The organism is Mesorhizobium sp. M0174, assembly GCF_040322275.1.
Lineage (GTDB): Bacteria > Pseudomonadota > Alphaproteobacteria > Rhizobiales > Rhizobiaceae > Mesorhizobium.
Map to the genome: position 1 here is coordinate 497,344 of NZ_JAMYTB010000003.1, position 56,139 is coordinate 553,482.

Below are 56,139 nucleotides of genomic sequence, written 5' to 3' on the forward strand. Positions count from 1 at the left end.
TGTCGATTTCCTTCCAGGCCGAGGTGCCCTCGGGATTCTTGAAGGTCGAGCCTCCGGTTTTTTCGCGGATCGGCTGCACGGTCTCGCGATGGTTCTGGACAGCATCCATCGCGGCCTTGATCGCCGCCTTATCCTCTGGAACGCCTTCGAGCAGCGCCGATGTGAAGATCAGCCCCGACGGCGCCGCTGAATGGCGATAGGCATAGCCCATGTCGGCATTGCTCAGCGTATGAACATTGCCCTTGCGGTCGAGTGCCCGCACCTCGACCACACGCTCGCGTGTCTCGACGCCATTGGCGCCGGCGTTCATCCTCAGCGCTCCGCCAATGGCGCCGGGAATGCCGTGGTAAAAGTGAAAGCCACCAATGCCGGCCTCGTAGGCAACGGCCGCAAGACGCTTGTCGGGCGTTGCGGCGCCCGCCTTGATCATGGTCGGCGCAATCACTTCGGTCTCGCCAAAGCCTTTGGCCGAAAGCCGGATGACGAAGCCCGCAACGCCGCCGTCACGGACAAGCAGGTTCGAGCCGACGCCGACGATGGTCAGTGGTATTTCCTCGGGCACCGCCTTCAGGAACGCGGCAAGATCGTCCTCGTCGGCCGGCTGGAACAATGCGTCGGCGAGCCCGCCGGCTCGGAACCAGGTGATCTTGTCCATCTCGGCATTGGGCGTGATGCGGCCGCGCAGTCCGGCAAGCCGGTCGCCAAGCTTCTCGATCAACGCCTGGCCGCGCATCATGAGATGGTCCCGCCGAGTTCCCTGGGCAGCGCATAGGCCCATTGGGTGATGTTGCCGGCGCCGAGGAAAACGACGAAATCGCCCGGCTTCGCCACCTCGCGAACGATCGGCCCGATCGCCGCCGGACCTTCGATGTAGCGTGCGTCGCGATGGCCGCCGGAGCGGATGCGCGACACCAGTGCGTCGGACGTAACGCCGTCGATCGGTTCCTCGCCGGCCGCATAGACGGGCGCCACCATTACCGTATCGGCGTCGTTGAAGCAGACGGAAAACTCGTCGAACAGATCGCGCAGCCGGGTGAAGCGATGCGGTTGGGTAACGGCGATGATGCGGCCCTTGGTGGCGCTGCGCGCGGCCTTCAGTACCGCCGTGATCTCGACTGGATGATGACCGTAATCGTCGAACACATCGACACCGTTCCACGAACCGGTATGGGTGAAACGCCGCTTGACGCCGGCGAAGGACGACAGGCCCTTCTTGATTGCCTCAGCCGAAAGGCCGAGCTCATGCGCGACGGCAATCGCCGCCGTCGCATTGGAGACATTGTGACGTCCGGGCATGGGTAGCCGCAGACCTGATATCGTTATCTGGCCGTGCGTCTTGCGATCGCGGATCACCACGTCGAATTCCGAGGTCGGGCCGTCCATGCGGTGATTGGTGAAGCGCACGTCGGCCTGCGCATTTTCGCCATAGGTGATGACGCGCCGGTCCTCGATGCGGGCGACCAGCGCCTGCACCTCGGGATGGTCGGTGCACATCACGCCGAAGCCGTAGAACGGCACATTCTCGACGAACTGACGAAACGCCTCGCGCACTTTGTCGAAGGAGCCGTAATGATCGAGATGCTCGGGGTCGATATTGGTGACGACGGCAATCTCGGCCGGCAGCCTGAGGAAGGTGCCGTCGCTCTCGTCGGCCTCGACCACCATCCATTCGCCGTCGCCCATGCGGGCATTGGTGCCATAGGCATTGATGATGCCGCCATTGATCACCGTCGGGTCGAGCCCGCCGGCTTCGAGTAGCGTCGCCACCATCGAAGTCGTCGTCGTCTTGCCATGCGTGCCGCCGATCGCGACCGCTTGGCGGAACCGCATCAACTCGGCTAGCATTTCGGCGCGCCGCACGATCGGCAGCAACTTCTCTCTCGCCGCCTTCAGTTCCGGATTGGATTTCTTGATTGCGGTGGAGACGACGGCCACCTCGGCCTCGCCGAGGTTTTCGGCCTGGTGGCCGACGAAGCATTCGATGCCCTTGTCGCGCAGCCGCTGCACATTGGCGCTGTCGGCCTGGTCGGACCCTTGCACCTTGTAGCCGAGATTGTGCAGCACCTCGGCGATGCCGCTCATGCCGATGCCGCCAATGCCGATGAAATGCACGAGGCCGATCGTCTGTGGCATCTTCATTCGTGCGTCTCCTTCCTGAATTCCGAAACGGATTTCCTGGACGCAATAGCCTCTGTCAGATCGGCGAGCAACCGCGCGGCATCCGGTTTTCCGGATGATTTCGCCGCCGCGGCCATTGTCGCCGCCCTGCCCGGATCATCCATCAAGGCCCCGATCAACGCAGCAATGTGCTCGGGCGAAAGCGTGGATTGCGGATGCACCTCGGCGCCGCCCGCTGCCGCAAGGGCCGCCGCATTCGCCGCCTGGTCGTGGTCGAGCGCGTGCGGATAGGGCACCAGCAGCGCCGGCCGGCCGATCACCGCGATTTCCGATACGGTCGATGCGCCGGAGCGCGACATCACCAGATGCGCCGCCGCCAGCCGCTTTGCCATGTCGGTGAAGAACGGCGACACCTCGGCCCCAATGCCAAGTGCGGCATAGGCGGCTTTCACCCGCGTCACATCGTCGGCGCGCGCCTGCTGTGTGATCGCCAGCCGCCTGCGCTGTGCGTCGGAAAGCCGGGCGATTGCCGCCGGCACCGCGTCGGAAAAGAACTGCGCGCCTTGGCTGCCGCCAAACACCAGCAATCGGAACGGCTCTTCGCCGGCCGATGCGGCATAAGGTGTCTTCGCCGCCTCCAGCACTTGCGGTCTGACCGGATTGCCGGTGGTCACCGTCTTGGCGCCTGCGGCACTGCTGTCTTCAGGCAGGAACCCACCGGCAATGGCGTCGACGCGGCCGGCAAGCGCGCGGTTGGCGCGGCCCATCACCGCATTCTGCTCGTGGATCAGCGTCGGCACCTTGCGCCGGGTCGCCGCGTAAAGCGGCGGCAGTGTCGGATAACCGCCGAAGCCGACCACGATGGCGGGCTTGATGCTGGCGATGACGGCCGATGCCTGCCGCACGCCGCGCCAGATTTTCCAAAACGCGGCGAGCACGGCAAAAGGATTTTTCGACCCCATCGTCGCCGACTGGATCGGATGGATGGCGGCTGCCGGGAACTGTCCGGTAAAGCGCTCGGCGCGCTCGTCCGTCGCCAGATGCACCGTCCAGCCGCGCCTGGTCAGTTCGTGCGCCAACGCCTCGGCCGGGAACAGGTGTCCGCCCGTGCCGCCTGCCGCCAGCAGGATGACCCCCTTCGCCATCTCACTCCGCCGGCATCGCACGCGGCGACGGCATGAAGCCCAGCTGCTTGCGCTTTTCCGGGCGCTTGCGCGTCAGCGCCAGCACCATGCCCATCGAGATGGCGATCGCGATCTGCGAAGAGCCGCCGTAGGAGATGAACGGCAGTGTCATGCCCTTGGCCGGCATCAGCTGCAGATTGACGGCCATGTTGATGACCGACTGCAGGCCGAAGACCGTGACCAGGCCGCCAACCGCATAGCGGGTGAAATCGTCCTGCTCCTTGAGCGCCGTGTTGAGACCGCGCAGCACGATGAAGCCGAAGATGGACATGATGAAGAAGCACATGATCAGCCCGAATTCCTCGCCGGCGACCGAGAAGACGAAGTCGGCATGGCTGTCGGGGATGACCCGTTTGACGGTGCCCTCGCCCGGCCCGACGCCGAACCAGCCGCCATTGATCAGCGCCTCGCGGCCCATGTCGACCTGGAACGTGTCGCCCTCGCCGGTCATGAAGCGGTCGATACGGCCGGCAACGTGCGGGAACACTGCATAGGCGGCGAACACGCCGCCGACGCCTGCAGCACCCAGCGCGACGATCCACAGCCACGGCAATCCGGCCATGAAGAACATCACCCCCCAGGTGCCGAGCACCAGCATGGTCTGCCCAAGGTCAGGCTGCGCCACCAGCAGCGAGATGACCAGTGCAAGCAGCAACATGGCGAACAAATTGCCCGGAATGTCGGGCTGGCGCTTGTGCTCGGCGAACAGCCAGGCGCAGATGATGACGAAGGCCGGTTTCAGGAACTCGGACGGCTGGATCGACAGGCCGGCTAGCGACACCCAGCGCCGCGCGCCCTTCACCTCGACGCCGATATAGAGCACCGCCACCATCAGAAACAGCATGATGCACAGCATGACCAGCGCCATGCGCCGGATCTGCCTGGATTCAAGGAATGAGACGGCCAGCATTACCCCAAGCGCCGGAATGGTGAAGATAATCTGGCGTGTCGCGAAGTGGAAACTGTCGAGCCCGATGCGCTCGGCCACCGCCGGGCTTGCGGCGAAGGACAAAACGATGCCGAGCCCCATCAGCGACAGGAACGCCGCCAGGAACCAGCGATCGATCGTCCACCACCAGGTCGCAACCGGGCTTTTGTCGAGACGGCTTTGCATTATCGTGTCCCTCCGATGGGCTTCACGCCATCAATGGCGGTTGCGGCTTGCCTGAACGCCTCGCCGCGCACTTCGAAATTCTTGAACTGGTCGAAACTGGCGCAGGCCGGCGACAGCAGCACCACCGCTTCGCCGCTACTATCCCTGGCCGCATCGCGGGCGGCGTGTTCGACTGCCGCGGCCAACGTGCCTGAGATCTCGTAAGGCACCGCTTCGCCCAGCGTCGCCGAAAAGGCCGGTGCAGCTTCGCCGATCAGATAGGCCTTGGCGATGCGCGGGAAGAAGCCGCGCAAGGGCTCGATGCCACCCTCCTTTGGCAGGCCGCCGGCAATCCAATGGATACGCGCAAAGCTCGACAGCGCCGGTGCAGCGGCATCGGCATTGGTCGCCTTAGAATCGTTGACGAACAGCACATGCCCTTTGCGGCCGACCTGCTCCATGCGGTGCGCCAGCCCCGGGAAACTCTCCAGTCCGGATTGGATTTCGCCGAGCTCGAGCCCGACCTTGAGGCAGGCGGCGGCGGCGGCAAGCGCATTCTGCGCATTGTGCTGGCCGCGCAAGGAGCCGATGCCTTCGAGGAAGGCGACCCGGCTGTAGCGGCCGTGCACGGCTTCCATTAAATTCGTACCGTCGGCAAAATAACCGTCGGTCAGTGGCAGGCGCTTGGAAATCCGAATGACCTGCCGGCCGGCCCGCTCCAGCCGGTCGGCGATCTGGGCGCACCAGGAATCGTCGACGCCGATGATTGCCGTCTCGCTGCCGGCCACCAGCCGCTCCTTGATCGAGGCGTAGTGTTGCATCGTGCCATGGCGGTCGAGATGGTCCGGCGTCAGATTGAGCAGGACGCCGGCCGTCGGATTGATCGAGGGGGCAAGGTCGATCTGGTAGGAAGAGCACTCAACCACATAGTGCCGCTCGGGCTGCGGCGGATCGAGCGTCATCACCGCACGGCCGATATTGCCGCCCATCTGCGTGTCGCGCCCGGCCGACTTGAGTATGTGCGCCGTCAATGCCGTGGTCGTCGACTTGCCGTTGGTGCCGGTGATCGCAATGAAAGGTGCTTCCGGCGCCCGCGCCGTCCGCTCGCGGCAGAAAAGCTCGATATCGCCTATGATCTCGACGCCGGAGCCCCGCGCGAGCTCGACAGTCCAGTGCGGCTTCGGGTGCGTCAGCGGCACGCCGGGCGACAGCACGAAGGCGGAAAACCTCGCCCAGTCCGCGCCGCGCAGGTCCGCGGTTGCAATACCGACCGCGCCAGCCTTGGCGACGCTGTCGGGATTGTCGTCCCAGGCCAGCACATCTGCGCCGCCTTCGATCAGCGCGCGCGCCGTGGCGATCCCCGAGCCGCCGAGCCCGAAGAGCGAAACGCGCTTGCCTGAAAAGGATGCGGCGGGGATCAAGCGGCCTCCTATCTGAGCTTCAGGGTCGACAGGCCGACCAGCGCCAGGATGACGGCGATGATCCAGAAGCGGATCACCACCTGGCTTTCGGTCCAGCCGAGCTTTTCGAAATGATGGTGGATCGGCGCCATCAGGAAGACGCGCTTGCCGGTCATCTTGAAATAGCCGACCTGGATGATGACCGAGAATATCTCGACAACGAACAGGCCTCCGACGATGACCAGCACGATCTCGTGCTTGGTCGCCACCGCGACCGTGCCGATCAGCCCGCCCAGCGCCAGCGAGCCGGTATCGCCCATGAAGATGGCCGCCGGCGGCGCATTGAACCACAGGAAGCCGAGTCCGGCGCCGATCACCGCTCCAAGGACCACCGCCAGTTCGCCGGTACCGGGCACGAAATGGATCTGAAGATATTCGGCGAATACCGCGTTGCCGGAGAGATAGGCGATGACGCCGAAGGACGCGGCCGCGATCATGATCGGCACAATCGCCAGTCCGTCGAGGCCGTCGGTCAGGTTCACCGCATTGCCGGCGCCGACGATGACGAAGCACGAGAACGGGATGAAGAACCAGCCGAGATTGACGAGAAACTCCTTGGCGAAAGGGAATGTCAACGATGACGAGAACGGCGCCTGGCCGTTATGCATAATCACCCAGGCGGCGATGCCTGCGATGGCAAATTCGAGCCCCAGCCGCGCTTTGCCGGAAAAGCCGAGATGCGATTGCTTCGTCACCTTGAGGTAGTCGTCGTAAAAGCCGATCGAGCCGAACCCCAGCGTCACCAGCATCACCACCCAGACGTAGATGCTCGACAGGTTCGCCCACAGCAGTGACGAACCGATGATGCCGGACAGGATCATCAGCCCGCCCATGGTCGGCGTTCCCGCCTTTTTGAAATGCGTCTGTGGCCCATCGGCGCGGATCGGCTGTCCCTTGCCTTGCCGCAGCCTCAGCGAATTGATGATTGTCGGTCCGAAGATGAACACGATCAGCGCCGCCGTGATCAGTGCCCCGCCGGTGCGGAAAGTTATGTAGCGGAAGACGTTGAAGACCGAGATCTTGTCCGCAAATTCGACGAGCAGTGTTAACATGCGCTTGCGTCCCCGGACCGATCCTAGGTCTGTCTGCTGTTTGTGGCTTCCGCCGGAAACTTGCCGAGCAATGCCTCGACCAGTTTTGAAAAACCGATGCCTTTCGACGATTTGATCATAACCACGTCGCCCGGCCTCAACTCCGACAGAAGCACCGGTTTCAGATCTTCCGCGCCGGCGCGGTACTCCGTCCTGATCTCGCCGGGCAAAACGTCGGCCAGCGCCCGCATTTCCGGGCCGCCGAGAAAAACTGTGCGCGTGTCGGTGCCGACGATCAGGTTCGCAAGGGCGGCATGCAATTTCGCCGAATGGCCGCCGAGCTCGAGCATATCGCCGAGCACGGCAATGCGCCTGCCCTCGCCCGACACCGGCGTCGTGTTGAGCAGCGCCATTGCAGCGCTCATCGACGCCGGATTGGCGTTGTAGCTCTCGTCGATCAGCGTGATCGGCCCCTTGGGGTGGCGCAACATATAGCGTTTGCCGCGTCCGCGTTCGGGCGAAAGATCGGCCAGCGCCTGCGCAACCCTGGTGACGTCGGCTCCGACCAGATGCGCTGCACCCAGCACCGCCAGCACATTCTGCACCATATGGCGGCCCGGCGCGCCGATCCTGGCGACGATCTCATGCCCGCCAATCTTGGCGGTTACCACGGAATGATCGGCATCGAGTTCGCATTTGATCAGTTTGAAGGTCGCCCGGGCATTCTCGCCGAATCCGTAAACATGCTCGACGCCGGCCTCTTTCGCCATCTTCTCCAGCAGCTTCCAGCGCGCATCGTCGCGGTTGAGAAGGGCGGCACCGCCGGGTTCCAGTCCCTCGAAAACCTCTGCCTTGGCCTTGGCGATCTCATCCAGGTTGCGGAAGAAGCCGAGGTGAGCGGCCGCGATCAGCGTAATGATGGCGACATGCGGCCGGACCATCTTGACCAGAGGCCGGATCTCGTCCGGATGGTTCATGCCGATCTCGAAGACGGCAAAATCGCAAACCTGCGGCATGCGCGCCAGCGTCAGCGGCACACCCCAGTGATTGTTAAACGACTGGGCCGATGCATGCACGGTACCGACCGCGGAGAGAGCGTGGCGCAGGGCTTCCTTGGTGGTGGTCTTGCCCGCCGATCCGGTCACGGCAATCACCCTCGCCTTTGAGCGTGCGCGCGCCGCAACGCCGAGCTTTTCCAGCGCGACGAGCACATCCTCCACGACGATCATCGGTGCCGTCAGCCGCCCCAGCGACGGCAGCTTGCCCTCGGCGACGACCAGCACGCCGGCGCCCGCCTTGATGGCGGCGGTGACGAAATCATGGCCGTCCATGGCCTCGCCCTTGACGGCGAAGAAGGCGTCTCCCGGCTGCAGGCTGCGGCTGTCGATGGAAATGCCGGCGATGCCTTCAGGCATCGGACCGAGCGGCCGGCCATCCATGGCGGCAACCAGCGCCTCGGAGGTCCACAGATAGCTCACGCCGCTTGCTCCCTGAGCGCCGAGCGAACTTCCTCGTGATCGGAAAAATGCAGCGTCTCGGCACCGATGGTCTGGCCTTCCTCATGGCCCTTGCCGGCCACGATCAGCGTATCGCCGGCGTGAAGCATCCCGACTGCCTGGTGGATGGCCTTGCGCCGGTCGCCGATCTCGATCGCCCCCGGTGCAGCCGCCAGGATCGCGGCGCGGATCGTCTCGGGGACTTCCGAGCGGGGATTGTCGTCGGTGACGATGACGACATCGGCCAGCCTCGTGGCGATCTCGCCCATGATCGGCCGCTTGCCCCGGTCGCGGTCGCCGCCGCAACCGAATACGACGATGACGCGGCCGGTGGTAAAGGGGCGCACCGAAGCCAGCACGTTTTCCAGTGCATCCGGCTTATGAGCATAGTCGACATAGACGGGCGCCCCGTTGGCGGCCGTCCCGACAAGGTCGAGCCGTCCCGGCGCGCCCTTCAATTTCTCCAGCGCCATCAAGGCTTTGGCAACAGATGTTCCAGTCGAAATGGCGAGGCCGGCCGACACCAGCGCATTTGCAATCTGGAAGTCGCCAGCCAGCGGCAAGTCGACTTCATGGAGAACGCCGTCCGCTTCAACCTCGGCGCGCTGGCGGTGGCGCTCGTGCTCGACCCGCTTCAGCCGCAGGAAATCGCCGTGGCGTCCGACCGTCAGCACGTTCAGTCCCGCTGCATGCGCCGCTTTGATCGTCGGCTCCGACCACGGGTCGTCGGCAAAGATGACGGCCGGCGCGCCCTTCGGCAGCAGCGCGTCGAACAGACGCAATTTGGCGCGATGATAGTCCTCGACCGTCGGATGATAGTCCATATGGTCGCGGCCGAGATTGGTGAAGCCGCCGGCCGTAAGCTTGACGCCGTCGAGCCGGCGCTGGTCGAGGCCATGGCTGGACGCTTCCATCGCGGCGTGGGTGACGCCGGCCTCCGCCAGCTCCTTGAGCAGCCTGTGCAATGCCACCGGATCCGGCGTGGTCAGCGAGCCATATTCGTTGCGGCCCGGCGCCACCACGCCGGTCGTGCCGATCGAGGCGGCGGCGAAACCCGCCTGCTCCCATATCTGCCGGGTGAATGCGGCGACCGAGGTCTTGCCGCTGGTTCCGGTCACCGCGACCATGGTTTGCGGTTGCTTGCCGAAATAACGGGCCGCACTCTGCGCCAGCGCAAGGCGCGGATCGTCTACGACAAGAACCGGAACTGGCAGCCCGGCGACCGCACTCCCCTTGCCGACCACGATCGCTGCAGCGCCGCGGCTTGCGGCGTCGGCTGCATAGGCTGCGCCATCCGCCTTGGAGCCGGTGAGCGCGAAAAAGACGATGCCCTCTGTTACCTGGCGGGAATCCGACGAAATCCCTGTAACCTCCATGTCGAAGGGAGCTGTCCCATCGACAGGCAGGATACCGGCTAGATTTTTCAGCTTCATCGAACCCCGTTCATCGCAACAAAATAGCGCGCAGTTGCCGGCGCGCCCGAAGAATCACTGATAGGAAACCAGCGTTGCACCATTTTCATGGCTGAAATCTGGCTTCACGCCAAGCATGGAAGCCGCACGTCGGATGATGTTTGCAGCCATGATGCCCGCGTTCGAGGCGGCCGTAGCACCCATGCCGGGCTTTTCCGGCTTCGGTTCGTCGGCGATCGTAAGCACTATGTATTGCGGATCGTCCATCGGGAAAGCTGCAACGAAGGCGTTGAAATTCTTTTCCTTCGAGTAGCGGCCGTTGACGACCTTCTCCGCCGTTCCCGTCTTGCCGCCCACCCGGTATCCTGGCACCCGTGCATTGCGACCGGATCCCTTTTCGGCATTGAGTGCATAGAGATAGCGCATGCCCTCGACCGTCTTGTCGCTGACCACTTTCTTGGCCACCGCCATCGCCTGCTCCTGCGTGCGAGGCAGGAAGGTTGGGTCCATCAGATAGCCGCCATTCATCAGCGCGGCGCAGCCGACCGCTGTCTGTAGCGGAGTCGTCGACACGCCGTGGCCGAAGGCGATGGTGATCGAATTGACCTGCTTCCAGACCTTGGGCTCGGTCGGCCGAGCGACTTCCGGCAGTTCGGTCTGCATCTTCTCGAGGATTCCCAGGCGATGCAGGAATTCGCGGTGTCCGTCGATGCCAACCGCTTCGGCTTCCTTGGCAGAACCGATATTGGACGAGTAGATGAACACTTCCGGAACTGACAGTATCCGGCCCTTGGCATGGAAATCATGGATGGTTTGATGGCCGATCCTGATCGGGCGCGACGCGTCGAAGCGGCTTTGCAGCGTTATCTTGCCGGAATCGAGCGCCATGGCGGTGGTGAAGCTCTTGAAGGTCGACCCCATTTCGTAGAGGCCTGCGGACATTCGGTTGAGCCGGTCCTTGTCCTGCGCATTATAGGGGTTGTTCGGATCGAAATCCGGAACGGAGGCCATCGCCAGCACCTCGCCGGTCTTGACGTTGAGCACGACGGCGCCCGCCGCGATCGCGTCGTACTTTTCCATGCCGGTGGCGACCTCGTCGCGCACGACATGCTGGACGCGCAGGTCGATCGAGAGCTGCACCGGTTTCAAATCCTTGGCCACCGCCAGGCCCGACGCCTGAAGGTCGCTCAAGCCTTGTTCGTCTATGTATTTCTCCATGCCGGAGATGCCCTGATTGTCGATGTTGGTGAGGCCGACAATGTAGGACGAGGTTTCGCCGGCCGGATAGAACCGGCGCTTTTCGGTGCGGAAGCCGAAGCCGGGGATGCCGAGCTGCATGATGTCGGCCTGCTGCTTCGGCGTCAGTTGCCGCTGCAGCCAGACGAAGCCGGCGCCGCTCTTCAGCTTGTTGTATGTCTGCTCGTAGTCGATCTCGGGAAGCACCGTCGACAGTTTTTCGATCGCCTCGTCGGCATCGACGATGCGGCGCGGCTCAGCAAACAGCGACGCCGTCTTGATGTCGGTCGCCAGCACTTCGCCGTTACGGTCGACGATGTCGGGTCGCGATGCCGTCACCCGGCTCTGCGGGCCGCCCGACAGGTCGGGATTCTGGAAACCCAGATAGACCAACCGCCCGGCAATGGTAGAATAGATGCCGAAGAACACCGCCATCGTCATGACGATGCGGGTCCTTCCCTTGCCACCGGTCGCCTTGCGGGCGCCTTCGACCACGATCGATCCGCCCGCACCGGGCTTCGAACCGCGCTTCAGCAGCCTCCCAACCTTTGGAAATCTGGCGGCGATTGGAAATCCACTGATCATTGGATGATGCCTCCGGTCACCACGGGATCCTTGCCGCCGACATCGGCCATGCCGCCCAGCCGCTGCGATGAAAGGTCCTCGATGTTGACGGGCTTCGCCGGCAGATCGTCCAGCCCGACGATCTGCCGCGCATTGACCGGCTCGAGTCCGAGTTGCGATTTGTAGATTTCGGTGAGCTTTTGCAGGCGCGACGGCTGGGTAAGCAGGCTCCAGTCCGCCTTGAGCAGGTCGATCGTGTCCTCTTCATAACGGATCTGCGCCTGGATCTTGTGCACTGCCGCCAGTTGCTCCTCGGCCTCGCGCTTGGTCTTGTAGGTCAGGGCAGCCGCCGAAACCATGACGGCGATCAGGACTATGTCGCTGGTACGAAACACGTGCTCACCTCTCTCCCGGTCGATCGGCGCCGGGAAGCTTTGGGCCAGGCAGTTTTGGCAGGCCGAAAATCGAAAAATCGCCGGCACGCGCCGGCGCCTCTGTACGGATCGCAGCGCGCAGCCTTGCCGAGCGCGCCCGCGGATTTGCTGATATCTCGGCATCGCCAGGCGTCACGCCGCCGCCCTTCTTGGTGAAGGTGGCGGTGCGCGCCTGGGCCTCGGGCAGATGCCGCGATCCGGTCGCTGAATCGGCTCTGTCGGCGATGAAGCGCTTGACAATGCGGTCCTCCAGGGAATGGAAGGTCACCACGGCAAGCCGCCCGCCCGGTTTCAGCACGCGCTCGGCGGCAAACAGCGCCTTGGCCAGTTCGCCGAGTTCGTCATTGACGAAGATGCGCAGCGCCTGGAAAACGCGGGTGGCCGGATGGATCTTGTCTTTCGGCGCGCGACCGATATGCGTCTCGATGGCATCGGCAAGGTCGAGCGTGCGCTCGAAGGGGCGTTTTTCGCGACGGCTTTCGATCATGCGGGCGATGCGCCCGGCATGGCGTTCCTCGCCAAGAAAACCGAAGATGCGGGCGAGATCGCCCACCTTGAAGGTGTTGACGACGTCGGCGGCGCTCAGGCCCGCCTGCGCCATGCGCATGTCGAGCGGTCCATCGGCCCGGAACGAAAAGCCGCGCTCCGGCTGGTCGATCTGCATGGAGGAGATGCCGATGTCGAGCACGACGCCATCGGCACTTTCAACCTGCTCGTCGAGCGTCGAGAACGGTGCCTGGACAAGCCTGAGCTTGCCGCCGGACTGCTGTTCAAGGGCCCGCCCCGCCGCGATCGCATCCGGATCGCGGTCGATGGCGACGACCGAGGCTCCGCTTGCCAGAATGGCCTTGGTGTAGCCGCCGGCACCGAACGTGCCGTCGACGATCACCTCGCCTTTTGTCGGGGCCAGCACCTCCAGAACTTCGGCAAGGAGGACCGGAATGTGGCGGGCTGGTCCGCCAGCGGCATGAACTTCATCGCCGTCGCCCGCCATCATTCCGGCCGCTCCCCGGGCTTCGTCCCCTGCCGAAGCCGCAAAAGCCGGGCGCGTGTTTCCGTCCCATAGGCGCTGAGCCGTCCGGGCTCCCAGATCTGAAAGAAATTGCCGCGGCCAACGAAGGCCACTTCCGCTGAAATGCCGGTATGCTCGCGAATGAAATCGGTCATCGTGATACGGCCGTCCTGGTCGAGCTTCAGAAACGTTCCATCGCCATGGCAGAAGAACGACATGTCGTCCGCCGTCTGCAGGAACGGGTCTTCCTGGGCGATGCGCTGCTCGTAGCGATCGAGCAGGTCGAGCCCACCGACATCCATCGCCGGGCGATCCAGGCAGCGTAGCGCATAAAGTTCCGAATAGCCGCGTTTCTGCACAACGGCACGGAAATGCGCCGGCACGGACACCCGTCCCTTCGCATCGATCCTGTTCACCGCGTTCGACAGAAACCGGTCCATTACGCGTTACGGCCGCTTGCGCCGCCGCACCCCTCTGCATCTTCCTGTCCGCGCCGCCCCAGCCCGGTCGGCGTCCAACACCCACTTCGTTATGACGGGCGAACGCAGGCAAACGCGCAGCCGCCGCGGCTGCCCGATTGGCGTACGCTTCACCCTGACACGGAACGAAGGCTTGAGTATCGGAATGGGATATCATGGGGTGTTATGGGCGTCAACGGGAACAGTCTTCAAAACGCGCCTGCCACAACTGGGGAGAGCAGCTTTGACGGCACTCCCGTCTTTATCGTCTATTAAGCCTAACGAAGCGTTTAGAGCCGTGTGGCCCACCGGAGCCGACTTGCTGCGGATCGCTGCCGCGCATAGCCTCGGCATCTCCTTTTCCGGTCAGTTACGAGGTTTGAAATCATGTCCGATACAGCCAAGTCACGCGCCGCAGCACTTCCCCATCTGCGCCGCGGCGGGCTGGCCAAGGGCGACCCGATCCCCTTGCCCCTGACCATGGCCGCCATCTTTCATGCGCCCGGCGACGCCACCGGCTTCGATCAATATGGCCGCTTCAGCAATCCGACCTGGGATGCGGTCGAGCAGATGCTGGCGCATTTGGAAGACGCCCCATGCGTCGCCTTTCCCTCGGGAATGGCTGCCATCTCGGCGGTATTTTTCGGCCTGCTCAAAGCCGGCGACCGTATCCTGCTGCCGTCCGACGGTTATCATACGACGCGAGCGCTGGCAGACCGTTTTCTGAAATCCTTCGGCGTTGCCTACGATGTCCGGCCGACGTCGAGCTTCCTCGAAGGCGGCTTCGACGGCTATCGGCTTGCCTTCGTCGAAACACCCGCCAACCCAAGCCTGGACATATGCGACATCGCAGCCGTCGCCGAAGCCGTGCATAGAGCGGGTGCGGTGCTTGTGGTCGACAACACGACGATGACACCTTTCGGCCAGCGCCCGCTCGATCTCGGCGCCGATATCGTCATTGCTGCCGACACCAAGGCACCAAACGGCCATTCCGATGTGCTGTTCGGCCATGTCGCCAGCCGCGACGCGGACATTATCTCGAGGGTGACAGACTGGCGCGAGACGTCGGGCGCCATCCCCGGGCCGTTCGAGGCATGGCTGGTGCATCGCGGTCTCGAAACGCTGGACGTGCGCTTCGACCGCATGTGCACTTCCGCCGAAATGATAGCGCGACAGCTGAAAAACCATCGCGCGATCAGCGGCTTGCGCTTTCCGGGACTGGAGAGCGACCCATCGCACAATCTTGCCCGCGCCCAGATGGAGCGCTTCGGCTTTCTCATCTCGTTCGTGCTCGCCTCGGAGGACAAGGCCGAGGATTTCATCAACAATTGCGCCTTGATGCAGGCCGCGACATCGTTCGGCGGCGTGCACACCTCGGCCGAACGGCGATCAAAAAGGGGAGATGCCGTTCCGCCCGGCTTCGTTCGCCTGTCGGTCGGCTGCGAGCCGGTGGAAGAGCTTTGGCAAGCGATCGAGGCGTCGCTAGATGCAATCGGTGGCTGAGCCGGCGTCGATCTTGCGCCGGCCGTGGAGGATGCGAACGATTTCGGTCGCCTCTTCGACGACACGATACAGGGTGAGGTATTCGCCGACGATCAGGTGACGGATGCCGGGCGCGATGTCTTCGCGCGGCGCAGCTGAGAAGGGATAAGTGGCCACTTGCTGCCAGCGGGCTTCGATTTGATCGAGCAACCGATCGGCCGCAGCCTCGCTGTCTTGCGCGACATGGGTAGAAAACTGCCAGCTGGCCTGTAAGCCGGGTTCTGTATGGCCCTCGCCCCTTGCGGGGCGAGAACGCGGCGGCCATTCATCTTGGGCGCATGTTGCCATGCGCCTCACGCAACCTACCCGGACGGTGAGCCGGAAACAGCCCTCGAGGGTTTCCCCTCGCACCGTCCCTATTCGGTCTTGCTCCCGGTGGGGTTTACCGTGCCGCTCCTGTTGCCAGTCGCGCGGTGGGCTCTTACCCCACCCTTTCACCCTTGCCACGATTGGATCGTGGCGGTTTGCTTTCTGTGGCACTTTCCCTGGGGTCGCCCCCGCCGGCCATTAACCGGCACCGTGTCTCCATGGAGCCCGGACTTTCCTCACCCGCAGCCTTTCGGCTTCGCGGGTGCGGCCGCCCGGCCAGCTGGCAAGGCGTATAAAGGGGTTCGGGCCCAAAAACGCAAACGAAAAAGCAAGTTATCCCTTGTCAGGCGGGCGCTCCAAGCGCTGCCAGTTGCACCTTGACCTTGCCGCAATAGGCTGCGGACACCGGGTTCATCCGTGTGGCGGCGTGGCCGGCATTGTATTTCAGGATCGTGCCGCAGGTCGTGCCGCCGCCGAGATCCCGCGCCATGGCAAGGTACTTCATGCCGTATTTGATGTTGGTATCGGGATCGTAGAGACCCTGAACCGAACCGCTATAGCCCATCATTCTTGCCGTCGCCGGCTTGATCTGCATCAGGCCGATCTCGCCAGCGCTGCCGACCTGGTTCGGCTGGTAGTTGCTTTCGATCTTGATGACGGCATTGGCGAGCGACACCGGCACGCCATAGCTCGCGGCATAACGCGCAATGATCGCCGAATACTGTCCGCTGTCGCCGACAACCGCCGCCTGGGGCGCTGGCCTGCTCTTCGGAGCGACTGACGCCGTTGCCATGCGGTCGATGCGTTTGCGGTTACGCTTCACATGCTGTTTGGCGATTGTCTTTCTCGCAGCGGTTGGCCTTTTCGCGGAGACTGGCTTTTTCGTCCTTACCGCGGCCGCTTTTTCCACTTTCGCGATGGCGGTCTTCTCTACTTTTGCACCACCCTTCGGCATGGCGGTTTTGCCGGCTGCGGCACTGAAGCCCTGATCGGCCCGCTGGCTCAGCGGTGCGCTGTTTGCCGCACTGAAGGCAAAAGTCATTACGCCGGCAGCAATGGCTGCCGTTAAAACGGTCAATTTCTGCATGTGATCCTGTTCTGTTTGATCCGCACAAAGAACTTCGCGCAGATACCCTCAATCAACATCGGAACATCTGGGGGGATAGACGTCCGACAATCTGTACGGATCGCCTTTGACGACGGAATTGGCGCCAAAGAAGGCGACGCAAGTCACTTTGAGTAACAGATTGTAACTTTTAATCTGGCAAAAGGTTATTTGAGAGAGGCTATCCTTACGGAAGCGAGCAGCCTTTCCAGCGTGCGGATCGTCGATCCGTCAGCCACGCCGTCGACCAAGCGCTGCCGGAAATGCCGTTGAAATGCCTCGACCACGATTTCGGTCTGCCGGTCGAAAGCGCCGGTGATCTCGACGCCATAACCATAAAGCGCCAGCATCGACTGCAGTGCCTCAACATCGGCGCCGGTATCGCCTGGCCTCAGCACGGCGCCGCGCCGGATCGGTGCTGCCGGCACAACATGGCCGATGCCGGCGGCAAACAAGGCCTTCCATGGAAACTTCTCGCCCGGATCGACCTTGCGCCCCGGTGCCACGTCGGAGTGGGCGAGCACCCGCTGCGCCGGAACGGAATGGCGCTTGACGATGCCGGCACACAGGCCGATCACCGCGTCGATCTGCGGTTTTGGAAAGTTGCGATAGCCGAGCGTATGTCCCGGATTGACGATCTCGATGCCGATCGAGCAGGAGTTGATGTCGCTCTGTCCGAACCACGAGCTCTTGCCGGCATGCCAGGCGCGGTCGCTTTCCCTTACCATCTGAACAATGCGGCCGTCCTCATGGACCAGATAGTGCGACGACACCTCGCTTGCCGGATCGCACAACCATGCCTCGGCAGCGGCCCCGGTTGCCATGCCGGTGTAGTGCAGCACGATCATATCGGGTCCGGGCGTCCCGCGCCGCGGCCCGAAATTCGGCGATACCCTGACCTCGGCGCTCGGCTCGTCGGGCGGAAAGCCGCTCATGCGTGCCGCAGGCCTCGCTCGATCATTTCATAGGCCGCGTTGATCGCCGCCAGCCTGGTCGTCGCGATCTTGATGAATTCCTGCGGCAGGCCGCGTGCGATCAGCCGGTCCGGATGATTGTCGGAAACCAGCTTGCGGTAGCGCCTGCGGACCTCCTCGAACGGCTTCCCACGCTCGATGCCGAGCACGACATAGGGGTCGGCGGCACCCAGATCGACATGCCGCGCCAGGATGCTCTGGTAATGCGCCTCATCGATGCGGAAGATCTCGGCGATCCGGTGCAGGAATTGGCCCTCGCGCTCATGCACCAGCCCGTCGGCCTTGGCAATGTGGAACAGCCCGTCGAGTATATCCTCGAGCATCAGGCAGTTGGTATGGCCCGAACCGCAAAGCTGCGCCATCCGCTCGGCATAGGTCTCGAAACCGGCAATGTCGCGTTTGGCCAAATCGTAGAGCCGCGCCACATTGCGCCTCTGTTCCTTCGGCACCTCGAATATTTCCTGGAAGGCGCGCACCTCGTCTTGCGTGACGATGCCGTCTGCCTTGGCCATCTTGGCCGAAAGCGCGATCATCGCCACCGAGAAGGCGACACGCCGGCGCAAATCGGCATCGCCGGAGAAAACCGTACGCACGGCTTCGACCACTTCGGCGACGCCTGACGACGCTGAAGATGAAACGCGTGTGACGAAGTCGCCGAGGCGGTCCCAAATCGACATGGGGGCTTCATAGGACCAACCACCCATCGCTATCAAGCCAAGACAGTGCCGCAGGGGCTGGCCCAATCGATTTGGTGGAATGCCTAAGGCGGCTGGCGCTAGTGCTTGCCCATGGAAATCGGCAGACGGAAACCGCTGCACGCAAACCCGCGTCGTCGCACTCGGCCACAATGCGCGGGTATCGTAGGCAGCAGAAAGGCCGGCGTGTGAGGCCGGCCTTTCTTGGTTGTCACGTTGACTACTGCGACTACTGCGCCGGGGCAGCCGGCGCAGGCGCCGGAGCCGGCTCGGCAGGCTTGTTGGCGTCAGGAGTAGCCGGCTTCATCGTCTGGTCGGATGCCGGCGGGTTGGTGCTCTGCGTCGTGGTGTTGTCGGTGCCGCTATCGCTGCAGGCCGCAACGCCAAGCAAGGCAAGCGCCGAGACCGACGCAAGAATGAGTTTCTTCATGATATATCTCTCCTCTAATCACGCCACCGTTACCGGCGACGATCGAGGGCACAATGCATCAGCGCATGATGAGTTTCGTAACGTTGCGTTTCCGCGTGTAACATCAAGCGCTTGGCCGTACAAAGCGTTGAGCACTAACAGGATGCCTAAATGAAAATGCCCGGAGGCGCTGCCATGACCGCAAAATGGGATTTCTGGATCGACCGCGGCGGTACCTTCACCGATGTCATCGGCCGTGACCCGCAAGGCGGGCTGCATCCAAGGAAACTCCTTTCGGAAAATCCCGAAGCCTATGCCGATGCAGCCATCCAGGGCATTCGCGAACTGCTCGGCGTCCAGCCCGGCGCCCCGATCCCCTCCGCGCTGATCGGCGATGTCAAGATGGGCACCACGGTCGCCACCAATGCGCTTCTCGAGCGCAAGGGCGACCGCGTGCTGCTGCTCATCACCAAAGGCTTCCGCGATGCGCTGAGGATCGCCTATCAGGCCAGGCCCGATATCTTTGCCAAGCAGATCATCCTTCCCGAACAGCTCTATGAGCGTGTCGTCGAAATCGACGAACGGGTTCGCGCCGACGGCAGTATCGAGCGCCTGCTCGACATTGCTTCCGTACGCCCGGCTATTGAGCAAGCCAAGGCGGACGGCATCGATGCGGTCGCGATCGTCTTCATGCATGCCTGGAAACACCCCGAGCACGAAAAGGCCGTCGCCAAAGTCTGTCGAAAGCTCGGATTCTCCCAGGTCTCGGTCAGCCACGAGGTCTCGCCGCTGATCAAGCTGGTCGGCCGCGGCGACACCACGGTGGTCGACGCCTACCTGTCGCCCATTCTGTCAAGATATGTGCAGAAGGTGGCGAAGGAGCTCGGCGTCCTCTCCCCCCTCGAGGGGGAGATGGCCGCGCAGCGGCCAGAGGGGGTCATCTCAGAAGGCACCGCCAGAACGTTGAGCACTGCCGCAACGACCCCACCCGGCGGCTTCGCCGCCACCCTCCCCTCGGGGGGGAGGGAAAGCCCTCGCCTCATGTTCATGATGTCGTCGGGCGGCCTCACCGCCGCCGACATGTTCCAAGGCAAGGACGCGCTGTTATCCGGCCCGGCCGGCGGCGTCGTCGGCATGGTCGAGACGGCAAAACTCGCCGGTTTCGGCAAGGTCATCGGCTTCGACATGGGCGGCACCTCCACCGATGTCGCCCACTATGATGGCGACTACGAGCGCGCCTTCGACACCGAGGTCGCCGGCGTGCGCATCCGTGCGCCGATGATGCGCATCCACACCGTCGCCGCCGGCGGCGGCTCGATCCTGCATTACGAGGCCGGCCGCTTTCGCGCCGGGCCGGATTCGGCCGGCGCCAACCCCGGCCCGGCCGCCTATAGGCGCGGGGGCCCGTTGGCCGTCACTGACGCCAATGTCATGCTGGGCAAGCTGCAGCCCGAGTTCTTCCCGGCTATTTTTGGACCAGGGCAGGACGAACCGCTCGACGTGCAGACGGTTCGCGAAAAATTCACCGCGCTTGCCGCCGAGATCGGCGACGGCCGCTCGCCGGAAGCCGTCGCGGAGGGGTTCGTCACCGTCGCCGTCGAAAACATGGCCAACGCCATCAAGAAGATTTCCGTGCAGCGCGGCTACGACGTCACCGAATACCTCCTGAACTGTTTCGGCGGCGCCGGCGGCCAGCACGCTTGCCTGGTTGCCGATGCGCTGGGCATGGAGGCGGTGCTGATCCATCCGTTCTCCGGCCTGCTATCGGCATACGGCATCGGCCTGTCCTCTGTATTTGCGTCACGCCAGCAGGCGCTGCTGAAGCCGCTGGTGGAGGACTCCGGGGCGGCGATCGATGAACTCATCGCAACGCTGCGCAAAGCCGTCATCGACGAACTCGCCGCACAAGGCATCGCCGAAGACGCGGTCGCCTCGAAGCCGGTGCTGCAGGTCCGCTATGACGGCACCGATACCGCGCTGCCTGTGAACTTTGGTCACGGCTCGATCGCGCAAGCCAAGACGGACTTCGAATCGGCGCACAAGGCGCAGTTCGGCTTTGTCTACGACGACAAGCCGATGATCGTCGAATCGATCGGCGTCGAAGGTACCGATACCGGCGGCACCGGCCGCGATGAAAGCGATTCAGTTGTTGCAGATATGGCCGCAAGTCCTTCCGGGAACCGGAAAATCTTTGTCGACGGCGTCTGGCGCGACGCTGGCATCTTCCCTCGCGAAACGCTGAAGCCTGGTAACAAGATCGCCGGCCCTGCTTTGATCATCGAGCCGAACCAGACCATTGTCGTCGAGCCGGGCTGGCAGGCCGAGATCACCGCCAAGGACCACGTATTGATGCGGCGCGTCGAGAAGAAGCGCCGGCACGCCGCACTCGGCACCGAAGCCGATCCAGTGATGCTGGAGGTCTTCAACAACCTGTTCATGTCGATCGCCGAACAGATGGGCGTAACGCTGCAAAACACTGCCTATTCCGTCAACATCAAGGAGCGGCTTGATTTCTCCTGCGCCGTCTTCGACCGGAACGGCGCGCTGGTCGCCAATGCACCGCACATGCCGGTGCATCTCGGCTCCATGGATCGCTCGGTGGAGACCATCATCCGGCTCAATTCCGGCGACATTCACCCCGGCGATGTCTTTGCGCTGAACGCGCCTTACAATGGCGGCACGCATCTGCCTGATATCACCGTGGTGACGCCTGTTTTTTCCCTCCCCCTTGAGGGGAGGGTGGCCGCGGAGCGGCCCAGTGGGGTCGCTGGAGCAGCGCTCGACCTGATCTCCCCCCTTGAGGGGGAGATGGCCGCGAAGCGGCCAGAGGGGTCAGAAGGCACCCCAAGAGTGTCGAGCACTGCCGCGGCGACCCCCTCCGCCGCCTTCGGCGGCACCTCCCCCTCAAGGGGGGAGGAACCCCTCATCCTCTTCTACGTCGCCTCGCGTGGCCACCACGCCGACATCGGGGGCACCGCGCCCGGGTCGATGACGCCGCTTGCCACCACCGTCGACGAGGAAGGCGTGCTGTTTGACAATTTCCGCATCGTCGATCGCGGCCGGTTCCGCGAGAAGGACCTGGAGACGCTGCTCACCGACCACCCCTACCCGGCGCGCAATCCGCACCAGAACATCGCCGACCTCAAGGCGCAGATCGCCGCGAACGAAAAGGGCGTCGCCGAGCTGCGCAAGATGGTCGCGCATTTCGGCCTCGATGCGGTCGAAGCCTACATGGGCCATGTTCAGGACAATGCCGCCGAAAGCGTGCGCCGCGTGCTGGAGCGGCTGCCCGACAGTTCCGAATACGAATATCCGACCGACACCGGGCAAAAGATCACAGTGAAGATCACTATCGACCGGCGGAAGCGCGAAGCCACCGTCGACTTCACCGGCACGTCGCCGGTCATGAAGAACAATTTCAATGCGCCAGAGCCGGTCGCCCGAGCCGCGGTGCTTTATGCCTTCCGCGTCATGGTCGAAGACAACATCCCGATGAATGCCGGATGTCTGCGGCCGATCAACATCATCATTCCCGACGGCTCGATGCTTAGGCCCACCTATCCCGCGGCAGTCGTGGCCGGTAATGTCGAGACCTCGCAACATGTCACCAACGCGCTGTTCGGCGCCATGAAGGCGATGGCCAATGCGCAAGGCACGATGAACAATCTCACCTTCGGCAACAAGCAGTACCAGTATTACGAGACGATCTGCTCGGGCTCGCCGGCCGGCCGGATGAACGACGGCCGCGGCTTTGCCGGCACCTCCGGCGTCCACACCCATATGACCAATTCGCGCCTGACCGATCCGGAAGTGCTGGAACTGCGTTTCCCGGTACTGCTCGAGGATTTCCACATCCGCGAGGGCTCCGGCGGCAAGGGCAAATGGAGTGCCGGCGACGGCACCAAGCGCACCATCCGCTTCCTCGAAAAGATGGAGTGCGCGATCCTGTCCTCGCACCGCAACCGCCCGCCGCGGGGGCTGGACGGCGGCGGTGATGGCGAGGCCGGTTCGACCAAGGTCCGCCGCAAGACCGGCGCGATCGAGACGCTGAAAGCCTGCGATCAAACGGTGCTCGACGCCGGCGAGGCAGTCATTGTGACGACACCCACCGCAGGCGGACTTGGCGAGGCCTGAACTCGCTTCAACAGGTTGTCACCGGCCTGTCATCCACCTGCGTTACCCGCTTGCGGCAAGCAAACGGGGAATCGCCTTGCCATGACAGACATTTCTGGGGAACTGGTTTTTCGCCGCGGCAAGGAAGTCGGCAAGGCCGTCTACCAGAACCGCCCGCTGTCGAAAGCCGGCATCTCCGAGCGCTTGTTCGCCTTCCTGTTCTCCGGCCTTGTCTACCCGCAGATCTGGGAAGACCCCGAAATCGACATGGACGCGATGCAACTCGGCAAGGGCCACCGCATCGTCACCATTGCCTCCGGCGGCTGTAACATTCTCGCCTATCTCACCCGGTCGCCAGAAAGGATCGATGCCGTCGATCTCAACGCCGCGCATATTGCGCTGAACCGCATGAAGCTCGCAGCGGTGCGTCACCTGCCGTCGCAGGGCGACCTGTTCCGTTTCTTCGGCGCGGCTGGGACGGGGCACAATTCGCAGGCCTACGATCGCTTCATCGCACCGCATCTCGACCCCGTCAGCCGCCATTATTGGGAGCGCCGCAACTGGCGTGGTCGTCGCCGCATCGCCGTCTTCGACCGCAATTTCTACCAGACCGGCCTGCTTGGCCTGTTCATCGCCATGGGCCACCGCACCGCAAAATTTTTCGGCGTCGACCCGGCCGGCATCATGGACGCCGAGAGCATCGCCGATCAGCGCCGCTTCTTCGACGAAGAGCTGGCGCCGGTCTTCGAAAAACCGCTGCTGAAATGGGCGACGTCGCGAAGAGCCTCGCTGTTCGGCCTCGGCATTCCGCCGGCCCAGTACGATTCGCTGATCACCTCGGGTGACGGCACCATGGCCAGCGTGCTGAAGGCACGACTGGAAAAGCTCGCCTGCGATTTTCCGCTGAAGACCAATTATTTCGCCTGGCAGGCTTTCGCCCGCCGCTACCCTAATCCGGGCGAAGCCGCCCTGCCCGCCTACCTCGAAGAACGCAACTACAAGACGATCCGCAACAATGTCGATCGCGTTGCCGTCCACCACGCCAATCTGATCGAGTTCCTTGCCGGCAAGGATGCCGGCTCGGTCGACCGCTTCGTGCTGCTCGATGCACAGGACTGGATGACCGACGGCCAGCTCAACGGGTTGTGGGCCGAGATCACCCGAACCGCCTCCACAGGCGCCCGCGTCATCTTCCGCACCGCAGCGGAACCCAGCCTGCTGCCCGGCCGCGTCTCGAATTCGCTGCTCGACCAGTGGCGCTACGAGAACGACGCCTCGCGCGAGTTTTCGGCCTGCGATCGCTCGGCCATCTATGGCGGCTTCCATCTCTATGTGAAGCGGTCCGCATGAGCACGACCGAATTGCCGGCCAGCCATGCCGAACTGATGGACGGTGTCTACCGCTGGCAGCGTCATATCTACGACCTGACCCGCAAATATTATCTGCTCGGCCGTGACCGGCTTATCGCCGGACTGGATGTGCCGGCCGGCGGCACGGTGCTCGAGCTTGGCTGCGGCACCGGCCGCAACATTGTCCTGGCTGCCCGCCGCTATCCCGGCGCGCGCTTTTTCGGCCTCGATATTTCGGCCGAGATGCTGGAGACGGCCGCTGCCGCCCTCGCTCGCGAAGGCCTCTCCGGCCGCGTCACCCTGGCGCGCGGCGACGCCACTGATTTCGACGCAAAGGCGCTGTTCGGCGTCAAAAGTTTCGACCGCGTCTTTGTCTCGTATTCGCTGTCGATGATCCCCGGCTGGGAGAAGACGGTGTCTGCGGCACTTGCTGCCCTGTCACCGGGCGGCTCGCTGCACGTCGTCGATTTTGGCCAGCAGGAAGCCTTGCCCAGCTGGTTCCGCACGCTGTTGCGCGGCTGGCTGAAAAAATTCCACGTCGAGCCGCGTGAATCGTTGCACGCGGTTCTGGATTCGGAATCTGCAAGAACCGGCGCAAGCTTCCGTTTCCAAACGCTTTGTCGCGGCTATGCGTGGCTCGCCGTGATCGGCCCAGTTCGATAGCCAGGACGTGTTGAGATTCAGGTCAGGCCGAGTCGAAAACGGGGGGTTCCGAGAACCGAGCGGAGCGTCCTTTAGGGTACGTGAGCACCGGCCTACGCCGGCCGTAGCCTTAACTGCCACGACCGCTCATGAGTGCTTTGGCCCGGCGAAGGCCGGAGCGCAGGAAACCGCCGTTTGCAGGCCGGCATCACCTTAGTATCGATACAGCCTAATGCAGCGCCTTGATCAGCGCCGCCACCATCGCCTGGGGCCGGTAGCCGAGCCTGGCCGGCGTCAGGCCGAGCCGCACCACAACCAGCTGCTCCGAGGGGACGATGGCGACCGTTTGCCCGTCATGCCCCTCCATCCAATAGGTGTCCTTGGGCAGGCCGGCGGCAAGGCCGGCACCCGGGTTTTCTTCGTCGCCCGGTCCTTCGATCCATAATTGCCCCTTGCCGTAGACCTTCGAGGCAGTTGCCGGTTCCCGCATCCAGTCGACGAAGCCAGCGGGCAGTATCTCTTTGCCGTTCCAGACGCCGCCCTGCAGCAGGAACTGGCCGAAGCGCGCCCAATCGCGTGCCGTGGCATAGAGATAGGACGAGCCGACGAAGGTGCCGTGCTCGTCGGCTTCAAGCACCGCGCTGTGCATGCCGAGCGGATCGAACAGCGCGGTCCTCGGCCAGGCCAGCGCCTTGTCCTTGTCGCCGATCGCGTCCTGCCATAATCGGGACAGCATCACCGCCGTGCCGCTCGAATAGGAAAACACCTTGCCGACCTCGCCGGTCAGCGCCTTGGATCCGGCAAAGCCCGCCATGTCCGGTTCGAGATAGAGCATGCGCGTCACATCGGCGACGTCGCCATAATCCTCGTTGAATTCCAGCCCGCTCGACATCGCCATCATGTCGGCGAGGCTGATCACGGCGCGGCCATCTCCCTTCCAGGGACCGAACAGGCCCTGGTTGGTCATCGCCAGCTTGCCGTCCTTCACCAGCGTGCCGACGATCGCCGCATTCACCGTCTTGGTCATCGACCAGCCCAATAGTGGCGTCTTTTCGGAAAAGCCGTCGCCATAGCGCTCAGCGACGATGCGGCCGCTCTTGACCACCACCACCGCCCGCATGCCGGCGCCGGTCATTGCTGGATCGTCGAGGACCTTCACGACCTCGGAATCCTGCGAGGCACCGACATCGTCGCCTTCCGGCCACATCGCATCGGGCAGCGGCGCCGGCGTCGGTGGAGCGCCGGCGATAGCCTTGGCGGCGGCAATATCCCCATCGGGAACCGAGGCGCAGCCGAGCCCCTCGCGAGCGACCGCGACACTTTTGCCGAGCGCGCCGAACAGGCCCGCCGAAACCGTTCCCTTCTCCTTGTCCACCGACACTCTCATCAGCTTCAGCAGCGGATGACCCGGCGCCTGCACATCGACGGCGAGCACGTCGTTGGCGTCGCGCCCGGCGATGAAGACGTTCGAGCAGACGATCTTGGCCGCATAGCCGGAACCGACGCGGATCAGTTCCGGCGGCGCGAAATACAGCCAGCCGGCGAGTATCGCGGCGGCCAGCACAGCCAGGCCGAGCAGCCATTTGACGAACTTCAAAAGGATCTGCATTTTGAGTTCCCCCGGCGCGCTCGATCTATGTCATCGATTTGCCGCCATTGTTTCGGCAAAATCGCGGCTCTTGTCGAGCGCCGTCAACCGAATATCAACCATGATCGGCGATCACAGGTGCATGTCGCCCGAAAGCGCGCAGCGGTTTTGGGACCACGACATGCACAGACAAAAGAGCCAAGCGCGTCGAAGCGACGCGCTTGGGACAGACCGGGCGATCCTGTGGGGTGACCGTCCGGCGGGGCTTGAATGCATGCGTCCCAAAACTGCGCAACGGTTTGGGAAATGCATGAAACGAAGATCCAGGCGCGTCGCGTAAGTCGGTTTCCGACACGCTGCGCCCGGTCGAGGGGCCACCCGCGGAAAGACCCATCAGCGGCCGGCTGAAACCGGCTCGGGAAGTAGCGATGCGCCGTTTCGCGGTCCTCATCACGCTGATGCTGCTTGGTGCCTGCTCGACGGTCGAGGATCTGACGCCATCGTCGTCCAGTGCCGCGACGGTTGCGGTACGCGCGCCCCGTTTTGCCGATTCCGACCCGCATGAATGGGATAGCGGCGCACCGTGGAGCTATGCCGTCCACGGCACCGACGTTTCCAAATACCAGACATCGATCGACTGGCCGGCGGCCAGGGCCAGCGGCATCTCTTTCGCTTTCATCAAGGCAACCGAAGGCGGAGACCGGTTCGATGAAGCTTTCAACGAGCATTGGAGCCGCACCAAGGCCTCGGGCATCCCCCGCGCCGCCTATCACTTCTTCTACTTTTGCACGCCGGCCGCGACCCAGGCGCGCTGGTTCATCCAGAACGTGCCCAAAGACAGCTCGGCGATGCCGCCAGTTCTCGACATGGAATGGAACCCGAAATCGCCGACGTGCAAGCTGCGGCCCGATCCCGCCACGGTACGCAGCGAGATGAGCACGTTCCTCGAAATCGTCGAAAAACACTACGGCAAGAAGCCGATCATCTACACGTCGGTCGACTTCTTCGAAGATAATGGTTTGTCGGGTTTCCGCAGCTACCCCTATTGGCTGCGCTCCGTCGCCGGGCATCCGCGCCAGAAATACGGCAGCCATCCCTTCACCTTCTGGCAGTATACCGGAACGGGCGTCGTGCCGGGCATGGCCGGAAACGCCGACATCAACGTCTTCAACGGCTCCGAAGCCGCGTGGAAGAAGTGGTTGCGGCAGAACACCCGTTGACACCGGGCCTGCCGCCTGCTTTTCGACACAGCCAATAACGAATGCCTGCAACCGCTGGTAATCTTTTCGGAAGGATGGCGATGCGATTGCGCTTTGGACTTCTCGCGGCGCTGCTCCTGAGCGCCGTGCCGGCCGCGGCACAGCAATGCGGCGGCGATTTCAAGGCATGGAAGCAGGGCGTGGCGGTGGAGGCCAGGGCGGCCGGCGTCGGCGCTGCCGGCCTTGACGCGCTGGAAAACGCCACCCTCGATGAGAAGGCGTTGGCACGCGACCGCGCCCAGGGCGTCTTCACCCAGACCTTCATCGAATTCTCGAACCGCATGATCTCGTCCCATCGGCTGAAGCAAGGTGCGGCCAATCTGCAAAAATATGCCGAGGTCTTTGCCCGCGCGGATCGCGAATACGGCGTCCAGGCGCCGGTCATTGCCGCTTTCTGGGCCCTTGAAACCGATTTTGGCGCCGTGCAAGGCGATTTTCACACACTGAATGCGCTGGTGAGCCTCTCGTATGACTGCCGCCGCCCGCAGTTGTTCCGGCCGCAGATCGTTCCGCTGCTGATCTTGATCAATCGCGGCGTGGTGCCGGCCGACGTGACCGGTGCCTGGGCCGGCGAGATCGGCCAGACGCAGATGTTGCCTTCCGACTATCTCGGCCACGGCGTCGACGGCGACGGCGATGGCCGGGTCGACCTGCGCGGCAGCGCGCCGGACGTGATCATGAGCACGGCCAGCAAGATCCAATCGCGCGGCTGGAAGCGTGACCAGCCCTGGATCGAGGAAGTCCGTGTGCCCGACAACTTGCCGTGGGAGCAGACGGGACGCACCAACAAGCTGCCGTTGACGCAATGGAGCCAGTGGGGCGTTACCAGGCCCGACGGCACGCCGCTTCTCGACAACGGCCTGAAGGCCGGCCTGGCGCTACCCATGGGTCGCAAGGGGCCAGCCTTCCTGACCTACGACAATTTCGACGTCTATCTCGAGTGGAACCAGTCCTTTACCTATGCCCTGACCGCGGCAAATCTTGCCGCCCGGCTGGGGGGCGCTCCGCGATTCGATCCGCGCAACCCCGACCCCGGCCTCGACGGCGAGCAGATGAAGGCGCTACAGACCAAGCTCGAGGCGAGAGGCTATGACGTCGGCACCGTCGACGGCATCCTCGGCACCAACACTCGCGAAGCAATCCGCAAGGAGCAGATGCGGCTGGGCTTTCCGGTCGACGGCTGGCCGACGCCGGAGCTGCTGGCCAGGCTGTGAGGGTGGTGAATGGTAAAAAGAATGGCACCGGAGCCGCATTGAGCACCAGAGCTACCACTATTCACTATTCACTATTCACTATTCACTATTCACTATTCACCGCCTCGCCAGCAGGAAATCGATAAACGCTCGCAGCGGCGCGGGAACCTGCCGGGAACTCGCGTGATATAGATAAAAGCCCGGAAATCTCGGCGACCAGGCTTCGAGAAAGCGGATGAGCTTTCCCGCTTCGATCCACGGCCGGACCTGATATTCCAGCATGTACGCCACCCCGACCCCATCCAGAACCGCCCCCATCATCAGGTCCGTATCGTTTACCGTCAGGCCGCCGCTGACGGCCACTTCCAAGGCACGCTGGCCTCGGGCGAACTCCCAGCGGTAGAGATTGCCGCCGCTCGGCCACTGGAAATTGATGCACTGGTGCTGATGCAGGTCCGCGGGATGGCGGGGTATCGGGCGATGCTCCAGATAGCTCGGCGCCGCCACTGCGGCCATCTCGAGTTCCTCGCTGAGCTTCACCGCCACCATGTCCTTGTGCAGCCGCTCACCCAGTCTGATTCCGGCATCGAAGCGACTTTCGACGATGTCGGTGAGCATGTCGTCAACGACGATGGTGAGGGCGATATCGGGATAGGCGCGGCGGAAGTCGCCGAGGATCGGCGCGATGAAACGCGTGGCGGCGATGCGCGGAACATTGATGCGCAGCGAGCCTGCCGGCCGGCCGCGTGATGCATGCGCGTCGGCGACGGCCCCTTCCAGTTCGCTGAACGCCGGCGCGATGCGGGCAAACAGCTTCTCACCCTCAGCGGTCGGCGACATGCTGCGCGTGGTACGGTTGAGCAGGCGGACACCGAGACGCTCTTCCAGCCCGCGTATCGTCTGGCTGAGTGCTGGAGGCGAAATTCTGAGCTTGGCCGCGGCGCGGACAAAGCTGCCCTCTTCGATGATTGTTGCAAATGCCGTGAGTTCGGAAAACTCGGTTCCGCGCATTATGTACCCTAGGCTTAATAAGTCAGTTAGATAATAGGCTATTCTCTGAGCAACCCCTAGCTATCGCTGGAACGCCGCTCGATCGGGGCGGCCGTATCCAGACGGAAGGAACAGCCATGCATCGTCCACTCGAAGGCAAAACCGCACTTGTGACCGGCAGTTCGCGCGGCATCGGACGCGCCATCGCGGAGGGGCTCGCAACCAAGGGTGCTGCCGTGGTCGTCAACTATGTCGGCAACGAGAAAGCCGCTAGGGAAGTCGTTGCCGCCATTGAAGGGAATGGCGGAAAAGCCGTCGCTATCCAGGCGGACGTCTCCAGCATTCCCGACATTCGCAGGCTGTTCGACGAAACCGAAAGGCAGATGGGGCCGATTGACATCGTCGTCGCCAATGTCGGCGTCGCCGTCATAAAGCCGCTCGTCGAGGCTACCGAAGCAGACTTCGACCATGTGTTCGGCACCAATGCCAAGGGTACCTTCTTCACGCTTCAGGAGGCCGCGCGCCGCGTTCGCGACGGTGGCCGCATCATTGCCGTCTCCACTGGTGGAACCAAGATGTTTTTCACGCAGACGGCGCTCTATCTCGGCAGCAAGGGAGCCGTCGAGCAGTTCGTCCGCGTCCTCTCGCGCGAACTCGGCCCGCGCGCCGTTACCGTGAATGCGCTGTCGCCAGGCTTCACCGACACCGACCTGCTTCCGGAGCGGGACCGGGCCGTGGCCGCAGGCATGTCGCCCTTCGGCCGGATCGGAGCACCGCGCGACGTCGCCGATGTCGCGGTTTTCCTGGCTTCGGACGAAGCTCGCTGGCTGACCGGCGAGAACATCCAGGCCGGCGGCGGAGTAGCCTGACTACGGGGAGGTGAATATGAATGGTGGTGACGATTCACCGAAGCGGACGGAACGCAAGAACTGCTTCCATTCACCATCAACTAATCGGCCATCGTCTCCAGGCTGGCAAACCCCTGCGGTGCATCGCCTTCGTCGAATGGCGTCGCCACCTCGACGAAAGTATCGGGATAGAAGCCGTTGAACCGTGTCCGGAGTGACAGCGAATAGGCGCCGATATGGCCGATCTCGATCCAGTCACCGGTATCGACGGTTTCGGGCAGCCAGAACGGCCGCGACAGTATATCCACGGAATCGCAGGTCGCGCCACAGACCTTGAACGGCACGATGGTCCTGTCCTCGCCATTGCGCGAGCGGATCGCCGGATCGGGGATGAAGCGTGCCGGCAGCGTGATCTTGCCGGTCCATGAATCCGACAGCGACGCCCAGATGCCGTCATTGATGTAGAGCCTTTTGCCCTTGCGCAGCAGCACGCGCACGATCAGCGACAGGCAGCGCGCCACGATCACGCGGCCGGGCTCGGCCACCAGCTGCATCTGGTCGAATTGGTACTCCTGGAGGTCGCCCGACAGCCGCGACATGATCTGGCCGAGCGACGGCATTTCCGGCTTGCGGCTGTTCGGATCATGACCGTATTCGGCGGGAAAGCCGCCGCCGACATCGAGCCCGGCAATGTCGAAGCCGACGCGGTTGCGCACCCAGTCGGCGGAGGCCAGCGCCCGCTCGTAGGTGTCGGGATCCTCGATCTGGCTGCCGACGTGAAAGCACAGCCCGACCTTGTAGCCGGTTCGGTTCAGCCGTTCGGCCAGTTCGACCGCATTGGCCGGTCCGGCGCCGAACTTCTTCGACAGTTCGTAGGCCGCCGAGCCTTTCGTCTGGATGCGCACGAACACGGTGATGGCGCCCGGATCGATGTCGAGAGCCCGCACCACCCTGGTCAGCTTGGTGATCTCGTCCTCATGGTCGAGCGAAATGACGCGAATGGCGTATTTTTCCAGCGCCAGCCTGATGTCCGACTGCGCCTTCACCGGGTGCATGTAGAGCATCTCGGCGTCCGGCGAGACGGCGCGCACGGCGGCGAATTCGCCGGGCGAGGCCACATCAAAGGCGCTGACGCCGGCCTCGACCAGCGCGTTGAGCACGATCTGCTCGCCATTGGTCTTGACCGCATAGGCGGTCTTGCCGGGAAACATGCCCATGAACTGTTTGGCGTCCGCCTTCAGCACCTGCGGGCGGAAGCAATAGATCGGATCGTCCGGGCGAAGCGCCAGCGCTGCCTCGCGGGCATTTTCGAATCGCTGCATGGACGAATCCCTTGACTGAGGCTGCGCACAATTAATCCAAGCTAGCGGCTAATGAAAACAATTCTATGTCTCGCCGCCCTGGCTTCGCGGCGCTACGCCGTTCTGTGCGCCGGTTATGAGCGAGCTAGGCCATCACTCAGGTTTCGGGTGGCCCTTGCCGCCGGACCGGTAGAGCGTGAACAGATGCCTGAAGAGAGCAAGGCATCTCGTCTGGGAGGACGACCAATGGCGATAGCTGCCACCACCACGATGCGCGGGCCGATGGTGCTCAAGGACTGGGCCCAGCTTCTGCTGCTCGGCGCCATCTGGGGCGGTTCGTTCTTCTTTGCCCGCATTGCGGTGTCGGAACTCCCTCCGCTGGTGCTGGTGCTGTTTCGCGTCGCCATCGCGGCGACCGCGTTGCAGCTCTACCTTGCGGTTCGCGGTCCGTCGTTTCGCCTCGCCTTGCCGCATGCCGGACTGTTTTTCCTGCTGGCGCTCGCCAACAATGTCATCCCTTTCTCGCTGATCTTTGCCGGCCAGACCGAGCTCGGCGCCGGTGTCGCCTCGGTGCTTAATTCGACCACGCCGTTCTGGACGCTGATCCTCGCCAACGCCCTGACCAGCGACGAAAAACTGTCGTGGAACAAGCTTGCCGGCATCGCCCTCGGTATCGCGGGGACGGCGGTGATGATCGGTCCTGGCCTTGTCGCCGGGCTCGGCGGGCCGGTCTGGGCGAAATTCGCGCTCATCGGTGCCTCGGTCTCCTATGCGGTTGCGCTGATGATCGCCCGCCGCTTCAAGGGTGTGCCGTCACCGGTCATTGCCGCCGGACAATTGACCTGCTCGACCATCATCATGATCCCGGTCGTTCTGTTCACCTATGACGCTGCCACTCTGTTTTCGGCCTCGCCGCCGGTATGGGCGGCGGTGCTGGCGCTGGCGCTGCTGTCGACCGCCTTCGCCTACATCCTCTATTTCAACCTCGTCGCCTCGGCCGGCGCCACCAACGCCTCGCTGGTCACGCTCATCGTGCCGGCCAGTGCCATCCTGCTCGGCTTGCTGTTCCTGGGCGAGCGGCTCGAACTGTTCGAATTGGCGGGCATGGCGCTGATTGCGCTCGGCCTCGTCACCATCGACGGTCGCTTGTTCGGGCGGCGTTAGAGCATGTTCCCCGACTCTCAGCTCGAAATCGATTCCGATTTCCGCCGCGGTAGCGCTGCCATGCTCGTTGCTGCCCCGGCTTCGCCACAAATTATTCACAGGTCCAACGCCGGCTTTTGACCAAGAGTTTCAATACCTAACGGCAAACGGCAGGTCGCAAATTCCACAATCTCGTCGCATTGCAGCAAAGTTTCTGCTTGCCTGTGGCACAAATGACCCTAGACTCTCGCCATAGCTCTTAAGAGGAGGCTATGACATGGGACTGACGAGGCCGATCAACGCATTGATGATTTGTGCTGCGTTTGCATTCATCGGCGCCCTCATTATGGGCGTCCTTCCATAAGGCCGCTGAGCGGGGGAAGACCAGCACCGAATATTACAAACCATTGAAAAGGCCGGGCATTTTGCCCGGCCTTTGCATTCCCCCGATCTTTGACATTTCAAAGGAGCTTGCCGCCTTACGCCGCGGCGGATCCCGCAGCCTCGACTTCGTGCGACCTGATGCCGATCATGTGGCAGATGGCGAAGACCAGATCGGCCCGGTTCATCGTGTAGAAGTGGAAATCGCCGACGCCGCGCTCGACAAGGTCCAGCACCTGCTCGGCGGCCACGGCAGATGCCACCAGCGCATGCGTTTGCGGATCGTTCTGCAGCCCATCGAAACGCTCGGCCAGCCATGCCGGCACCAAGGCGCCGCACCGCGCCGAGAAGTTGGCGACCTGGGTGAAATTGTGCACCGGCAATATGCCCGGCACGATCGGTATGTAGATGCCGGCCCGCCGTGCCCGCTCGACATAGCGCTCATAGAGATCGTTGTCGAAGAAGAACTGGGTGATCGCCCGCGTCGCCCCATTGTCGGCCTTGCGCTTCAGCATGTCGAAATCGGTGGCGAAATCCGGACTCTCCGGATGTTTTTCCGGATAGGCCGAGACCGATATGTCGAAATCGCCGGCGCCCTTCAGCGCATCGACCAGTTCGGCGCCATTGGCATAGCCTTCCGGATGCGGCCGGTAAGCCGCGCCGACGCCCTCGGCCGGATCGCCGCGCAGGGCGACGAAACGCTTGACGCCCATATCGGCGAACTCCCGGATCACCGCATCGACCTCGTGGCGCGCCGCGTCGACGCAGGTCATGTGCGCCGCCGGCGTCAGCGACGTTTCGTTGAGGATGCGCTTGACGGTGCGGGCCGTGCGCTCGCGGGTCGAACCACCGGCGCCATAGGTGACCGAGACGAATTTCGGCTTGAGCGGCTCCAGCCGGGTGACCGTGTCCCACAGCCTTGCTTCCATCTCGTCGTTTTTCGGCGGAAAGAACTCGAACGACACCCTGACCTTGTCGCCGATGTCGGGACGGCGGGAGAAGCGGAACTGGTTCATCAGGCGGTTTCCCCTATCGGATACGCATTGGCCGGTTGTCTGTCGTTGGAAGGCTCGGCAATCAGCATGCGCCGATCGCGGCCGAGCCAGAGTTTGACGGTGAGCTTGGCCTCGTTGCCACCGCGCGGTTCGAATTCCTGGCTGTCCTCGAGCTCGAGGCCGGCCTCGGAAAACCAGTCGGCGATTTGCCGGTCGGAAAAGCCGAGGCGCATATGCGCGTGCTCCTCGCGCAAGAACTCCAGCGTGTGCGGCGCGAAATCGACGATCACCAGCCTGCCAGCCGGGCGCAACAGACGCGCCGCCTCTCGGATGGCGCGGGCAGGATCGTCGAGATAGTGCAGCACCTGATGGATGGTAACGAGATCGAAGGCGTCGCGTTCGACCGGCGGCGCGAAAATGTCGCCCTGCCGCACCTGCGCATTCGAAATGCCGGCCTTGTCGAGATTGGCGCGCGCCACCGTCAGCATTTCGCGCGACATGTCGATGCCGATACCGCGCCGATAGAGCGGCGAAAAGATCTCGAGCAGCCGTCCGGTGCCGGTGCCGAGATCGAGCATCGACTGGAACGGCCGCTTGCCGACGAGCTTGATGAGGGCTGCTTCGACGGCGCGGTCCGGCACATGCAGCGAGCGGATATGGTCCCAGCTTGCGGCGTTGACCGAGAAATATTCGGCAGCCCGGTCCTGCCGCTTGCGCTTGACCGCGGCCAGCCGTTCGAGATCACGCTCGACCTGCGGATCGGCGCCGCGGATGCCGGAGACCAGCCTGAGCACAAAATCGCGCGACGTGTCGGAATCCGAAAGCCGGAAGAAAGCCCACGAGCCCTCCTGGTAGCGGCCGATCAGCCCTGCCTCCAGCAGCAATTTCAAATGCCGCGAGACGCGCGGCTGCGACTGGCCGAGGATTTCGGTGAGATCTGAAACGGTCAGATCGCCGCGCGACAGCAGCGCCAATATACGCAGCCGGCTGGATTCGGCAGCCGCCTTCAATGTATCTACCATCGTGTCGAGAGCGACATGCATGCGAGCATTCTCTTTGAAAAGATATAAACATATGTTTATGTCGGTTTTGATAGGCTTGCAAGCGCTATGTCGCTTCCGGACAAGAAAATGACGCATGCGCAGCGGATCGCGCAAAGCCGGATGCATCGAGGCGAGGCCCATGGTCGAAACGCGCAGCGGCGAAAAGCTCCTGGAAACCGACCCGGCAACGATGCCGCCGGATGGCCATGTCGTCTTCATCGGCCGCATCGCTTCGCCTTGGATCACGCGGGAGACTTGCCCCAAAAACATGAAGGCCGCGCGGGAGACGGGACAGCCGGCGCACTTGGTCATCGACCCGCTTTATCGTGAGGGCCTGCTTGGGCTGGAACGCGCCAGCCACGTGATCGTCCTGTCCTGGCTGCACCATGCGCCGCGGCAACTGATTATCCAGAAACCCCGCCATGCCATGGAGCCGAAAGGCGTCTTTTCGCTGCGCTCCCCTGCCCGGCCGAACCCAATTGGGCTGCATGTCGCCAGGCTGGTTGCCGTCGATATCGATACCGGCCGCATCGATCTCGATGCCATCGACGTGCTCGACGGCACGCCGGTCATCGACATCAAGCCCTACTTCGCCTCGACCGATGCCTTCGCCGCGGCGACCATGGCCGGGCGGGACGAGTTGTCCAGATCGGACGGGCAGTGAGCGCCCCGACCGGCCGCCGCCGCGCCATCGCCAAGGCACTGACAGCGCTCCTGCCGCTGGCGCCCTATGCCGACATGGAAAAGATCCGTGCCGATGCCGGCGCCGTGCACATGAAGACCTTGCCACCGAGCATTGCCGTGTGGCTGGCGACGATAGCGCATATTCGCCATGCCCATACCGACTACGAAAAGCTGCTGGCCGAAGGATATGACCGCGATTCCGCGCGCTTCTTCGTCATCGAGCAAACCAACATCGTGCTAACCCGCTGGCGTGCCACCCGTCTGCTCGATGATGAGGACGAGGAATAGAGCGATGGCAGACACACGCGTCGAGTTCTACGGCGCCCCCCTCTGTCCTGCCGACGTCAGGCCGGCAACATCGGAACTTTCAAAGCCAGAAACAAAAAAACCGCCTCGGAGGGCGGATCGTTGGAGCCAATTAGCACCATACCGAAATTAGTAGCATAGCTGCCGGCACAAAGCAAGAACAAAATACGCCGCGCGCGGCTTTGACTGGCTTTGCCGGCTTGCCTAGCAAACAATCAGGCCCGGTAAATCCACTGCTCCGGCACACGCACCGAAATCTCCTCGCCGGCAGTGATCGTGCCGGGTTTCTCGACCCAGGCGACGAGCCCGCGCAACCGCTTCGCCGCTTTCGGGAACAGCAGCGCGCCGGCCTCGACGTCGGCCATCCCGGCATTCTCGGCGACCGACCTTCCCGCGATCCGGCAAGGCCCGTTCTGCGCGTCGACCTTGACGGTCGCGCCGCCTTTGAAGAACAGCAGCGTGCCGGATGGCAACATCGAGAGGTGCGGCAGGCCTTCGATCACGAGATTGGCGCCGATCCATTCCGGCTTGATCTCGGCGATGCCCATCCGTTCGGCGACAATTGCCAGTTCGTCCGCTGCCACGATCGACAATTGCCGTTCGTTGCGCATCTCGGTGCCGCGCGGATACCAGGGTTCCCGCCCGCCGGATCGCCGCGTCGTGCCGGCGTGGAAATCGCCGTCGATGCCGTCGAAGCCGAGCTGCAACATGTCCACTGCCCGTGTCTCGAAATGATCGAACGGTGCGAGGTAAAGCGCTGCCACCCTGGCGGCGAGTTTTCGCGCGGCCACGATCTCGACCGGAGTTTCGGCTTCGGGAAAAAGATCCAGCATGGGTTCGTGCCTCGCGTGATACGCGCAATTAGCCGCGGTCAGCTCATCAGGTCCAGTCGAAAGCGCTGATGCTCCGATCAAGCGGACTGATGCGATTTGCCAGGCGCGCTCCGATGCCGGTGCCGTCCGTGCCGAAATAGTCAGAGCATGCGCAACAGCGCGCCGCCGATCGAGTAGCCGGCGCCGAACGCGCAGAGCAGGCCGTAGTCGCCGGCCTTCATGTCGGCATGGTTCTCCGACAGGGCGATGATGGCGCCGGCGGCGGCGGTGTTGCCGAGGCGCTCCAGCACCATCGGCGCGCGGTCATGGTCGACCTCATGACCGAAAGATAGTTTCAGGATCATGGCGTTCATCCGCGCATTGGCCTGATGCAGCCAGAAACGCCGGATCGCTTGCGGCGTCAGCCCGTGCTCGGCCAGAAACTCGACGATGAATTTGTGGCCGGCAACGGTGACTTCCTTGAACACCTTGTTGCCGATCTGCTTGATCAGATTGCCTTCCAGATCGATCATGTACGGATCGTCCTGGGTGGCGCGGGTATAATAACCGAGATTGGTGCGGATGCTGTTCGACATCTGCGTCCAGGTACGCGTATCCAGCACCTCGAATCGGCCCGGCCGCTTCTCGCCCTGGGCGAGCCCTTCGACGACCATCGACACGGAAGCGTCGCCAAAGATGAAATGCGTCTGCCGGTCGCGAAAATTGAGATGGCCGGTGATGATCTCCGGCGTCGACACCAGCACGCGTTTGTGCGCCCCTGCCCGCACCAGGTTGACGGCGATGTGCAACGCGGCCGCCGCCGACGAGCAGCCAAGCCCCATATCGAAACCGGCGCCTTTCGTACCCAGTGCCTGCTGCATCTCGATGGCGATCGCCGGATAGGGCCGCTGATGGTGCGAGGCCGAGCAGATCACCAGGTCGATATCCCCTGGCTTCAGCCCGGCATGATCGAGCGCCTTGCTGGCCGAGGCGATGCCGAATTCGGCCTCCAGCGACAGCGCATCGTCGGGCCGCGCCGGGAAGCGCGGCGCCATGCGGGTCGGGTCGAGGATGCCCTCCCGTTCGATGACATGGCGGGTCTGGACGCCCGAGGCATGGACGATGAAGGCACTGTCCGATTTCTGCAGCAGCGGCTCGCCGGACACCTCGCGGCGGACGTTCTCCATGTCCACCCAGCTGTTGAAGCTGGCGACGAGTTCCTCATTGGTGATCGAAGCCTCGGGGATTTCAACGCCGATGCCGCTGATGATGACGCGATGCATTTTCAGTTCGTCCCGTGCGCAGGCGTTGCGGCTTCATGTCGGCGCCGCAAAAAGCTCGGCGCAACCTCTTTTGCACCTAGCCAGTTTATGCCGGCTTAAATCAAGTCCCTGGAAAGGGTCTAAAAGTTCCTAAGCAGCGCGCCGCGCCACGATGAAGAGACGGGGAAAGCGCAGCAACACCTTGCCGCTTGCCGTTTTCGGATAGGCTTCGCTGATCCTGGCCGCGTAGCGCTTCAGGAAAAGCTGCCGCTCGTCTTCGTCGAGCGGATCGAGGAACGGCTTCAGCCCCGTCGACTTCACCCATTCGACGATCGCCTCGGCATCGGCCAGCGGATGGTTGTAAATCGTGTGCCAGATATCGAGCCGATCCGAGAACGGCGACAGAAGGTCGTAATAGAACGAGACCGGCAGCAGCGGCGCGCGAGCCGCGCGCTCGAGCTTTTCGGTGAACGGCATCTCGGCCGCGGTCTCGCGCATCAGCCGGTGCGAGGGCTCAGCCATGTTGTCCGGCATCTGCACGGCAAGCGCGCCGCCGGGCGCCAAAAATCCCATCAGCCGCTGGAAGACTGCCGGATGCTCCGGCAGCCATTGAAACACCGCATTGGCAAAGATCACGTCGACGGGTTCGGTCGGCTGCCACGCCGCCGCATCCGCCAGCGCAAAGCTGACGCCGGGCAGACGCACTTTGGCCTTCTCGATCATGTCGGGCGAGGTATCGAAGCCGCTGATTTGCGCCTGCGGCCAGCGCGCGACCAGCAATTCGGTCGAATTGCCCGGTCCGCAGCCAATATCGACCACCCGGCGCGGTTCTGGCACCGGCACCTGCACAACGAGATCGCGCGCGGGCCGCGTGCGCTCATCCTCGAATTTCAGGTAGAGGGCGGCGGACCAGTCTTTTCCTGTTTTGAAAGTTAACTTTCCGCCCCGTGAATCTTTCTGTGCCGTCATAACGACTCGCCGCCATGCGTTGATTGACGTTCACGCATATTGCGTAGACCCTTTGACCATGAAAATGGGATTCCAAGAGACTCAAGCAGCATACGACAGCGGTTCGCAAAGCGCGAGAATCTGGACGGAGCGGTGGGCGTCAGAATGGCTGTACTGCCCCAACTGCGGGAATTCGCGCCTGACGCAGTTTCCGGCAAATCTCCCTGTGCCGATTTTTACTGCGATAAGTGCGATGATCAATACGAACTAAAAAGCGCAAAGAAACCGTTCGGCAGAAAACTCGCCAATGGTGCGTATAGCAGAAAAATCGAGCGGCTGAATTCGTCAACGAACCCCAACTTTTTTCTACTCAAATACGATTTTAACCAGCGACTGGTGGAGTCCGTCTGCGTTATCCCAAAACATTTTTTCACGCCAGCAATCGTAGAACGCAGGACGCCGCTCTCCCAAGCAGCACGCCGCGCCGGCTGGATTGGTTCGAATATCCTTCTTAGCCGGGTCCCTGAAGCGGGAAGAATCCACCTTGTCAGAAACGGTGTGATCACCTCGAAAGAAGAGGTTTTGGCAGCTTGGAAGCGAACTGTGTTCCTACGCGATGCGCCCCATGACACCAGGGGATGGCTCGTTGAGGTCATGCGATGTATCGAGTCGATCGGCACAGACGAATTTGACATCGACCAGGCCTACGCATTTGAGCCACAGTTGGCTCTCCTTTACCCGAACAACCAGAATATTAGACCTAAAATCCGTCAACAACTTCAGTTTCTTCGCGACAAGGGATATCTTAGGTTCCTGTCCCGTGGTCGATATCAGGTAGCGCGATAACGCAGGTGATCTACGTCAGATCGTTTTTGGTCAGGTCTAACAATGGCTTGGTATCTCAACAACTACAGATGTTATAAATGTCACAGGTATTGGGCTACTGATTGGTCCTGCGCCTGTGACGACGAGTGTCCATATTGCCAAGCGCGCAATGCGACAGCCATCGATAGCGTCGATCTGACCAACATTGTGGTTCAAGAGAACGACGCGTTTATAGTCCTTAACTCGCCACCGACGGCAGAACACCACCCCGACTACCGGGAAGTTGCGCGGTTCTCTTCAGCCAAACTCGCCGAGGACTTCATAGAGACACTCGACAGAGAATTCTAAACGAGGCGCACGGACTATCTTGTCAGCCGCTTATACGTCATGCGGTGCGGGTTGACGGCTTCCGGCCCGAGTCTACGGATCTTGTCCTGCTCGTAATCCTCGAAATTGCCTTCGAACCATTCGACATGGCTGTCGCCCTCGAAGGCGAGGATGTGCGTTGCCAGGCGGTCGAGGAACATGCGGTCGTGCGAGATGATGACGGCGCAGCCGGCGAAGTTTTCTAGCGCGTCTTCGAGTGCGGCCAGCGTTTCGGTATCGAGATCGTTGGTCGGTTCGTCGAGCAGCAGCACATTGCCGCCGGTCTTCAGCATCTTGGCCAGATGCACGCGGTTGCGCTGGCCGCCGGACAGGTTGCCCACCTTCTGCTGCTGATCGCCGCCGCGAAAGTTGAACGACGCACAATAGGCGCGCGTGTTGGCCTCGAACTTGCCGAGCTTGACCACTTCGGCGCCGCCCGAGATTTCTTCCCAGACGGTCTTGGTCGGGTCGAGCGCGTCGCGGCTCTGGTCGACATAACCGAGCTTGACCGTCTCGCCGACGCGAATGGTGCCGGCGTCCGGCTTTTCCTGGCCGGTGATCATGCGGAACAGCGTCGTCTTGCCGGCGCCGTTCGGGCCGATGACGCCGACGATGCCGCCCGGCGGCAGCTTGAATTCGAGGTCTTCGATCAAAAGCGTGTCGCCAAAGCCCTTCGACAGGCCCTCGACCTCGATCACTACATTGCCGAGCCGCTCGCCATGCGGAATGACGATCTGCGTGTCGCTCGGACGCCGCTTGTCGGCTGCATCCAGCAGATCCTGGAAGGCCTGGATACGGGCCTTCGACTTGGTCTGCCGGGCTTTCGGGCTGGACTGTATCCACTCGCGCTCGCGGCCGATCGCCCGCTGGCGGGCATCGTCCTCGCGGCCTTCCTGCTTGAGCCGCTTGGCCTTGGCTTCGAGATATTTGGTGTAGTTGCCTTCGTACGGGATACCGCGGCCGCGATCGAGCTCGAGGATCCAGCCGGTGACATTGTCGAGGAAGTAGCGGTCGTGGGTGATGATCATCACCGCGCCTGGATAGGCACGCAGATGCTTTTCCAGCCACGCCGTCGTCTCGGCGTCGAGATGGTTGGTCGGCTCGTCGAGCAGCAGCAAATCGGGCTGGCGCAGCAAGAGCTGGCAGAGCGCGACACGGCGGCGCTCGCCGCCCGACAGCTTGGTGACATCGGCCTCCTTGGGCGGACAGCCGAGCGCTTCCATCGCCATCTCGACCTGCTGTTCGAGATCCCAGAGGTTGAGCCGGTCCATCTCGTCCTGCAGCTTGGCCGACTCGTCCGCCGTCTCGTCGGAATAGTTCATCATCAATTCGTTGTAGCGCTCGATGATGGCGGTCTTGGCCGCGACGCCTTCCATGACGTTTTCGAACACGTTCTTGTTCGGATCGAGCGCCGGCTCCTGCGCCAGGTAACCGACGGTAGCACCCTCGGCCAGCCAGGCCTCGCCGCTCCACTCCTTGTCGATGCCGGCCATGATCTTGAGGATCGTCGACTTGCCGGCGCCGTTGGGGCCGAGGATGCCGATCTTGGCGTCCGGGTAGAAGGACAGATGGATGTTCTCGAGCACCTTCTTGGTGCCGTAGGCCTTGTTGAGGCCGGCCATGTGATAGATGAACTGGCGTGCCACGCGCGCTTTCCCTGAAAAGTCGACTGATGTCGGATTGAATGGAAGTTGGGGGCTATGTAAGCGATGCGGCCCCGAACGGCAAACAGTTTTGGCCCCAAGCGGATTTGGTCGCACCCACAAACGCTTAGCCGCTTCATTTCGTGCCGGCACCCAGGCGAAAGCTCCGGTTAACCATTCCGCGTCAAACAATGTTGGATAGGACATCGCTGGCAGCCGCGATTTCGGGGAGAGAGATCGGGCCGTGTTGAACAGTTTCCTGCTTTTTGCCGAAGCGGTTCTCTATTTCGGCATCATGGTCACGCTTTTCCGGTTCAGGGGCCGCATCGGCCTCGGCGTCTTTGTTTGCGCCCTTGGCGTCATGCATTTCCTGGAAACCTATCTCGCCAGCGTCTTCTACGTCGCGCTGCCGTTCGGCATGGTATCGCCGGGCTCGGCTGTGCTGTTTTCCGGCAAGCTGGTCATGCTTCTGTTGCTCTACATCAAGGAGGACGCGGCGACCGTCCGCCAGCCGATCTACGGCCTGCTGCTCGGCAATGGCCTGATGAACGGGCTCGTGCTGATCCTGCGCCTGCACGACATCGCACCGCTGCCCGACGGCAAGCTTCCCGACATCGGCTTCATCGACGAGATGGGCTGGCTGATGGTGTGGGGCACGACGCTGCTGTTCGTCGACGCCATCCTGATCATCCTGCTCTATGAAAAGCTCGGCAAATATCTGCGCAAGGCGCTTTTCACCCGCATCCTGGTCTCCGTTGCGTGCGTGCTCACCTTCGACCAGGCAGGTTTTTTCACGGCGCTGCATTTCGTCACCGGTGCGCCGGTCGCCGTGTTTTTCGGCGGCTGGTTCGCCAAGATGGCAGCGGCCTTGGTCTACAGCACCATGCTGGTCGCCTATATCAGGTGGTTCGAGGCGCGGCAGGTGCCGGCGCCGCGCGGGCTTTCCGACATTTTCGACACGCTGACCTATCGCGAGCGCTATGAGGCGCTGGTCGAGCATGTCGGTCGCGACGGCCTCACCGGCCTGCTCCACAGGGGGCGCTTCGACAGCGACGGCGAGGCCGCCGTGGCCACCAGCCTGCGGACCGCCAGGCCGCTCAGCCTGCTGATCATCGATGTCGACCACTTCAAATCGATCAACGACCGCTTCGGCCACGCCGAGGGCGACAGGGTGCTGAAAGCCCTGGCAATTTTGCTTGGCGAACTTGTCGGGACCGACGATCAATTGTTCAGGATCGGCGGCGAGGAATTCGCCATCCTCGGCTGGCGTCCGCAGCCGCTCGCCAGACTGCTGGGCGAGACCGTCAGGCAAGCGGTCAAGACGTCCGCGAGCACCAGCCGGTTCGACATTACCGTCAGCGCCGGCATCTCGACGGTCAGCGAGACGACCCGTTGCCTTGCCGATCTCTTCGCGCTGGCCGACCAGCGTCTCTACAAGGCCAAATCCACGGGACGCGATCGCGTTGTCGGCGAACCGGGCGGCAACGAAGCAGACGGGCGCAACACATGGACCAGGCCGGAGCGCAGCGCCGGCGCGTAACGCTACCCTGGCCTGCGATTGGCTCAATCAGGGTTGTTTGCGCCGCTGCCATGCGCCGATCGCAACCGAAACCGCCATCAGCGCGATCGCCAGCTTTTCAACGCGGTAATAATCGGGCCGGCTTCGATGTCGTAGGCAATGAACAGAAGAATGCCCGGTACCAGCAGGCCGCAGAGCACGAGCGTGATCCGGTTGATCTGCCATGACACTTTTGCCGCAAGCGCCTGATCGCCGGGCACGGCGACAAGTGCGGCCCGCATTGCCTTCGGCGCCACCAGCGCGGTCGAAAGACGCAGCGAGATAGGCAGGCCGATGCCGATGATCAGCAAGGCGCATGCCGCCAGGAGCAGCGAAAACTTGAGCGCATTGGTTTCGGCCGGTAGCGGGAACAGCAGCGCCGCCAGCGGCAAGAAGATACAGAATATCCCGAACGCGGCGATGGCGATGAAGATCGCCGCGTTGACCAGCGTGAACAATTGGTACGTGCCGCCGTCGACGGGTTTGGCGAGCGTGGCCATGCGCGCCCACTCCACTTCGGTGTAGGAAAAGCCCGGCCACTCCATATGGCCGTCGCGGGTCGCCGTCATGCCCTTGGCCCAGAACGCCAACCGCGCCAGCGCGCCGCTCGTCACGCCACTCATCGCCACCCCCTGCGAATGATACCCCCCGGGATCATACCATCCCCGGTGCAAAGCGACAGTCGCGTACGGCCTGTTTACTGGAACCCGACGGCATCGACCGCGCCCTTCGGGCAGCCGGCCTTGGCTGTAGGCGCCGAGGCAAGCAGCAGGGCACCGAGCGAAGCGTTGGAAGCGATCGGGCCGGTCAGGCCGAGCGTCAGCTCGCCGATCAGCCGCCTGCCGTTCGAGGGATCGACCACGCAGGAAACGCGGACCCGGTCGCCCGCGCCTTTGCCGAAGGTAACGTCGAAGGTGCTGCGGATCTGATCGGATGTCAGTTGCTTGCCGATGTTCTTGATGAAGAGATCGCGCACCGGCGAAGCGTTCACCGCGCGCATCAGGTTCAAGGCGTCGGAGAAATACTCCTGCTGGCTCTTGCCGTAGCAGGTGCCGTGCTTGATCCACTCGTGCCTTTCGAGTGCGGACGCGGTGCCGGGCATCACCTGGTCGAGTTCCGATCGCGTTTTCGGGTCGAGGGTGACCGGCGGCAAATCCCGCCAGTGTGCCGGATCGTCGTTCGCCTTGTCGCTTGCCGCGCCCTGGCAATAGAAATTTCCGTTCGGCTGCGGCCACAATCCATGCAAGGTGAAGTGGGTCGCATCGAAACCGGCGGCGGTCTGCGCCCGGCATTCGGTCTTGCTGGATTTGGTCTCGCAGAAAGCCGGCTGCCAGCTCAGCGCGAAGACATATTCCGGCTTTCCGGACGCCGATGGCTTGTTCGGCTCGGCAGGCGCCGGTGCAGCCGGCATCGTCGACGCGCTGTCGCCCGAAACATGACCGCAGCTGATCTTGACCCAGCGGCGCTCCGGATCGGCGCCCGGCACGCGAATGAGATAGTGCGTGGGCGCGTCCTTGTTGCCGGCCAGCAGATCATAACTCTGACCAGCCGCGGTCGAGACATTGCCGGGATTCTTGGCGCTCTTGATCGCCTGCGTTGCCGGACAGGCGGCATCGGCGACGAAAGAGCCGGTCATCTTCACATCGGCCCGCGCCGCGCTTGCGCCAGCAAACGCAAGAAACACCGTCCCCCATATCGCCCAAATCCGCATTCCGGCACTCCTCGTGATTCACGCCGCAAGCTAGAAACTTGCGACATGTCAGAATTACGATTTCTTTCGCCGGCCGTAAAAACAATCGCCAGCGCATTGAGAGGCTCCCGCGTGGTCGATCAGGATCCGCCCGCCTCCACCCGTTCCGTCAGGGTGCGCAGCAGATCAAGCGAGGCTTTCAGCGCGTCGGCGTCCATACCCTCCGAAATGCGGTTCGCCCAAACATGCTGGCGTGTGCCGATATTCTTGACCGCTGCCCGGCCGGCATCGGTTATCGACAACAGCTTGGCGCGGCGATGCGCCGGGTTGTCGGCGTAGACGGCAAGCCCCTCCGCAGCCAGTATGTCGGCCAGCCGCTGTACACTCTGACGGGCGAGACCCATGTCGCGGGCGATGTCGGCCACAGATTTCGGCTCCTTCAAAACTGCACCCAAAACCTGCCAGCGCGCTGCCGTCAGCCCGGTTGGAGCGGCCAGCCGGTCGGCCGCGTCCAGAAGACTGCCGTTCATCCTGAACACGGCAAGCACCAGTTCGGTGAGCACATTTGCCGCTTCGGTCCTGGTCGTCATTTCTGGCCGGCCTCGATGGTCGCGACGAAATTATTAACGGCTTCGGCTACGACCTCGGGCTTGTCAAGCATCACCCAATGGCCGCTGCCCGCCACGATCTGGCGCGGAATGTCCGTGCGCAGCCGGTGGAGCGCGGCTGGAGTGTCACTGGCCTCGGTAGCCAAAACGAACATAGGCCCGCGATACGCATCGAGTGCCGGCTCCGGGTTCCATTCGGCCAGCGCCTTGCCGACACCTGCCCTCGCCGCCGGATCGACCACTGCCGCATCGGCCAGAACACGCTGGCGAACAGCCGCGTTAGGGCCGGCAATCGACGTGTAATAGGCGTTCAGGACATCACGGCCTTGCGGACCGGCCAGATCGCGGACAAAGCCGTCACGAATCGCCTGCGGCAGCGCACGAGGATCGGTCGCCGGGTCGACGAGCAAGACACCGGCGACCCGGTCGGCATGGCTGGCGGCATAAGCGAGCGCCACGCCACCGCCGCCGCTGTGCGCGACAATGAGAAACCGCTTCAGGCCAAACGCGTCGGCCACGGCACCGACATCCATTGCACGACCGTCATAACCGTAGTCACCGTCCTGCGCCGGCGCGGAGGCGCCATGACCGCGAAAATCGAAGGCTACCGCCTCGCGGCCTTCGACGGAGAGCTGCATCACGCGGTCCCAGTGGGAAGCGCGGCTGCAATCTCCATGCAGGAACATGATCGGCAGGCCATTGCCGGCCTTGATCCTGTAAGTGGCAAGCTGGCCTTGCGGGCCTGGAACAGTGGACGTCATCATGGTCATCTCCCTGGTTTCCTGACTGAAAGCAGCAATCCCTGACAACAGGGTGGCCGTCGTGAAGGCGAAGCCCGCCAGCAAGATTGCACGCCGCGAAATGGCCCCGGTGGTTTTCACAGTCATACCGCCAATCTGCCGCTGACCATTTGACAGTATGCTGTCATGCAATCACATTGACAGCATGCTGTCAATTACGTCGAATGGGCACCTACGTCCCTTGACGTCGATCGCTGCGTCGCCCAACAGTCGCCGACGGGAGCGAGACATGCCATTTGACAAGCAGAGGATGCTGGCATCGCCGACGGGCGCCGAGCTCAACCTTTATGTGAAACACGCCAGCGGCCAACCGCACGCCATTGTCCAGATCAATCACGGGCTGGCCGAGCACGCGGCGCGCTATGCCCGCTTCGCCGATTTCCTCGGCGAGCGCGGCTACCAGGTCTACGCGCACGACCACCGTGGCCACGGCGCCACCAAGGCGCCCGATGCGCCACCGGGCAGGTTCGCCGATGCGGATGGCGGTGCCAAGGTCATCGCCGATGTCGCCGCCGTCCATGATCTCATCGCCAGGGAACAACCTGGCCTGCCGGTCATCGTCTTCGGCCACTCCTTGGGCGCGTCGGTCGCGCTGAACTATGTCCTCCGCCACTCGCCACGCATCCATGCCGCCGCGATCTGGAACGGCAATTTCTCGGCCGGACTGCTCGGCCAAATCGCGCTGGGCATGCTTGCCTGGGAAAGGTTCCGGCTTGGCTCAGACGTGCCGTCGCGCATGCTGCCCCGGCTGACGTTCCGGGCCTGGGGCAAGGCAGTGCCCGATCGCCGGACGCCATTCGACTGGCTGTCGCGCGATGCCGCCGAAGTCGAGAAATACATCGCCGACCCGCTCTGCGGCTGGGACGCATCGGTGTCGATGTGGCAGGACATCGTCAAGATGACGCTGCATTGCGGCAGCGACCGCAATTTTTCCGGCGTGCGGCGCGACCTGTTCGTCAATCTGGTCGGAGGCGAGGAGGATCCGGCCTCGGACGGCGGCAAGGCGGTCAGCCATCTGGCCGGCCGGATGCACATGATGGGTTTTTCGAATCTCGTTTCAAAGGTTTACGCCAAAACCCGCCATGAAAGCCTGAACGAGATCAACCGAGACATCATCATGGAGGATTTTGCCGCCTGGGCCGACCGCGTGCTGAGGCCACAGTGATACTGGCCCATTGCAAGGGCCGTGACAGCGGCGCGCGGGATTGATAGAGGCTGCGCTTTCGACCAACCATGGTGATCCATGACTGAGCCGCCGCTCAAAGGCATCCGCGTCATCGAACTCGCACGCATCCTCGCCGGGCCATGGGCCGGACAGCTGCTTGCCGACCTCGGCGCCGACGTGATCAAGGTCGAGAGCCCGGACGGCGGCGACGACACCCGCAAATGGGGACCGCCCTTCGTCATCGGCCATGACGGCGAGAACCTTTCAGCCGCTTATTACCATTCCTGCAACCGCGGCAAGCGCTCCATCGCTATTGACTTCTCGACGCCCGAGGGTGCCGAGACGGTGCGCCGGCTGGTCGCGACATCGGATGTGCTGATCGAAAACTTCAAGGTCGGCGGACTGAAGAAATACGGCCTCGATTATGACAGCCTGAGGAAAATCAACCCACGGCTGATCTATTGCTCGATCACCGGTTTTGGCCAGTCGGGGCCGTACGCGCCGCGCGCCGGCTATGATTTCATCATCCAGGGCATGGCCGGCATGATGTCGATCACCGGCGAAGCCGGGCGCGAACCGCAAAAGGCGGGCGTCGCTATATCGGATGTTTTCACCGGGCTTTATTCGGTCATCGCCATCCAGGCGGCGCTTCGCCATGCCGAGAAGACCGGCGAAGGCCAGCATATCGACATGGCGCTCTACGACACCCAGATCTCGACGCTCGGCAACCAGAACCTCAACTATCTCGTCTCCGGACAATCGCCGGTGCAGATGGGCAATGCGCATATGAACATCGCGCCCTACGAAGTGGTGCCGGTGAAAAATGGCCACATCATCCTGGCGGTCGGCAATGACGGCCAGTTCGCAAAGTTCTGCGCTGCCGTCGGCCTCGACGAGCTGGCGTCGAACCCTGACTTCGCCACCAATCCCGCCCGCGTCGCCAACCGGGCAAAGCTGCGCGAGCACATGATAGAGGCGCTGAAGGCCTTCGATCGCGATCCGCTGCTGGCCAGGCTCGAAGCCGCCGGGGTGCCGGCCAGCCCGATCAACAACATAGGCCAGATGTTTGCCGACCCGCAGACTATCGCGCGCGGCATGCGGCTCGACCTCGATGACGGCCATGGCAATGTCTTGCCCTCGGTGCGGGCGCCGATGGTCATGTCCGGCACGCCGCTGGTCTATGAACGTCCGTCACCGCGTCTCGGCGAACACACCGAAGAAATCCTTGCCGAACTGGAGAGGTCAGGAAAATGAAGACCGGCGGACAACTCATCGTCGATGCGCTCGAAGCCAACGGAACGGACCGTATCTATTGCGTGCCCGGCGAATCCTATCTGGCGGTGCTCGACGCGCTGCACGACTCGCCGATCCGCACCATCGTCTGCCGCCAGGAGGGCGGTGCCGCGATGATGGCCGACTGCCACGGCCGCCTGACCGGCAAGCCCGGCATCTGCTTCGTCACCCGCGGCCCAGGCGCCACCAATGCTTCGGCCGGCATCCACATCGCAATGCAGGATTCAGTCCCCCTCATCCTGTTCATCGGCCAGGTCGCCAGCCACGCCAAGGGGCGCGAGGCCTTCCAGGAAGTCGACTACGTCAGGTTCTTCGGCGATATCGCCAAATGGGTGGTCGAGATCGACGACGCCGCACGCATCCCTGAATTCGTCACGCGGGCCTTTTCGGTGGCGACCTCCGGCCGGCCCGGCCCGGTCGTCATCTCGCTGCCCGAGGACATGCTGACCAGCCTCGCCGAGGCACCGCAAGCCCGGCATTACACCCCTGTCGAGACGCGGCCCGGCGAAGTCGAGCTCGACGCGCTGGAAGTGTTGCTCAACAAGGCAAAGCGGCCCTTCGTCATCCTTGGCGGCACGCGCTGGGATGCGCAGGCTGTTGCCCAGATGCGGACGATAGCCGAAGCCTGGTCGCTGCCGGTCGGCTGCTCCTTCCGCCGCCAGATGCTGTTCGACCATCTCCACCCGAACTATGCCGGCGATGTCGGCATCGGCATCAACCCCAAGGTAGCAACCGCCATCAAGCAGGCCGACCTTGTGCTGCTCATCGGCGGCCGTATGGGCGAGATGCCGTCATCCGACTACACGCTGCTGAAGAGCCCCTACCCCGACCAGACGCTGGTCCATGTCCATGCCGACGCCGGCGAGCTCGGTCGCGTCTACCGGCCGGCGCTGGCGATCAATGCCTCGCCTGCCGCTTTCGTCGAAGCCTTTGCCCGGAGCAAGCCGGCTGCAACGCCGGTGTGGGCGGCTGAGGCAGCGAAGCTGCATTCCGCCTATCTCGACTGGTCAACGCCTCCGGAGAGCGGCCCCGGCGCCGTCCAGATGGGGCCGATCATGAATTATCTCGAAACGATACTGCCGGACGACGCCATCCTCACCAACGGTGCCGGCAACTACGCCACCTGGGTGCATCGTTACCATCGCTTCCGGCGTTTCGGCACGCAGGCAGCACCCACATCCGGCTCGATGGGCTACGGCACGCCGGCGGCGGTCGCCGCCAAGCAGCTCTATCCGGATCGCGACGTGATCGCCTTTGCCGGTGACGGTTGTTTCCTGATGAACGGCCAGGAATTCGCCACCGCCGTGCAATACGCACTGCCGATCATCGTCATCGTCGTCAACAACGGCATCTACGGCACGATCCGGATGCACCAGGAGCGCGAATATCCCGGCCGTGTCGTCGCCACGGATCTGAAGAATCCCGACTTCGCGGCGCTCGCGCGTGCCTATGGCGGTCATGGCGAAACAGTCGAGAAGACCGCCGACTTCGCGCCGGCCTTCGAACGCGCCCGCGCGAGCGGCAAACCGTCGATCGTCGAGATCAGGCTCGATCCCGAGGCAATCACGCCGACGCGGACCATGACCCAGATACGGGACAGGGCCTAAGCGCCAAAGGGATAGGTCGAATTCCCTTCCCAAACTTCAACAGGTTGATACAGCGCTATGATCGCTGCGCTACATCGTCGATGGCGCCTTTTCGATCTGCCCGCGGATCTCGCCATCCGCGTGGGCCGCGGTGTGGATGTTGACGTAGTACTTGCCCGCCTCCAAATCGGTCGCCTGGGCATCGGTCAACGTCGCCGAGCCCTTGATCGGGCTCCTCAGCTTGCCTTCGAACGGTATCACCGGGTCGGCGTTTTCGCCCTTTGCCGCCGGGCCGTGAATGTGTGCGGCCTTCGCCGGCCCGCTGAGGCCGGAATATCTCACTGTCCAGCTGAGTTTCTTGGTTGTGGTGTTGAACCTGAGCGTGGCGGTGCCCTTGCCCTTCGTTGTGACGGGCGGGCTCTGCTGAGCACCATCGAGCGTCGCAGTCATCTTTATGGTTTCGGCCAGGGCCGGTGAAGCAGAGAAGATGGCTGCAGAAATGGCCAGCGCCGAAAGCATCGGCGTGAAGGACTGGATGCGCATGGAAACCTCCGTTGTGACACCCTTGAGGCGGATGCACCGGCACAACGATTTTGCGAGCGGATGTTTCCGCCGGTAACGTTCATTTTACATCCCACTAAAAAGGGGCGGTCGCCCGCCCCTTTTCCGCTACAAGCCAGTTTGACAGCCCTATTTGATCGCCTTGTCGGTGATCGCCGTCGTGTAGGCGCCGGTAGGCTCCTTGCTGATGATCTTCTGGTCGAGCAGCGCCTTGGCGGTGCGCTCGTAGGTCGCCGGATCGAGCTTGCCATCGGCATTGTCGATCAGCTTGGCGACTTCGCCCATCATGCGTTTCTGGTGATTCTCGTCCTGGCCGCCATTGTCCATGACGATGCCGGCCGCTTCGTCGGAATTGTCGACGGCGTATTTCCAACCCTTCATCGAAGCGCGCACGAAACGCACCATCTTGTCCTCGAAGGCCGGATCCTTGAGCTTGTCCTCCAGGGCATAGAGCCCGTCTTCGAGCAGATCGTTGCCCATGGCGGAATAGTTGAAGACGGTCAGCTCTTCCGGCTTGTAGCCGGCGTCGATGAGCTGCCAGTACTCGTTATAGGTCATCACCGAAATGCAATCCGCCTGCTTCTGGATCAGCGGCTGCACGTCAAAGCTCTGCTTGAGCACGGTGACGCCGTCCGGCCCGCCATCGGTCTTGAGGCCAAGCTTGTTCATCCAGGCATAGAACGGATACTCGTTGCCGAAGAACCAGACGCCGAGCGTGTGGCCCTTGAAGTCGGCTTCTGTCTTGACCGGCCCGTCCTTCGGGCAGACCAGCTCCATACCGGCTTTCTTGAACGGCTGGGCGATGTTGACCAGCGGCACGCCCTTTTCGCGGGCAGCCAGCGCGCCGCCCATCCAGTCGACGATAACGTCGGCACCGCCGCCGGCGATGACCTGCTCCGGCGCAATATCAGGACCGCCGGGCTTGATCTCGACGTCGAGGCCTTCGGCCTCATAGAAGCCCTTGTCCTTGGCGACATAATAGCCGGCAAACTGGGCCTGCGTGACCCATTTCAGCTGCAGCGTCACCTTGTCCGCGGCCATCGCCTGGAACGCGGCAAGCGACATCGCGCCGGCCAGCATCGAAACAACTAGTCTTTTCATGTTTTTACCCTCTGAAGTTAGCGCCCTAAACCCACCGCCCCTATCCACCACGGACAGAGGGATGCCAAAACGTGATTGCTCTCTCGAAAAAAGCGACCACGCCATAAAAGACCGAACCCGCAAGTGCTGCAACTGCGATTTCGGCCCACACCATGTCGATGTTCATCCGGCCGACTTCCGTCGAAATGCGGAACCCCATGCCGACCACCGGGGTGCCGAAGAACTCGGCGACGATGGCGCCGATCAGCGCCAGCGTCGAATTGATCTTCAACGCATTGAAGATGAAGGGCGCGGCCGCCGGCAGCCGCAGCTTGAACAGCGTCTGCCAATAGCTCGAGGCATAGGTGCGCATCAGGTCGCGCTCCATATGGCCGGAGGCGGCAAGCCCGGCGACGGTGTTCACCAGCATCGGGAAGAAGGTCATGATGATGACCACCGCTGCCTTCGACTGCCAGTCGAAGCCGAACCACATGACCATGATCGGCGCGACGCCGATGATCGGCAGCGCCGATACCATATTGCCGATCGGCAAAAGCCCGCGCCGCAGGAACGGCACGCGGTCGGCGGCGATGGCAACGAGGAAGCCGGCGCTGCTCCCCACCACATAGCCGAAGATGACCGCCTTGAAGATGGTCTGCCTGACATCGGCCCCCAGCACCGGCAGCGAGCCGACGATGCGGGCACCGATGGCGCTTGGCGGCGGCAGCAGGATGAAGGGAATGCCGGCACCACGCGTCACCGCTTCCCAGATGATCAGGATCCAGGCGCCGAAGATGGCCGGAATGATCAGGCGCAGGGCGGTTGACGCCCAGCGCGATATCGGGCGAAACGACGACAAGACCGTGACGCAGCGCCAGGCCAAAAACCACGCGGCGGCGAGCAGCAGATAGAAGGATGCGCGAGCGCTGCCCTCATTGCCGGTTATGCCGGCGAGCAGCATCCACGCCGCGCCATGCGCGCCAAGGAACAGCAACATCACCCCGATCATCGGTGGAAAGTTGTCGGCCTCGATTGCCACGAGCAGCAGAATGAAAATCGAAAGCGTAGTCGCCATGCCGTAACCGGGCGTAGCACTGACGAGCGGCAAAACAAGCAGCGCGCCGACAAACAGGACAAGCGCGGCATACCCCTGCCAGGATCGAGGCGTGATTGAGGAAAGGCTCAGGAGCGAGCTCATGCCGGCCTCCCGCCCATGGCGCGGTCGACAAGGCGCCCGGCAATGCCGACCAGCATAACCAGCAGCGCCGCGACCACCGACCCGGCAACCAGCGCCGACCAGATGTCGATGGTCTGGCTGTAATAGGCACCGGCGAGCAGTTTGGCGCCGATGCCGGCGACGGCGCCGGTCGGCAGCTCGCCGACGATGGCGCCGACCAGGCTGGCGGCCACCGCCACCTTCATCGAGGTGAACAGGAACGGCACCGAGGCCGGCACCCGCAATTTCCAGAAGGTCTGCGAAGGACTGGCATTATAGGTGTGCATCAGGTCGAGATGGGTAAGCTCGGGCGAGCGAAGCCCCTTCACCATGCCGACCGCCACCGGGAAGAAGGACAGATAGGTCGAGATCAGTGCCTTCGGGATCAGCCCGGTGATGCCGACAGCCGCCAGCACAACGATGATCATCGGTGCCACCGCCAGGATCGGAATGGTCTGCGACGCGATGATCCACGGCATCAGGCTGCGGTCGAGCGTCGCCACATGCACGATGCCGACGGCGATGACGATGCCGAGCGCCGTGCCGAAGGCAAAGCCGAGCAGCGTCGACGACAGCGTCACCCAGGCATTGTAGACAAGGCTGCGGTTCGAGGTGATGCTGCGCAGAAAGGTGTTTTCGAAAAAATTCACTGCCACCTGATGCGGCGCCGGCAGCGTCGGCTTCGGCTGCGCCAGCGTCTTGCCGATGAATTCCACAATACCCGGTGTCTGATTGGCGCGGCGGTCGAGATCGCGCTGGAACGGCGTGTTGAGGATGACAGCCATAACGTACCAGACGACGACGACGCCCAGGAGGATCGAGGTCACCGGAACGATCTTGTCGCGAAACGAGTCCATTCTAGCAGGCCTCGCCGGGTAAGCGCCCTCCTCTCCCCAACGGGGAGAGGGTGGCTGGAGCGAAGCGGAGGCCGGGCACTTTCGCCCCGGCATTCGTTTCTTTCGAAGGGCGGAGCAGCCGCGAAGCGGCGTGCGTAAAGGGCGCCCCCAACCACCCCTTCGTCATCCTAGGGCGCAGCGAGGAGCGAAGCGACGCGGCGCAGACCCAAGGATCCATTCCGTTACCTTCCCGTTCCGAAGCGGTGCTGAAAATAGCTCCCTCTCTGGAAGGAACGGCGCTTGCGCTGGCTTGCCCGGCGCTTATTCTCGACCGCTTGCGCGTTTCGGCCGACGTCACGGCATGGATCCTAGGCTCTGCGCACGCCGCTTCGCGGCGGCTCCGCCCTAGGATGACGAATGCACGGTTAGCGCCTCCCTCGCGAGGGCGATGCACCTCCGAACGCGCAAGCCCGTTCCGCGCCGCCTCAATCATCATAGCTGTGCCCTGCTCTCAGCCCGTCGCGCACCCGTGCGGCGATCGCCAGGAACTCCGGTGTCTCGCGGATGTCGAGCGGCCGCTTCTTCGGTAGCGTGGAGTCTATGACGTCGCTGACGCGGCCGGGGCGCGGCGACATGACCACGATGCGCGTCGACAGATAGACCGCCTCGGGGATCGAATGGGTGACGAAGCAGATGGTCTTGTTGGTCCGTTCCCAAAGCTCCAGCAGCTGTTCGTTGAGATGGTCGCGCACGATCTCGTCCAGCGCACCGAACGGTTCGTCCATCAGCAGAAGGTCGGCATCGAAAGCGAGCGCCCGTGCGATCGAGGCGCGCTGCTGCATGCCGCCCGACAGCTGCCAGGGATATTTCTTCTCGAAGCCCGAGAGGTTGACGAGATCGAGCGTGCGCTTGATGCGCGCCGCCTGCTCGGCCCTGGACAGGCCCATGATCTCCAGCGGCAGCGCCACATTGCGTTCGATCGTTCGCCACGGATAAAGCGCCGCCGCCTGGAAGACATAGCCATAGGCGCGGCTCTGGCGCGCCTGCTCGGGCGTCATGCCGTTGACGGAAATGGTTCCAGCGGTCGGCTTCTCCAGATCGGCGATGACCCTGAGCAATGTCGTCTTGCCGCAGCCTGACGGCCCGATGAAGGACACGAATTCGCCCTTGCCGATGGTCAGATCGACATTCGACAGCGCTTCCACCGGACCGTCATTGGTCTGGAAGGTCAGGCCGAGCTTGCTTGCCGAAACGACGGTTGGCGATGCTCCCGTCATCGGCCGCCCCCTGCCGTTTCCGGCGACTGCGGCGCCGGCCGGAATCCGATTGATTTTGCCCCGATGTTGCTTTCCACTCGCCCGGTCCTACTCGCCCCAGTCTTACTCGCTCTTGTTCCAGCAGATAACAGACGCCCGGAGTTGCCCCGATGTCGCCCAAACCCACTTGTCATCTTATCCGCCCTGAAAGCTCTTATGAAGGCAAGCAGGGCCTGAGCTATTTCGCCGGTATCGCCGCCGAGACCG

Annotated in this window: 50 protein-coding genes, 1 other RNA gene and 2 pseudogenes (2 of these 53 cut by a window edge); 17 read left to right on the forward strand and 36 right to left on the reverse strand. The window is 63.0% G+C overall.

What is annotated here, in order from left to right; translation table 11 throughout:
* The 12 genes in view from murB to mraZ are tightly spaced (at most 54 nt apart) and all read right to left on the reverse strand, a layout consistent with a single transcriptional unit that may run on beyond the window.
* Window positions 1-736, reverse strand: partial view of a UDP-N-acetylmuramate dehydrogenase gene (gene murB, locus NKJ13_RS08990; RefSeq protein ID WP_352687580.1) — the 5' portion only. The gene continues 230 nt to the left of window position 1, outside the view; the window shows 736 of its 966 coding nt (coding positions 1-736); the start codon lies at window positions 734-736; its stop codon lies beyond the left edge, outside the window.
* Entirely contained in the window at window positions 733-2,139 is a 1,407-nt protein-coding gene (gene murC / locus NKJ13_RS08995) for a UDP-N-acetylmuramate--L-alanine ligase (protein ID WP_352740800.1), read from the reverse strand. Before murC ends, murB begins: the two co-directional genes overlap by 4 nt.
* Window positions 2,136-3,263 carry an undecaprenyldiphospho-muramoylpentapeptide beta-N-acetylglucosaminyltransferase gene (gene murG, locus NKJ13_RS09000; RefSeq protein WP_352505599.1) on the reverse strand — a complete coding sequence of 376 codons (1,128 nt, stop codon included), beginning with the start codon at window positions 3,261-3,263 and terminating at the stop codon, window positions 2,136-2,138. Before murG ends, murC begins: the two co-directional genes overlap by 4 nt.
* A 1-nt stretch (window position 3,264) precedes the next feature.
* Window positions 3,265-4,416 carry a putative lipid II flippase FtsW gene (gene ftsW, locus NKJ13_RS09005; protein ID WP_023676765.1) on the reverse strand — a complete coding sequence of 384 codons (1,152 nt, stop codon included), beginning with the start codon at window positions 4,414-4,416 and terminating at the stop codon, window positions 3,265-3,267.
* Window positions 4,416-5,816: a UDP-N-acetylmuramoyl-L-alanine--D-glutamate ligase gene (gene murD / locus NKJ13_RS09010; RefSeq protein WP_352740802.1), complete on the reverse strand. Its 1,401-nt coding sequence runs from the start codon at window positions 5,814-5,816 to the stop codon at window positions 4,416-4,418. Before murD ends, ftsW begins: the two co-directional genes overlap by 1 nt.
* 8 nt (window positions 5,817-5,824) lie before the next feature.
* Window positions 5,825-6,907, reverse strand: a complete 1,083-nt coding sequence (gene mraY, locus NKJ13_RS09015; RefSeq protein WP_254818991.1) for a phospho-N-acetylmuramoyl-pentapeptide-transferase — start codon at window positions 6,905-6,907, stop codon at window positions 5,825-5,827.
* A gap of 23 nt (window positions 6,908-6,930) precedes the next feature.
* Window positions 6,931-8,364 (reverse strand): UDP-N-acetylmuramoylalanyl-D-glutamyl-2,6-diaminopimelate--D-alanyl-D-alanine ligase, encoded by a 1,434-nt coding sequence (locus NKJ13_RS09020; RefSeq protein ID WP_352740804.1) that lies wholly within the window; start codon window positions 8,362-8,364, stop codon window positions 6,931-6,933.
* A complete protein-coding gene (locus NKJ13_RS09025; RefSeq protein WP_352687570.1) occupies window positions 8,361-9,815 on the reverse strand; it encodes a UDP-N-acetylmuramoyl-L-alanyl-D-glutamate--2,6-diaminopimelate ligase in 1,455 nt (484 codons plus the stop codon). The genes NKJ13_RS09020 and NKJ13_RS09025 overlap by 4 nt, the downstream gene beginning before the upstream one ends.
* Before the next feature lie 54 nt (window positions 9,816-9,869).
* On the reverse strand, window positions 9,870-11,615 hold the full coding sequence (locus tag NKJ13_RS09030; protein ID WP_352740806.1) for a peptidoglycan D,D-transpeptidase FtsI family protein: 1,746 nt from the start codon (window positions 11,613-11,615) through the stop codon (window positions 9,870-9,872).
* On the reverse strand, window positions 11,612-11,989 hold the full coding sequence (ftsL, locus tag NKJ13_RS09035) for a cell division protein FtsL (RefSeq protein ID WP_254818995.1): 378 nt from the start codon (window positions 11,987-11,989) through the stop codon (window positions 11,612-11,614). Before ftsL ends, NKJ13_RS09030 begins: the two co-directional genes overlap by 4 nt.
* A gap of 4 nt (window positions 11,990-11,993) precedes the next feature.
* A complete protein-coding gene (gene rsmH / locus NKJ13_RS09040; RefSeq protein ID WP_352687566.1) occupies window positions 11,994-13,025 on the reverse strand; it encodes a 16S rRNA (cytosine(1402)-N(4))-methyltransferase RsmH in 1,032 nt (343 codons plus the stop codon).
* Complete coding sequence (gene mraZ, locus NKJ13_RS09045) at window positions 13,022-13,480, reverse strand: division/cell wall cluster transcriptional repressor MraZ (RefSeq protein WP_352740808.1); 459 nt, start codon at window positions 13,478-13,480, stop codon at window positions 13,022-13,024. The genes rsmH and mraZ overlap by 4 nt, the downstream gene beginning before the upstream one ends.
* Window positions 13,481-13,885: 405 nt before the next feature.
* Between mraZ and NKJ13_RS09050 the strand changes: the two genes are divergently transcribed.
* On the forward strand, window positions 13,886-15,001 hold the full coding sequence (locus NKJ13_RS09050) for a cystathionine gamma-lyase (RefSeq protein ID WP_352777667.1): 1,116 nt from the start codon (window positions 13,886-13,888) through the stop codon (window positions 14,999-15,001).
* Here the strand turns inward: NKJ13_RS09050 and NKJ13_RS09055 are convergent.
* The 6 genes and pseudogenes from NKJ13_RS09055 to NKJ13_RS09080 all read right to left on the reverse strand — a co-directional run.
* Window positions 14,981-15,214: pseudogene (locus tag NKJ13_RS09055) on the reverse strand (type II toxin-antitoxin system RelE/ParE family toxin); the annotation flags it as partial. The gene NKJ13_RS09050 and the pseudogene NKJ13_RS09055 overlap by 21 nt on opposite strands.
* Window positions 15,215-15,234: 20 nt before the next feature.
* An RNA gene (gene rnpB, locus NKJ13_RS09060) (RNase P RNA component class A) lies at window positions 15,235-15,633 on the reverse strand.
* 59 nt (window positions 15,634-15,692) lie between these two features.
* Window positions 15,693-16,436, reverse strand: coding sequence for a lytic transglycosylase domain-containing protein (locus NKJ13_RS09065; protein ID WP_352687560.1), 744 nt, complete (start codon window positions 16,434-16,436; stop codon window positions 15,693-15,695).
* Between the two features lie 185 nt (window positions 16,437-16,621).
* A complete protein-coding gene (locus NKJ13_RS09070; protein ID WP_352740809.1) occupies window positions 16,622-17,389 on the reverse strand; it encodes an N-acetylmuramoyl-L-alanine amidase in 768 nt (255 codons plus the stop codon).
* Complete coding sequence (locus NKJ13_RS09075) at window positions 17,386-18,105, reverse strand: TerB family tellurite resistance protein (RefSeq protein WP_352740811.1); 720 nt, start codon at window positions 18,103-18,105, stop codon at window positions 17,386-17,388. The genes NKJ13_RS09070 and NKJ13_RS09075 overlap by 4 nt, the downstream gene beginning before the upstream one ends.
* Before the next feature lie 247 nt (window positions 18,106-18,352).
* The gene (locus NKJ13_RS09080) at window positions 18,353-18,553 is read right to left on the reverse strand and encodes a hypothetical protein (protein ID WP_352740812.1); all 201 of its coding nucleotides are present in this window, start codon (window positions 18,551-18,553) and stop codon (window positions 18,353-18,355) included.
* A gap of 174 nt (window positions 18,554-18,727) precedes the next feature.
* Here NKJ13_RS09080 and NKJ13_RS09085 point away from each other — a divergent pair, with 174 nt between their 5' ends.
* The 3 genes from NKJ13_RS09085 to NKJ13_RS09095 all read left to right on the forward strand — a co-directional run bounded on the left by NKJ13_RS09085 (window position 18,728) and on the right by NKJ13_RS09095 (window position 24,657).
* Window positions 18,728-22,666 (forward strand): hydantoinase B/oxoprolinase family protein, encoded by a 3,939-nt coding sequence (locus tag NKJ13_RS09085; RefSeq protein ID WP_352777689.1) that lies wholly within the window; start codon window positions 18,728-18,730, stop codon window positions 22,664-22,666.
* 81 nt (window positions 22,667-22,747) lie between these two features.
* Window positions 22,748-23,995, forward strand: a complete 1,248-nt coding sequence (locus tag NKJ13_RS09090) for a BtaA family protein (protein ID WP_352777670.1) — start codon at window positions 22,748-22,750, stop codon at window positions 23,993-23,995.
* A complete protein-coding gene (locus tag NKJ13_RS09095) occupies window positions 23,992-24,657 on the forward strand; it encodes a class I SAM-dependent methyltransferase (protein WP_352740474.1) in 666 nt (221 codons plus the stop codon). Before NKJ13_RS09090 ends, NKJ13_RS09095 begins: the two co-directional genes overlap by 4 nt.
* A gap of 208 nt (window positions 24,658-24,865) precedes the next feature.
* Here the strand turns inward: NKJ13_RS09095 and NKJ13_RS09100 are convergent, their stop codons facing one another.
* Window positions 24,866-26,245, reverse strand: a complete 1,380-nt coding sequence (locus NKJ13_RS09100) for a serine hydrolase domain-containing protein (protein WP_352703455.1) — start codon at window positions 26,243-26,245, stop codon at window positions 24,866-24,868.
* Between the two features lie 407 nt (window positions 26,246-26,652).
* Here NKJ13_RS09100 and NKJ13_RS09105 point away from each other — a divergent pair, with 407 nt between their 5' ends.
* Both NKJ13_RS09105 and NKJ13_RS09110 read left to right on the forward strand, forming a co-directional pair.
* Complete coding sequence (locus NKJ13_RS09105; RefSeq protein ID WP_352740472.1) at window positions 26,653-27,444, forward strand: glycoside hydrolase family 25 protein; 792 nt, start codon at window positions 26,653-26,655, stop codon at window positions 27,442-27,444.
* Window positions 27,445-27,524: 80 nt separating this feature from the next.
* On the forward strand, window positions 27,525-28,697 hold the full coding sequence (locus NKJ13_RS09110) for a lytic murein transglycosylase (protein ID WP_352740470.1): 1,173 nt from the start codon (window positions 27,525-27,527) through the stop codon (window positions 28,695-28,697).
* Between the two features lie 96 nt (window positions 28,698-28,793).
* On the opposite strand, the gene NKJ13_RS09115 is transcribed toward NKJ13_RS09110, so the two are convergent.
* Entirely contained in the window at window positions 28,794-29,687 is an 894-nt protein-coding gene (locus NKJ13_RS09115) for a LysR family transcriptional regulator (protein ID WP_352740468.1), read from the reverse strand.
* Between the two features lie 116 nt (window positions 29,688-29,803).
* On the opposite strand from NKJ13_RS09115, the gene NKJ13_RS09120 reads away from it, so the two are divergent.
* A complete protein-coding gene (locus NKJ13_RS09120; protein ID WP_352740466.1) occupies window positions 29,804-30,535 on the forward strand; it encodes an SDR family oxidoreductase in 732 nt (243 codons plus the stop codon).
* Between the two features lie 80 nt (window positions 30,536-30,615).
* On the opposite strand, the gene NKJ13_RS09125 is transcribed toward NKJ13_RS09120, so the two are convergent.
* On the reverse strand, window positions 30,616-31,836 hold the full coding sequence (locus NKJ13_RS09125; RefSeq protein WP_352505580.1) for an alanine racemase: 1,221 nt from the start codon (window positions 31,834-31,836) through the stop codon (window positions 30,616-30,618).
* Window positions 31,837-32,061: 225 nt separating this feature from the next.
* Here NKJ13_RS09125 and NKJ13_RS09130 point away from each other — a divergent pair, with 225 nt between their 5' ends.
* Window positions 32,062-32,979 carry a DMT family transporter gene (locus NKJ13_RS09130; protein ID WP_352505579.1) on the forward strand — a complete coding sequence of 306 codons (918 nt, stop codon included), beginning with the start codon at window positions 32,062-32,064 and terminating at the stop codon, window positions 32,977-32,979.
* A 458-nt stretch (window positions 32,980-33,437) separates the two neighbouring features.
* Here NKJ13_RS09130 and metF read toward each other — a convergent pair whose 3' ends face one another.
* Entirely contained in the window at window positions 33,438-34,355 is a 918-nt protein-coding gene (gene metF, locus NKJ13_RS09135; RefSeq protein ID WP_254819012.1) for a methylenetetrahydrofolate reductase [NAD(P)H], read from the reverse strand.
* A complete protein-coding gene (locus NKJ13_RS09140) occupies window positions 34,355-35,377 on the reverse strand; it encodes an ArsR/SmtB family transcription factor (RefSeq protein ID WP_254819013.1) in 1,023 nt (340 codons plus the stop codon). The genes metF and NKJ13_RS09140 overlap by 1 nt, the downstream gene beginning before the upstream one ends.
* A 139-nt stretch (window positions 35,378-35,516) precedes the next feature.
* Here NKJ13_RS09140 and tsaA point away from each other — a divergent pair, with 139 nt between their 5' ends.
* Together tsaA and NKJ13_RS09150 are read left to right on the forward strand one after the other, a co-directional pair.
* Window positions 35,517-36,041: a tRNA (N6-threonylcarbamoyladenosine(37)-N6)-methyltransferase TrmO gene (gene tsaA, locus NKJ13_RS09145; RefSeq protein WP_352505578.1), complete on the forward strand. Its 525-nt coding sequence runs from the start codon at window positions 35,517-35,519 to the stop codon at window positions 36,039-36,041.
* On the forward strand, window positions 36,038-36,349 hold the full coding sequence (locus tag NKJ13_RS09150; protein ID WP_254819015.1) for a DUF2293 domain-containing protein: 312 nt from the start codon (window positions 36,038-36,040) through the stop codon (window positions 36,347-36,349). The genes tsaA and NKJ13_RS09150 overlap by 4 nt, the downstream gene beginning before the upstream one ends.
* A gap of 233 nt (window positions 36,350-36,582) precedes the next feature.
* Here the strand turns inward: NKJ13_RS09150 and NKJ13_RS09155 are convergent, their stop codons facing one another.
* The 3 genes from NKJ13_RS09155 to tam all read right to left on the reverse strand — a co-directional run bounded on the left by NKJ13_RS09155 (window position 36,583) and on the right by tam (window position 39,410).
* Window positions 36,583-37,200: an MOSC domain-containing protein gene (locus NKJ13_RS09155; protein WP_352505577.1), complete on the reverse strand. Its 618-nt coding sequence runs from the start codon at window positions 37,198-37,200 to the stop codon at window positions 36,583-36,585.
* 140 nt (window positions 37,201-37,340) lie between these two features.
* Window positions 37,341-38,462: a beta-ketoacyl-ACP synthase III gene (locus tag NKJ13_RS09160; protein WP_352644751.1), complete on the reverse strand. Its 1,122-nt coding sequence runs from the start codon at window positions 38,460-38,462 to the stop codon at window positions 37,341-37,343.
* A gap of 129 nt (window positions 38,463-38,591) precedes the next feature.
* Entirely contained in the window at window positions 38,592-39,410 is an 819-nt protein-coding gene (gene tam, locus NKJ13_RS09165) for a trans-aconitate 2-methyltransferase (protein WP_352687549.1), read from the reverse strand.
* A gap of 64 nt (window positions 39,411-39,474) precedes the next feature.
* Here tam and NKJ13_RS09170 point away from each other — a divergent pair.
* A pseudogene (locus NKJ13_RS09170) lies at window positions 39,475-39,947 on the forward strand (DpnI domain-containing protein); the annotation flags it as partial.
* Between the two features lie 96 nt (window positions 39,948-40,043).
* Window positions 40,044-40,235: a hypothetical protein gene (locus NKJ13_RS09175; RefSeq protein ID WP_352505668.1), complete on the forward strand. Its 192-nt coding sequence runs from the start codon at window positions 40,044-40,046 to the stop codon at window positions 40,233-40,235.
* Window positions 40,236-40,576: 341 nt separating this feature from the next.
* Here the strand turns inward: NKJ13_RS09175 and ettA are convergent, their stop codons facing one another.
* Window positions 40,577-42,226: an energy-dependent translational throttle protein EttA gene (gene ettA, locus NKJ13_RS09180; protein WP_352505574.1), complete on the reverse strand. Its 1,650-nt coding sequence runs from the start codon at window positions 42,224-42,226 to the stop codon at window positions 40,577-40,579.
* 241 nt (window positions 42,227-42,467) lie between these two features.
* Here ettA and NKJ13_RS09185 point away from each other — a divergent pair, with 241 nt between their 5' ends.
* On the forward strand, window positions 42,468-43,763 hold the full coding sequence (locus tag NKJ13_RS09185; protein ID WP_352777672.1) for a GGDEF domain-containing protein: 1,296 nt from the start codon (window positions 42,468-42,470) through the stop codon (window positions 43,761-43,763).
* Window positions 43,764-43,840: 77 nt separating this feature from the next.
* Here NKJ13_RS09185 and NKJ13_RS09190 read toward each other — a convergent pair whose 3' ends face one another.
* The 4 genes from NKJ13_RS09190 to NKJ13_RS09205 form a co-directional block, all read right to left on the reverse strand.
* A complete protein-coding gene (locus NKJ13_RS09190; RefSeq protein WP_352777673.1) occupies window positions 43,841-44,404 on the reverse strand; it encodes a hypothetical protein in 564 nt (187 codons plus the stop codon).
* A 74-nt stretch (window positions 44,405-44,478) separates the two neighbouring features.
* Complete coding sequence (locus NKJ13_RS09195; protein ID WP_352703447.1) at window positions 44,479-45,492, reverse strand: ribonuclease T2; 1,014 nt, start codon at window positions 45,490-45,492, stop codon at window positions 44,479-44,481.
* A gap of 119 nt (window positions 45,493-45,611) precedes the next feature.
* Window positions 45,612-46,061, reverse strand: a complete 450-nt coding sequence (locus NKJ13_RS09200) for a MarR family winged helix-turn-helix transcriptional regulator (RefSeq protein ID WP_352505570.1) — start codon at window positions 46,059-46,061, stop codon at window positions 45,612-45,614.
* Entirely contained in the window at window positions 46,058-46,843 is a 786-nt protein-coding gene (locus NKJ13_RS09205) for an alpha/beta fold hydrolase (protein ID WP_352505569.1), read from the reverse strand. Before NKJ13_RS09205 ends, NKJ13_RS09200 begins: the two co-directional genes overlap by 4 nt.
* Window positions 46,844-47,108: 265 nt before the next feature.
* On the opposite strand from NKJ13_RS09205, the gene NKJ13_RS09210 reads away from it, so the two are divergent.
* The 3 genes from NKJ13_RS09210 to NKJ13_RS09220 all read left to right on the forward strand — a co-directional run bounded on the left by NKJ13_RS09210 (window position 47,109) and on the right by NKJ13_RS09220 (window position 50,944).
* The gene (locus NKJ13_RS09210; RefSeq protein ID WP_352777675.1) at window positions 47,109-48,044 is read left to right on the forward strand and encodes an alpha/beta fold hydrolase; all 936 of its coding nucleotides are present in this window, start codon (window positions 47,109-47,111) and stop codon (window positions 48,042-48,044) included.
* A 78-nt stretch (window positions 48,045-48,122) separates the two neighbouring features.
* Window positions 48,123-49,298 carry a CaiB/BaiF CoA transferase family protein gene (locus tag NKJ13_RS09215; RefSeq protein WP_352740444.1) on the forward strand — a complete coding sequence of 392 codons (1,176 nt, stop codon included), beginning with the start codon at window positions 48,123-48,125 and terminating at the stop codon, window positions 49,296-49,298.
* Complete coding sequence (locus NKJ13_RS09220; RefSeq protein ID WP_352740442.1) at window positions 49,295-50,944, forward strand: thiamine pyrophosphate-binding protein; 1,650 nt, start codon at window positions 49,295-49,297, stop codon at window positions 50,942-50,944. Before NKJ13_RS09215 ends, NKJ13_RS09220 begins: the two co-directional genes overlap by 4 nt.
* 69 nt (window positions 50,945-51,013) lie before the next feature.
* Here NKJ13_RS09220 and NKJ13_RS09225 read toward each other — a convergent pair whose 3' ends face one another.
* The 5 genes from NKJ13_RS09225 to NKJ13_RS09245 form a co-directional block, all read right to left on the reverse strand.
* Entirely contained in the window at window positions 51,014-51,466 is a 453-nt protein-coding gene (locus NKJ13_RS09225) for a CHRD domain-containing protein (RefSeq protein WP_254819028.1), read from the reverse strand.
* Window positions 51,467-51,613: 147 nt separating this feature from the next.
* Window positions 51,614-52,585 carry an ABC transporter substrate-binding protein gene (locus tag NKJ13_RS09230; protein ID WP_254819029.1) on the reverse strand — a complete coding sequence of 324 codons (972 nt, stop codon included), beginning with the start codon at window positions 52,583-52,585 and terminating at the stop codon, window positions 51,614-51,616.
* Window positions 52,586-52,625: 40 nt separating this feature from the next.
* Window positions 52,626-53,762, reverse strand: a complete 1,137-nt coding sequence (locus tag NKJ13_RS09235) for an ABC transporter permease (RefSeq protein ID WP_352740440.1) — start codon at window positions 53,760-53,762, stop codon at window positions 52,626-52,628.
* Window positions 53,759-54,637, reverse strand: coding sequence for an ABC transporter permease (locus NKJ13_RS09240; protein WP_254819031.1), 879 nt, complete (start codon window positions 54,635-54,637; stop codon window positions 53,759-53,761). The genes NKJ13_RS09235 and NKJ13_RS09240 overlap by 4 nt, the downstream gene beginning before the upstream one ends.
* Before the next feature lie 464 nt (window positions 54,638-55,101).
* The gene (locus tag NKJ13_RS09245) at window positions 55,102-55,893 is read right to left on the reverse strand and encodes an ABC transporter ATP-binding protein (protein WP_352740438.1); all 792 of its coding nucleotides are present in this window, start codon (window positions 55,891-55,893) and stop codon (window positions 55,102-55,104) included.
* A gap of 149 nt (window positions 55,894-56,042) precedes the next feature.
* Here NKJ13_RS09245 and NKJ13_RS09250 point away from each other — a divergent pair, with 149 nt between their 5' ends.
* Window positions 56,043-56,139, forward strand: partial view of a cupin domain-containing protein gene (locus NKJ13_RS09250; RefSeq protein WP_352740436.1) — the 5' portion only. 308 nt of this gene lie beyond the right edge of the window; the window shows 97 of its 405 coding nt (coding positions 1-97); it begins with the start codon at window positions 56,043-56,045; its stop codon lies beyond the right edge, outside the window.

Coding starts and splice junctions, on each gene's coding strand:
- NKJ13_RS09215 (WP_352740444.1), top strand. CDS start 48,123: ATGACTGAGCCGCCGCTCAAAGGCATCCGCGTCATCGAACTCGCACGC.
- ftsW (WP_023676765.1), bottom strand. CDS start 4,416: ATGCAAAGCCGTCTCGACAAAAGCCCGGTTGCGACCTGGTGGTGGACG.
- NKJ13_RS09210 (WP_352777675.1), top strand. CDS start 47,109: ATGCCATTTGACAAGCAGAGGATGCTGGCATCGCCGACGGGCGCCGAG.
- NKJ13_RS09100 (WP_352703455.1), bottom strand. CDS start 26,245: ATGCAGATCCTTTTGAAGTTCGTCAAATGGCTGCTCGGCCTGGCTGTG.
- NKJ13_RS09175 (WP_352505668.1), top strand. CDS start 40,044: ATGCGATGTATCGAGTCGATCGGCACAGACGAATTTGACATCGACCAG.
- NKJ13_RS09085 (WP_352777689.1), top strand. CDS start 18,728: ATGACCGCAAAATGGGATTTCTGGATCGACCGCGGCGGTACCTTCACC.
- mraY (WP_254818991.1), bottom strand. CDS start 6,907: ATGTTAACACTGCTCGTCGAATTTGCGGACAAGATCTCGGTCTTCAAC.
- murG (WP_352505599.1), bottom strand. CDS start 3,263: ATGGCGAAGGGGGTCATCCTGCTGGCGGCAGGCGGCACGGGCGGACAC.
- NKJ13_RS09125 (WP_352505580.1), bottom strand. CDS start 31,836: ATGCAGCGATTCGAAAATGCCCGCGAGGCAGCGCTGGCGCTTCGCCCG.
- NKJ13_RS09160 (WP_352644751.1), bottom strand. CDS start 38,462: ATGCATCGCGTCATCATCAGCGGCATCGGCGTTGAAATCCCCGAGGCT.
- NKJ13_RS09070 (WP_352740809.1), bottom strand. CDS start 17,389: ATGAGCGGCTTTCCGCCCGACGAGCCGAGCGCCGAGGTCAGGGTATCG.
- metF (WP_254819012.1), bottom strand. CDS start 34,355: ATGAACCAGTTCCGCTTCTCCCGCCGTCCCGACATCGGCGACAAGGTC.
- NKJ13_RS09235 (WP_352740440.1), bottom strand. CDS start 53,762: ATGAGCTCGCTCCTGAGCCTTTCCTCAATCACGCCTCGATCCTGGCAG.
- NKJ13_RS09195 (WP_352703447.1), bottom strand. CDS start 45,492: ATGCGGATTTGGGCGATATGGGGGACGGTGTTTCTTGCGTTTGCTGGC.
- NKJ13_RS09205 (WP_352505569.1), bottom strand. CDS start 46,843: ATGATGACGTCCACTGTTCCAGGCCCGCAAGGCCAGCTTGCCACTTAC.
- NKJ13_RS09240 (WP_254819031.1), bottom strand. CDS start 54,637: ATGGACTCGTTTCGCGACAAGATCGTTCCGGTGACCTCGATCCTCCTG.
- NKJ13_RS09220 (WP_352740442.1), top strand. CDS start 49,295: ATGAAGACCGGCGGACAACTCATCGTCGATGCGCTCGAAGCCAACGGA.
- NKJ13_RS09075 (WP_352740811.1), bottom strand. CDS start 18,105: ATGTCGATTTGGGACCGCCTCGGCGACTTCGTCACACGCGTTTCATCT.
- NKJ13_RS09155 (WP_352505577.1), bottom strand. CDS start 37,200: ATGCTGGATCTTTTTCCCGAAGCCGAAACTCCGGTCGAGATCGTGGCC.
- tsaA (WP_352505578.1), top strand. CDS start 35,517: ATGGTCGAAACGCGCAGCGGCGAAAAGCTCCTGGAAACCGACCCGGCA.
- NKJ13_RS09230 (WP_254819029.1), bottom strand. CDS start 52,585: ATGAAAAGACTAGTTGTTTCGATGCTGGCCGGCGCGATGTCGCTTGCC.
- NKJ13_RS09025 (WP_352687570.1), bottom strand. CDS start 9,815: ATGAAGCTGAAAAATCTAGCCGGTATCCTGCCTGTCGATGGGACAGCT.
- NKJ13_RS09090 (WP_352777670.1), top strand. CDS start 22,748: ATGACAGACATTTCTGGGGAACTGGTTTTTCGCCGCGGCAAGGAAGTC.
- NKJ13_RS09190 (WP_352777673.1), bottom strand. CDS start 44,404: ATGAGTGGCGTGACGAGCGGCGCGCTGGCGCGGTTGGCGTTCTGGGCC.
- mraZ (WP_352740808.1), bottom strand. CDS start 13,480: ATGGACCGGTTTCTGTCGAACGCGGTGAACAGGATCGATGCGAAGGGA.
- NKJ13_RS09095 (WP_352740474.1), top strand. CDS start 23,992: ATGAGCACGACCGAATTGCCGGCCAGCCATGCCGAACTGATGGACGGT.
- NKJ13_RS09130 (WP_352505579.1), top strand. CDS start 32,062: ATGGCGATAGCTGCCACCACCACGATGCGCGGGCCGATGGTGCTCAAG.
- NKJ13_RS09065 (WP_352687560.1), bottom strand. CDS start 16,436: ATGCAGAAATTGACCGTTTTAACGGCAGCCATTGCTGCCGGCGTAATG.
- NKJ13_RS09140 (WP_254819013.1), bottom strand. CDS start 35,377: ATGCATGTCGCTCTCGACACGATGGTAGATACATTGAAGGCGGCTGCC.
- NKJ13_RS09120 (WP_352740466.1), top strand. CDS start 29,804: ATGCATCGTCCACTCGAAGGCAAAACCGCACTTGTGACCGGCAGTTCG.
- rsmH (WP_352687566.1), bottom strand. CDS start 13,025: ATGATGGCGGGCGACGGCGATGAAGTTCATGCCGCTGGCGGACCAGCC.
- NKJ13_RS09110 (WP_352740470.1), top strand. CDS start 27,525: ATGCGATTGCGCTTTGGACTTCTCGCGGCGCTGCTCCTGAGCGCCGTG.
- murC (WP_352740800.1), bottom strand. CDS start 2,139: ATGAAGATGCCACAGACGATCGGCCTCGTGCATTTCATCGGCATTGGC.
- NKJ13_RS09050 (WP_352777667.1), top strand. CDS start 13,886: ATGTCCGATACAGCCAAGTCACGCGCCGCAGCACTTCCCCATCTGCGC.
- NKJ13_RS09030 (WP_352740806.1), bottom strand. CDS start 11,615: ATGATCAGTGGATTTCCAATCGCCGCCAGATTTCCAAAGGTTGGGAGG.
- tam (WP_352687549.1), bottom strand. CDS start 39,410: ATGACGGCACAGAAAGATTCACGGGGCGGAAAGTTAACTTTCAAAACA.
- NKJ13_RS09245 (WP_352740438.1), bottom strand. CDS start 55,893: ATGACGGGAGCATCGCCAACCGTCGTTTCGGCAAGCAAGCTCGGCCTG.
- NKJ13_RS09225 (WP_254819028.1), bottom strand. CDS start 51,466: ATGCGCATCCAGTCCTTCACGCCGATGCTTTCGGCGCTGGCCATTTCT.
- NKJ13_RS09115 (WP_352740468.1), bottom strand. CDS start 29,687: ATGCGCGGAACCGAGTTTTCCGAACTCACGGCATTTGCAACAATCATC.
- NKJ13_RS09105 (WP_352740472.1), top strand. CDS start 26,653: ATGCGCCGTTTCGCGGTCCTCATCACGCTGATGCTGCTTGGTGCCTGC.
- NKJ13_RS09200 (WP_352505570.1), bottom strand. CDS start 46,061: ATGACGACCAGGACCGAAGCGGCAAATGTGCTCACCGAACTGGTGCTT.
- NKJ13_RS09080 (WP_352740812.1), bottom strand. CDS start 18,553: ATGAAGAAACTCATTCTTGCGTCGGTCTCGGCGCTTGCCTTGCTTGGC.